This window comes from Thiohalospira halophila DSM 15071, from assembly GCF_900112605.1.
Classification (GTDB): domain Bacteria; phylum Pseudomonadota; class Gammaproteobacteria; order Thiohalospirales; family Thiohalospiraceae; genus Thiohalospira; species Thiohalospira halophila.
In genome coordinates, this window is the sequence record NZ_FOMJ01000002.1 from 52748 (window position 1) to 105806 (window position 53059).

Here is a 53059-nt window from a genome sequence, read left to right on the forward strand (position 1 = left end):
CACCGGCCGGATGGTGTGGCGGACCTTCTTTTCCCTGCCGGTCCGGGGCAGCGTGGCCGCCTCTTCCGCCAACGACTGACGACCTTCCCGGGCGGCTCTCAGGGGGGCCACCCGGGACGGTGGAACGAGCGAGCGGCCCGGAGGCCGGGCGCGACCGGGCCTACTCGGCCGGACCGGCCATCTTCTCCCGGTTCAGGCTGCCGGACCAGGGCAGGCCGGAGTTCTGCCAGCCATTCCGCAGGCGGCGGCCGGCGAGCTGCCCCTCCTCCATGCGGTCGCCCTGGAAGCCGTGGCGAACGTAGTGGACCGACTCGAAGCCCTGTTCCAGCAGGTACTCGGCGCTGGGCTTGCCGCGGGTGCTGCCGGAGCGGCACATGGTGATCACCGTGTCGGAGCGGTCCATGCCGCGGGCCTCCAGGGCGGCGGCCACTTCCTCGGCGAAGTCCCGGTTCATGGGCATGGCGAAGACCCCCTTGCGCTCGTTCCAGCCGGTGAGGTCGATGCGCCTGAAGGGGATGTTCGCGTCCACCACGTCGGTGAAGCCCACGAAGTGGATCTCGGCGGGATCGCGGACGTCGATGAAGAGGATCTCCTCGTCCCCGCTGGTGACGCGTTCGTGAACCTCGGTGGCCGACAGGGCCAGATCGTCGGCGGCGGCCGTGCCGGCCAGGGTCAGACCGAGGGTGAGGGCGAGAATGCGGCGCATGGAACCTCCGAATGGGGTAAATATTAGTAATTTCTAATACAAATCCCCGCCTTCTGCAACAGGGCCTGGGGTTCTCTGAGCCCGGCTGGAGCAGGCCGGGAACCGATTGGCCCGGATTCAATCGACCCGCGCCGTGCCCCAGGAGCGCCCCTCGCCATCCACCACATCGAGTCGGTCGAAGCCGGCGCGGGGGACGCGGGCCACCAGGCAGGGGTAGGTGAGCATGGGGGCGGTGACGGTGCCGGCTTCCGGCCGGCGGGCGCGGATCTCCATGCGTGCCTGGCCGTCGGGCTGGACCAGCACCCGCGGGGTGGCCAGCTCCAGGCTGTAGCCGGAGGTGGCGCGGCGGCCCATCTCCACCAGGACCAGGCCGTGGGAACGGAAGTTGATGGCGGGGAGCCCGCCGAAGCCGTCGATGGCATTGGCACCCAGGCGGCGAACCAGCCGCTCCCGGGCGCCGCTATCCCCGATCCAGGTGATGGCCGGCTGCGGACCCCGCGTGCCGCAGTCCACTCCGACATGCACCGTGCGCGCGGCCACCCGCGTGGGGCCCTCCCGGGTCTCGGCCGTGACTGAGGGGCTGGCGGCGTCGCTACCGCCGCTGGAGCAGGCGGTGATCAGCAGGGTTGCCAGGGCGAGGAGCGAGCGATTCAGTTCTCGGATGTTGAACATGGTCAATGAGCGTACAATCCTCCGAATGATCACGTAGCCGGGACAGGGAGTGTCAATGGGCTGCTGGGTAGCGGGCATGGAGGCCTCGAAGGGGAAGCTCCTGTTCATGAGTACGGATCAGCCGGTCGAGGCGATCATCCACCCCCACATCCTGGAGTGCGCCCCCGAGGAGTCGCTGCGCGAGGTGGCTCGGCGCATGAGCGATCGGCGCTGCAGCTCCATCCTCGTGGTGGAGGACGGCCAGCCGGTCGGGATCTGGACCGAGCGCGATGCCCTCCGACTGGACTATGCCAGCGGCGACACCGGGCGTCGAGCCGTGGGCGAGGTCATGACCGCGCCGGTGAAGACCATCCCCGGCTCCACCCCGGCCAACGAGGTGGCCGTTCACTTTCAGGAGGACCAGGTCCGCCACTACCTGGTGGTGGACGCGGCCGGCCGACCTCAGGGGGTGGTGAGCCAGACCGACGTCGTCCTCAACCAGTCCATCGAGCACTACCTCCATCTGCGCGAGGTGGGCTCGGTGATGCGCCAGCATCCACCGCGGGTCGCCAACGACGCCAGTCTCAGCGAGGCGGTCACGACCCTGCGCGAGTACGGCGCCGATGCCGTGGTGGTGGGCGAGGATGCCGACCCGGGGATCCTCACCGAGCGCGACCTGGTGCGCGCCCTGGCCAGCGAGTCCACTACCGCTACTGCTGGTGAGCTGGCCAGTCGACCGCTGCTGGCGGCGCCGGTGGAGCAGAGCCTCTTCCACGTGCGCAACCTCATGGTGGAGGAGGCGGTGCGCCACGTCGGCGTCACCGACGATTCCGGCCGTATCACCGGCCTGGTGGGCTTTACCGACATCCTCTCCAGCGTGGAGTTCGTCTACGTCCGCGAACTCAAGAGCGCCCTGCGCGAGCGCGACCAGGCGCTGCAGACCTCGCGGAAGAACCTCCGCATGGCCGAGCGCATCATCGAGGCCTCGCCGGACGGCGTCATCATTACCGACAGCGAGACCCGCATCCAGTCGGTGAATCCGGCCTTTACCCGGCTCACCGGCTACCAGCCCGAGGAGGCCATCGGCCAGACGCCGGCCATGCTCTCCTCGGGGCGCCACGGGCCGGAGTTCTACCGCGAGATGTGGCGCGAGCTGCGCGAGCGGGGCCACTGGCAGGGGGAGATCTGGAACCGCCGCAAGAACGGCGAGATCTACCCCGAACTGCTGACCATTACCGGGATCGAGGACGACGAGGGTGTCGTCACCAACTACGCCGCCATGTTCTCCGATATCTCCCGGATCAAGGAGAATGAAGAGCGGATCCGGCGGCTGGCCTACTACGATGCCCTCACCGGCCTGCCCAACCGGCGGCTCTTCGACGACCGCCTCCAGGTCGCCATCGCCCAGGCGCACCGCTACGAGCATCAGCTGGCCCTGCTCTACGTCGACCTGGACCGCTTCAAGCGCGTCAACGACACCCTGGGCCACGCCGTGGGCGATGCTCTGCTGCTCCAGGTGGCCGACGCCATGCGCGCGGAGCTGCGCGAGGGCGATTCCCTGGCCCGCCTTGGCGGCGACGAGTTCGTGGTCCTGCTGCCGGAGATCGACGAGAGTCGGGATGCGGTGAACGTCGCCCGGCGCCTGGTGGAGCGGCTGGGCCACCCCTTCAACGTGGACGGCAACGAACTCTTCGTCACCTCCAGCGTCGGTATCAGTCTCTACCCCCTGGATGGCGACGACGGCGAGGCCCTCTCCCGGGCGGCGGACAACGCCATGTACCGGGCCAAGGAGCTGGGCCGCAATACCTACCAGCTCTACACCCCGGAGATGAACGCCCACACCTTCCAGAGCCTGACCCTGGAAAACCATCTCCGCCGGGCGTTGGAGCGGGAGCAGTTCGAGTGCTACTACCAGCCCCTGGTGGATGCCGCCAGCGGCGAGCTGGTCTCCGCCGAGGCGTTGCTGCGCTGGCACCATCCCGACATGGGGCTGGTCTCGCCGGCGGATTTCATTCCCCTGGCGGAGGAGACCGGGCTTATCGGCCCCATCGGGGACTGGGTCCTCCACCACGTCTGCCAGCAGCTGCGCTGGTGGCAGGAGGCCGGCCTGCCGGTGGTTCCGGTGGGGGTGAATATCTCGGCGCTGCAGTTCGGCCGCGACAACCCGGTGGAGCCCCTCGAGGCGGCACTGGCCGATTCCGGGATCGACCCGGGGCTGCTGGCGCTGGAGCTCACCGAGGGGGTGCTCATGCAGGATACCCAGAGGTCGGTGGAGCGTCTGCGCCGGATCCGCGACATGGGCCTGGGGGTCGCGGTGGACGACTTCGGGACCGGTTATTCCTCCCTGGCCTACCTGCGCCGCTTCCCCATCACGGCGCTCAAGGTGGACCAGTCCTTCGTGAAGGGGATCGCCGAGGACCCGGAGGATGCCGCCATCGTCTCCACGGTAGTCAGCCTCGGCCGTAGCCTGGGGCTCAAGGTCGTTGCCGAGGGGGTGGAGACGCCGGGGCAGCTCGCCTTCCTCCAGGAGGAGGGCTGCCACGTCGCTCAGGGCTTTCACTTCGGGTATCCCCAGCCGGCGGAGGCCTTCGCCGCCGACTGGCTAGTGGACTAGGTCCGACTCGGCACCCTTCAGGTACCGATGGCGTCCAGACGCAGGGAGAGGTCCAGGGCGCGCACATCCTTGGTGAGTGCCCCCACGGAGATGCAGTCCACCCCGGTCTGCGCCACCTCGCCCACCCGCTGCGGGGTCATGTTCCCCGAGGCCTCCAGCACCACGTGGCCACCGGCGGCCTCCACCGCCGCCTGGAGCGTCTCGGTGTCCATGTTGTCCAGCAGGATCCGGTCGGCGCCGGCATCCATGGCCTCCAGCAGCTGATCCACCGTCTCCACCTCCACCTCCAGCGGCAGCCGGGGGGCGTGATGGCGGGCCGTGGTCACCGCCGCCGGGATGGAGCCGGCGGCGGCGATGTGGTTCTCCTTGATGAGGATGGCGTCGAACAGCCCCAGCCGGTGGTTGGTGCCGCCGCCGCAGAGGACGGCGTACTTCTGAGCCAGGCGCAGGCCGGGGAGGGTCTTGCGGGTGTCCAGGATGTCCACGTCGGTCCCGGCGGCCGCCTGGACGAAGGTCCGGGTGGTGGTGGCCGTCCCCGACAGGGTCTGGAGGAAGTTCAGCGCCGTGCGCTCGGCGCTCACGATGGCCCGCGCCGGGCCGCGCAGGTGGCAGATCTGCGCCCCCGCGCTCAGGGAGTCACCATCGCCCTGGTACCAGGTGATGGTGACGTCCGGGTCCAGCTCGGTGAAGGCGGCCTCGAACCAGGGGGCACCGGCAAGCACCCCGCGCTCCCGGCAGATGACCCGGCCATCGGCCACGGCATCCGAGGGGATGCCGGCGGCGGTGGGATCGTCCCCGCGGCCCAGGTCCTCCTCCAGGGCGGCGCGGACCTGGCGGGTGATGGCGGCGGGGCTGAGGTAATCGGGCAAGTTGGTCAAGATGGCTCCTCAAGGGCTCAGGACTGGCGGCCACGGTGACGCTGGAGGGCCTTCTCGGCCTCCACGATGACGAACAGTGCCACGCCGGCAGCGAGGATGGCCAGCCAAACGGTCGGCGCGGGCGGGGCGGTGCCGAAGAGCAGCTGCAGCGGCGGCGCCCAGGTGAAGAGCCCCTGGAGGATCACCAGGGCGCCCACGGCGATCCAGATCGCCCGGTTACCGGTGAGGCCGTGGTGGCCGACGCTGCCGGTGGTGATGAAGCGGGCGTTGAAGAGGTAGAAGATCTCCAGCACCACCAGGGCGTTCACCGCCGCGGTGCGGGCCACCTCGATACCGGCCTCCATGGCCTGCTGCCAGACGAAGACCCCGCCGGCGGCGGCGAGCATGAGCGCCGAGACCATGGTGATGCGCCAGATCAGGAAACCGGAGAGCAGCGGCTCCCGGGCGTTCCGGGGTGGGCGCTCCATGACGCCCGGCTCGGAGGGCTCGAAGGCCAGGGCCAGGGCCAGGGTCACGGCGGTGACCATGTTCACCCAGAGGATCTGCACCGGTGTGATGGGCAGGGTATAACCTAGGGCGATGGCCGCCAGGAGGATGAGTGCCTGGCCCCCGTTGGTGGGCAGGATGAAGAGGATCGCCTTCTTGAGGTTGTCGTAGACGGTGCGGCCCTCGCGCACGGCGGCGGCGATGGAGGCGAAGTTGTCGTCCGCGAGCACCATCTCCGCCGCCTCCTTGGCCACCTCGGTGCCGTTGCGGCCCATGGCCACGCCCACGTCCGCCTGCTTGAGCGCCGGGGCGTCGTTGACGCCGTCGCCGGTCATGGCCACCACCTGGTCCCGGGCCTGGATGGCGCGGACCAGGCGGAGCTTGTGCTCCGGGCTGGTGCGGGCGAAGACATCCACCCGGTCCACCTCGTCGTCGAGGGTGGCGTCGTCCATGCGGTCGACATCGGCGCCGGTGAGGACCCGCTCGCCGTCGCCGATCCCCATCTGGCCGCCGATGGCGGCGGCGGTGATGGCGTGGTCGCCGGTGATCATCTTCACCCGGATCCCGGCGCGCCGGCACTCGGCCACCGCGCGGATGGCCTCTTCCCGGGGCGGGTCGATGATCCCTACCAGTCCCAGCAGGGTCAGGCCGCCCTCGATATCCTCGAAGCGCAGGTCGTGGCGGTGGTCGGCGGCGGGGGCGAAGGCGACGGCGAGGACCCGCTGGCCCTCACGCCCCAGGGTCTCCATGCGCTCCGTCCATTCGGTGTGGTTCAGCGGCTTTTCGTCGCCGTCCACGCGGACGTGGCTGCACCGCTCCAGTACCGCCTCCGGCGCCCCCTTGACGAAGATGAAGGCGTGGCCGGCGTGGTCGTGGTGGAGGGTGGCCATGAGCTTGTGCGCGGAGTCGAAGGGGATGACGTCGTCCCGTGGGCGTGCCTCCTCCTCCCGGGCGCCGTCCAGCCCCAGCTTGCCCGCCAGAGTGACCAGGGCGCCCTCGGTGGGGTCCCCGGCCAGCCGCCATTGGCCATCGATCTCGAAGACGCTGGCGTCGTTGCACAGCAGTCCGGCGCGGCCGAGCTCCATGAGGGTGTCATCCGCGGCCGGATCCACCTCCTCGCCGTCCAGGCGGAAGGCGCCCCGGGGTTCGTAGCCGGCCCCGGTGACGTGGTAGGCCCGCTCGGCGGTGAGGACCTGCTGCACGGTCATCTCGTTGCGGGTCAGGGTCCCGGTCTTGTCGGAACCGATCACCGAGACGGAGCCCAGGGTCTCCACCGCCGGCAGCTTGCGCACGATGGCGTTGCGTCGCGCCATGGCCTGGACGCCGATGGCCAGCGTGATGGTCATGATGGCCGGCAGCCCCTCGGGGATGGCGGCCACCGCCAGGCTCACGGCGGCCAGGAACATCTCGGTGAGGGCGTAGTCGCGCACCAGGATGCCGAAGGCGAAGGCCAGGCCGGCCACGGCCAGGATCACGGCGCTCAGGACCCGGCCGAAGTTGGCCACCTGTCGCAGCAGCGGCGTCTGCAGGGTCTGGACCTCCTCCAGCATGGCGCTGATCCGGCCGATCTCGGTGGTATCGCCGGTGGCAACGACCACGCCGCTGGCCTGGCCGTAGGTCACCAGGGTGCCGGAGTAGGCCATGCCGCGACGATCGCCCAGGGCGGCGTCGCCGGCCACGGTCTCGGTGGTCTTCTCCACCGCCACCGATTCCCCGGTGAGGACCGACTCGTCGATCTGCAGGTCGCGCGCCTTGAACAGGCGCAGGTCGGCCGGGACCTTGTCGCCCGGGGCCAGCAGGACGACGTCGCCGGGGACCAGCGCGGTGGCGTCCACGGTGGTGCTCTGGCCGCCCCGCCGCACGGTGGCCCGGGGCGAGAGCATGTTGCGGATGGCGTCCAGCGCCTGTTCCGCCTTGCCCTCCTGCAGGAAGCCGATGATGGCGTTGATGATGACCACGCCGACGATGACGCCGGTGTCCACCCAGTGGCCGAGCAGGGCCGTGACCGCCGCGGCGGCGAGGAGTACGTAGATGAGGACGTTGTGGAACTGGGCGAGAAGGCGGGAGAGGGCGGAGCGCCGGGCGGCGGTGGTGATGCGGTTGGGCCCGTGGCGGGTCAGCCGCTGCTCGGCCTCGCTGGCGGAGAGCCCTTCCGGCTGGCTCTCCAGGGCGGAGAGCGCGGCATCGGCCTCCAGGGTGTGCCACGCCTGTTCGGTCTCCGTCATCTCTCCTCCTCCCGATTCTCGTCCCGGGTCCCGCTGACGAGGATGTCCCCCGGGGCATGGCGCAGGCAGTCCGTCGCCGTGCTGCCCAGCAACAGGCGTTCCACGCCGTGGCGACCGCTGGCCCCCACGGCGGTGACGTCGGGTTGATACTGGCCCATCAGTCGCCGCAATACCAGGCGGGGATCGCCGGCGCGGACCAGCAGGTGGGGGACGATGGCCGCCGTGAGGTATTCCCGCGCCCAGCGGCCCAGCTCCTCCCGGGCCGCGGCCAAGGTGGCGTTGTGCTGGCGTTCCACCTCCGCCTCCGCCACGCCGGCGGCGCGGGCGCGATCCTCCTGCCAGTCATCCACCACGTGGGCCAGGGAGAATTCCGCCTGGGGAAAGAGGGTCGCCGCGGCGGTCAGGGCGGCGGCGGCGCCCTCGGAGAGGTCGCTGGCGGCCAGGACGGTCCGGATCGGATCCCCGGCGCCGCGCCGCAGGACGAGGACCGGGCAGTGTGCCTCGCGGACCACGCGTTCGGTCACGGTGCCGAGTTCGGCATCCCGCTCACTGACGGCGCCGATGCAGAGGAGGCCGGCATCGGTCTCGTCGGCCGCCATGACGATGCACCGGTCCGGGCGGCCGTGCTGGATCCGGGAGCGGGCGGCCACGCCGGTGGCCTGCTCCAGGTCGGCGGCCAGCCCCTCCAGGGCGCTGGCCGCGGCGTGGTCCCGGGTGTTGGCCGGTTCGCCGCCATTCGGGACGGGGTGGCTGGAACGGCGGTCCTCAACCACGTGGATCAGGGTCAGGTTCGCGCCGTGCTGCAGCGCCAGTTCGGCACCGCGCCAGGCCGCTGTATTGCCCCCGGGCGAGAGGTCGGTGGCGGCGAGGATCCGGCGCGGCGCCCCCATGGCCTACTCCTCCCGGCCGTCGTGGTAGGAGCGCCGGGGCGGGGTGGTCCGGCTCGGCGCGCCCAGGTGGAGTGCCGTGCGCGCCAGGAGGTAGGCGCTGATGGGGGCGGTGATGAAGAGGAAGAGTGTCACCAGCAGCTCGTGGAGGCTCACGCCACCGCCGGTGACGCTGAAGTGGAGCACCGAGGCGAGCAGGGTCGCCCCCACGCCCAGGGTGGTGGCCTTGGTGGGGCCGTGCAGGCGCATGAACAGGTCCGGCAGCCGCGCCAGGCCGATGGAGCCCACCAGAGTGAAGCCGGCGCCGAGGAGCAGGAGCAGGGCGATGAGGATCTCGACGAGCACGTTTCGCCTCCTATTCGATGATGTCGCCGCGCAACAGGTACTTGGTCAGCGCCACGGTGCCGACGAAGCCCATCATGGCAATGAGCAGGGCCGCCTCGAAATAGGTGGCGCTGTCCAGCCGGATCCCCACCAGCACCAGCAGGGCGATGGTGTTGATGTAGAGGGTGTCCAGCCCGAGGATGCGGTCGGAGACACTGGGCCCGATGAGAATGCGCCAGACGTTGAGCAGCATGGCGACCACCACCATGCCGATGGCGATGGGCAGGACCGCGTTCAGCATCCGAAGATCTCCTTGAGCGGCGCCTCGTAGCGCGCCTTGACCTGTTCGGCCACCGCCGCCGGGTCATCGGCGTGGAGGGCGTGGACCAGCAGCCAGCACCGGTCGTCGGAGACGTCCGCCGAGACCGTCCCCGGTGTCAGGGAGACGGTGCTGGCGAAGACGGTGAGGGCGAAATCGTCGGTCAGATCCACCGGCACCTCCACGAAGGTCGGCTGGAGGCTGCTCACCGGCCCCAGGACCTGGCGGGCCACCTCGAAATTGGCCACCACGATATCGGCCAGGACCCGGCCGATGTAGGCCGGGATCCGCCCCGGCCGCGCCAGTCGGGGTCGATCCGGCCAGAAACGCCAGGTGATCCAGGGGATGGTCAGCCCCAGCACCGCGGCCAGGAGCAGGTGGCCGATGGTCACGGTATTCGCCACCAGCAGCCAGGTGGCCGCCAGCACCAGGGAGAGCACGGGATGGGGTAACAGGGGTCGGGTCACGGCCTCTCCTCCTCCGGTCACGGTAGCACCGCCGCGCGCCAGGCGTCGCCCTGGTCGAGCCAGCCGGCGGCGCTGGCGGCGTACTCGGCCGCCGGGGCCGCGGCCAGGGCCCAGCCGATCACCCCGACCACGAGCAGGGCCGCCGGCGCAAAGGCTGCCCGATCCACCCGGATCCCCGGCTCCGCCTCCGGCTCCAGCCGCCAGAAGACGATGGAGCCGGCCCGTGCGGCGGCGACGATCATCACCAGGCCCGTGGCCAGGACCACGGTCCAGATGGTCGCCTGCCAGGGGTGGTCCGCGGCCGCCTGCAGCAGCAGGACCTTGCCCAGGAAGCCGCCCAGCGGGGGCAGCCCCACCATGCCCACGGCGGCCGTCATGAACAGCAGTCCGGCGCCGCTCCCCAGGACTCCGGCCGGGCCGGCGCCGATGCGGTCCGAGCGGCTGCCGCGCGCCTCGGCGATGAGGCCGGCCAGCAGGAAGAGGGCGCCAGCGGCCCAGGTGGAGTGGACCAGGTAGTAGACGGCGGCGGTGAGGGCGTCGGCCCCGCCGATGCCGATGCCGATGAGCAGCGTCCCTACGGAGGCGATGACCAGCCGCGCGACCAGGGAGGCCAGCCGCGTGGCGCCCAGCGCCCCCAGCGCGCCGTGGGTCAGGGTGATCAGGCCCAGGACCAGGAGGCCGTCCTTCAGCAGCGGGTCCAGGCTCGCCGGGGCGCCCACGGCATCGGTGAGCCGCAGCAGGGCGTAGATCCCGACCTTAGTCATCACCGCGAACAGCGCCGCCACCGCCGGCGTGGCGGCGGTGTAGGCGCGGGTGAGCCAGAAGTGCAGCGGGATGAGGGCCGCCTTGAGGCCGAAGACCACCACCAGCAGCAGCACGGCCATGGCCGCCAGGCCGCCCTCGTCGGGCCCCAGTGTGGCCATGGCGCGGCCGGCGTCGGCCATGTTCAGGGTGCCGAGGCTGGCGTAGACCATGCCCAGGCCGATGAGGAAGACCGCCGAGCCGGCCAGGTTGAGGATGACGTAGTGGACCGCCGCCCGGCTCCGGCTCCCGCCGCCCCCGTGGATGAGCAGGCCGTAGGAGGCGATGAGGAGGATCTCGAAGAAGACGAAGAGGTTGAACAGGTCGCCGGTGAGGAAGGCGCCGTTGAGCCCCATGAGCTGGAACTGGAACAGCGCGTGGAAGTTCAGCCCCCGATCGTCATCGCCCCGGCTGGCGTGGAGCAGGGCGGCCAGCCCCAGAACGGCGGTGGTGGCCACCATGATCGCCGCCAGCGGATCGAGGATCAGCAGGATCCCGAAGGGGGCCGGCCAGTCGCCCAGGGCGTAGGTCATGGGCTCCCGCGCCGCCGGCAGCAGCCAGAAGAGGCTGGCCACCAGGGCCAGGGTGGCGCCGATGCCGATGGCGCGCTGGGTGGCGATGTCCCGCGGATGCCAGGCCAGCAGCAGGAGCGCCCCGGCCAGCGGGATGAGGATGGGCGCGATGGGCAGGTGGTTCATCAGTCCTCCTCCCGGCCGTCGACGCGGTCACTGTCGTGGTCGCCGTAGGCGCGAATGGCGAGGATGACCAGGAAGGCGGTCATGCCGAAGCCGATGACGATGGCCGTGAGGACCAGCGCCTGGGGCAGCGGGTCGGTGTAGGGGCCGTCGCCGTGGATGAGGGCCGGCGCATCCTCGGTGAGCCGCCCGGCGGCGAAGAGGAAGAGGTTGACGCCGTAGGAGAGCAGGGTCAGCCCCAGGACCACGGGGAAGGTCCGCCCGCGCAGCATCAGGTAGACGCCGCTGGCGACCAGGCAGCCGATGGCGATGGCGACGAGGATCTCCATCTCAGCCCTCCTTGCCGATGGTGTGGTGGCCCGGGGCATCCTCGTCACCCAGCCGCCCCAGTTCGGCGAGGATGAGCAGGACCGAGGCGATCACCGTGATGAAGACCCCCAGGTCGAAGACCAGGGCCGAGGCCAGCTCGACGTTTTCCCCCCAGGGGAGGTGGACGTGCTTGAAGGTGCTGGTGAGGAAGGGGTAGCCGAAGGCCCAGGAGGCCAGGCCGGTCCCCGCGGCCAGCACCGCTCCCAGGGCGAACAGGCGGTGGTAGTCCATCTCCACCCGCTGGCGGGTCCACTCCAGGCCGTTGGCGAGGTGCTGGAGGATCAGGGCGATGGCCGCCACCAGGCCGGCGATGAAACCGCCACCGGGGGCGTTGTGGCCGCGCAGGAAGAGATAGACCGCTACCAGTAGCGCCAGCGGCAGCAGGGGGCGCGCCAGCATGGCCAGGAAGAGGGGGTGGCGCTCCTGCGACCAGGGGCGGCCGCCGGGGCCGGTGGCCGGGACCCGGAGGTGGAGGCCCTGGAGCATGGCGTGGATCCCCAGGGCGGCGATGGCCAGGACCAGGATCTCACCGAAGGTATCGAAGCCGCGGAAGTCCACCAGGATCACGTTGACCACGTTGTGGCCGCCGCCGCCCGGGACGGCGTTCTCCAGGAAGTAGCCGGAGATGGGCTCACTGGTGCCGGTGAGGACCGTCAGCGCCGCCAGGGTGGCCGCCACGCCGGCGGCCAGGGCCAGCACGGCGTCCCGGCCCCGCTGCCAGGCCGGGCTCTCCGGCTCGGTCTCCTGGGGCAGGAAGTAGAGGGCCAGCAGCAGCAGGATGATGGTGACCACCTCCACCGAGAGCTGAGTCAGCGCCAGGTCGGGGGCGGAGAAGCGCACGAAGAGCAGCGAGACCACCAGCCCGACGATGCCGATGACCACGACGGCCACCAGCCGCCGGCGATGCATTGCCACCGTGGCGGCGGCCCCCAGCGCCAGCGCCAGCACCGCGGCGATGCCGGCGGCGTCCACCGGCAGCAGCTCGCGGCCGCCGAACAGGGCCGGCGGTTCCAGGGCGACGGCGGCGAGCCCTGCCGCCACGGCGGCGGTGAAGAAGACGAAGAGGTAGCGCTGCAGGCCGCCGCCGTCGCCGCCGTCGACGATGGTCCGGGCGACGCGGGCGATGCCGTTGACGGTGGCCTCGAAGGCGGCCTCGCCGTCGCCGTGGGGCATCCGGTCGTAGAGGGCGAAGAGCCGGAAGCGCAGGGCGTAGAGCGTCAGGCCGCCGAGCATGGCGATGATGCTCATCAACAGCGGCAGGTTCAGGCCGTGCCAGATCGCCAGACTGTAGTCGGGCAGCCCCGAGGGGACCACGGCCCCGGCGGAGACGGCCAGCAGCGGGCCAACCACCAGCGCTGGCAGGACACCCACCAGCAGGCAGAGCCCCACCAGGACCTCCACCGGGATCTTCATCCAGCGCGGCGGCTCGTGGGGGGTGCGGTCCAGGTTGATGGGCTCGCCGTTGAAGAAGACGTCGTGGATGAAGCGCAGGGAGTAGGCCATGGAGAAGATCCCGGCGGCGGTGGCCACCACCGGCAGGACCCAGGCCCATCCGCCCAGCCACTGCTGGTGGAGGGTCTCGGCGAAGAACATCTCCTTGGAGAGGAAGCCGTTGAGCAGCGGCACCCCGGCCATGGCCAGCGCCGCCACCATGGCCAGCACCGCGGTGTGCGGCATGTAGCGGAACAGGCCGTTGATCCGGCGCATGTCCCGGCTGCCGGTCTCGTGGTCGATGATCCCGGCGGCCATGAACAGCGAGGCCTTGAAGGTGGCGTGGTTGATGATGTGGAAGACGCCGGCCACGGCGCCCAGGGGTGTGCCGAAGCCGAACAGCAGGGTGATGAGCCCCAGGTGGCTGATGGTGGAGTAGGCCAGCAACCCCTTGATGTCGTGCTGGAAGATGGCCGTGAAGGCGGCGTAGGTGAAGGTGAGCAGGCCCGCCCCGCCCACCAGGAAGAACCAGGTATCGGTCCCGGCCAGTGCCGGGTGCAGCCGCGCCAGCAGGAAGACGCCGGCCTTCACCATGGTCGCCGAGTGGAGGTAGGCGGAGACCGGGGTGGGCGCGGCCATGGCGCGCGGCAGCCAGAAGTGGAAGGGGAACTGCGCCGACTTGGTGAAGACCCCCAGCAGGACCAGTAGCAGCGCCGGGATGTAGAGGTCGTGACCGCGGATGAGGTGGCCGGCGGCGATGACCGTGGAGAGGTCGTAGCTCCCCACCATCTCGCCCAGCAGCAGGATCCCGCCCAGCAGGGCCAGCCCGCCCGCCCCGGTGACGGTCAGCGCCATGCGCGCGGATCGCCGGGCGTGGTAGTCGCCGTGGTAGTAGCTGATGAGGAAGAACGAACTGAGGCTGGTGAGCTCCCAGAAGACCAGCATCACCAGCAGGTTCTCCGAGAGGACCACGCCGAGCATGGCCCCCATGAAGACCAGCAGGAGGGTGTAGAAGCGACCCAGGGGCCGATCCGCCGGCAGGTAGTAGCGGGCGTAGAGGACCACCAGCAGGCCGATGCCCAGGATCAGGGTGGTGAAGAGCAGGCCCAGCCCGTCCATGCGCAGGGCCAGCTCCAGCCCCGCCGCCGGTAGCCACTGCCAGCGCTCGACAATGACCTCGCCGGCAAAGACCCGGCCCCAGAGGCCGGAGAGCAGGACAAGGCCGGCCACGGCCGTGGCGCCCGCCAGCCAGGCCGGCCAGAGCCGGCCGGCGCGGGCGAAGAGGAAGGGTAGCAGCGCGCCCAGGAAGGGGGACGCTACCAGTGCCAGCAACATGAGTCGGTCCCTATCGGGGGGCTCCCCCGAGATCCGGATTCTTCGTGTCAGTATCTCCCGCCTGCGCGGGAGGGTAAACCGACCGCGGGTGCCGCTACCGCGCCGGCTGCCGCAGGGTCAGCCGGCCGTTGCGCTGCTCCAGTTCCAGGGCCTCCAGGGCGCTCATGCCCAGGAGCACCTCGCGATCCCCCATGGCGGGGTTGAGACTCGCCCGGACGTCGCGAAGTTCCAGCGGGCCCAGGCTCAGCTGCTCGATCCGGGTGGCGTGGGCCCGGATGCGACCGTTGGCGGTACGGTAGACCAGCGTCGCCCCCGGTTCCAGGCCCAGCTCCTCGCCCAGGTGGGCGGGGATGGAGACGTCGCTGGCCCCGGTATCGATGATGAAGGTGACCGGCTCGCCGTTGATGTGGCCGGGGGCGACGTAGTGCCCGCCGCGATTGCGGCTGAGCACCACCTCCCGGGCCCCATCCTCGATGACCCGCCCCTGCAGATTCTGGTTCGGGTTGGAACGGCCGGAGAGGTGGTGCTCGAAGGCAAAGGCCAGCAGGCCCAGGGCCAGCACCCAGGCGGCGATGATCATCCCGAGCCCGAGTCGGCTCGAGGGCTCCGAAGGGGTAGGCCGGTTCATGGAGTCATTATTGCAGAGCCCCGGGGCGCGGCATAGCGCCTTGTGGGAGTTGTGACGGGCGCAATTGCGTGTGTGGCGGCGGGTGGTATTCTGCGCGGTCCGGACAGGCTTTGGTGGTGCTGCGGCGCCATCCGCTCCCGGTCGGGATAACGGGCCGCCAGAGGCCCGAAAAGGCGCCCATGAGGCCGGGCTCATGGGTGACAAAAAGACGACAGTGCAACCCGGAAAGGTGAGGGAACGTGGAACAAGACTCTGTATTCGCGAGAGGCCCTGTCCCCGGCCTTGAAGGGGTGGAAAACGAACAGTTGGTGGCGGTGGAGATGGCCACGGAGGGGCGCCATGGAGGGTGAACTGCGTAATCCGGATTTTCACGGCCGGCTGCGCCAGCTGGTGGGCCAGGAGCGGCCCTACTCCTGGGCGGCCCGGGTGGGGATCTCCAAGGGGGCCTTCACTCGGATCTGGCGGGAGGGGACCATCCCCAGTCCCGAACTGCTGCTGCGCATCCGCGAGCATGCCGGCGTCTCCCTGGACTGGTTGCTCACCGGCGACGGGGTCGGCCCCGGCGAGGCGGCGATGGACACGGAGCTGCTGGCACGGACCCTGGAACGGGTCGAAGGGGTGCTGGCGGAGAGTGGCGAGGCGATGCAGCCGGCGCGCAAGGCCCAGCGCGTGGCTGCCCTCTACGCCCTGGGGCTGGAACGTGGTCAGCCGCCGGAGGCCGATGCCGTGCGCCGGCTGGTGCCGTGACGCCGATGGCAGGCGCACCATCCGGAGTGGGCAGCGACGGCTGGCTGGCCGGGGCCCTGCGGCGGCCCTCGCCCAACTGCGACGAGCGACCGCCCGACACGGAGGTGGACCTGCTGGTGATCCACGCCATCAGCCTGCCCCCCGGGGCCTTCGGCGGCGAGGGGGTGGAGCGGCTCTTCACCAATCGGCTGGATCCCGACGCCCACCCCTTCTTCCGGGAGATCCAGGGGCTGCAGGTCTCGGCCCACCTCTTCATCCGCCGCGACGGGACCCTCTACCAGTTCGTGCCGCTGCACCGGCGCGCCTGGCATGCCGGGGCGTCCAACTTCCAGGGCCGCGAGCGCTGTAACGACTTCTCTGTGGGGATCGAGCTGGAGGGGACGGATGAACACCCCTATACCCCGGCGCAGTACCGCCGGCTGGGGTGGACCGCGGCGCGGGTCATGGCCGCCTGCCCGGGGATTACGCGCGACCGTATCGCCGGCCACGCCGATATCGCACCCGGTCGCAAGACCGATCCCGGCCCCGCCTTTGACTGGCCGCGCTTTCGCACCGAGCTGAACGGGACGGTCTAGCCGTCCCCTCCCGGGGGCGACCCTTGGGCGGCGGGCGTGGAAAGTGCTATACCACGCAGAGGCCCCTCGGGAGTTCTCCATGCCCTTTACCGTCTTTGGCCCCGGCGTCCAGGCCTCCATGTCCGCACGCCAGCTCTTCCCGAATCAGGGGGTGCAGGACGTCGAGGAGGTCGCGCCCTTCCCGCGTATCCACGGCTCCGAGGAGGCCGATCAGGGCACCGAGGGCTGGCCGCTCCCCCCGCGGCAGCGCACCCGCGGTCAGCAGGCCCGGGCTGCCTACGGCGAGGCCGAGCACCCCTCCACCGAGCCCGAGCGGGTGGAGACCGCCGCCGAGATCATGTCCTCGCCGGTGGTCACCCTGAACCGCGATGCCACGGTGGCCGATGGCTGGGAGCTCTTCCGCCGGCGGGGTTTCCGCCATCTCCCCATCCTCGACCCCGCCGGCAACCTGGTGGGTATCCTCTCCGACCGCGATCTGCTCCGGCAGGCCTCTGTCCTACAGGGAGATCCCGAGGGCGGGCTCGGCGACCTCATCGTCGACCGGGTCCTGACGGCCACGCCGGACACCAGCATCCGGGACGTGGCCCGGGTGATGTACGAGCACCACATCGGCGCCCTGCCCATCGTCACTATCAACGGCGATCTGCGCGGCATCATCACGCGTGAGGATATCCTGCGTACCCTTATCCGCTCCGCCTCCCTGGAGCTATGGGCTTGATCATGGGCAATGTCCCGCCAGCCTGCTAACGTGACACTCGTTGATCAGACGGGTGGGGGAGTGTGCAAGCCATGGGCAGGTTGGTCTCGTATTTCCACAACGTCCGGATCTGGGTCCGCCTCGGCGTCCTGATCTGGCTCCTGCTGGCCGTGGCCTGGTCCGGGATGATCGTCTGGGCCGCCTTCGAACAGCGCGATACGGCGGTGGAGCAGGCCGAGGGCTTTGCACGGAGTCTCCACCAGAGCACCCTCGCCGGGCTGACCACCCTCATGATCACCGGCCAGATGGGCCAGAGGGACCACTACCTGGAGCAGGTCCAGGAACTGGGCTCCATCCGGGATCTGCGGGTACTGCGAGGGGATGGCGTGGCCCGCCAGTACGGCGAGGGCAAGGCCAACGAGCAGCCCCGGGACGGGATCGAGCGGGAGGTCCTGGAAAGCGGTGAGTCCTGGATCGCCGAGGTCGATGGCGGTGCCAGCCTGCGAGCGGTGATCCCCGCCTACAACCGCGAGGACTACCTCGGCAAGGACTGCACCATGTGCCATACCCAGGCCGAGGAGGGGGAGGTTCTCGGGGCGGTGGCCATGCGCATGGACCTCTCCGGCGTGAACGGGGCCGTCTTCGACTTCACGCGGAACATCTTCGTGGTCGCCATCCTCATCAGCCTTCCGCTCATCGCGGCGGTCTGGTTCTTCATTACCCGCTTCGTTACCAACCCCCTCAAGGACATGACCCGGGGCATGGACGAGATCGCCTCCGGCGAGGGCGATCTGACCCACCGGCTACCGGTGCGGGGCAAGGACGAGATCGGGGAGGCCTCGGCGGCCTTCAACCGGGTCATGGAGACCTTCCGCGACCTGGTCTCCCGGGTGACCACGGCAGTGGAGCGGCTGGGCTCCGCCTCCGACGAGCTGGGCCACGCCGCCCATTCCACCCAGGAGACCGGGAGCAAGCAGCGCACCCAGACCGACCAGGCGGCCACCGCCACCACCGAGATGACCAGCTCCGTTCAGGAGGTGGCGCGGAACGCCCAGCAGGCCGCGGATGCGGCCAATCAGGCCAACACCAACGCCAACCAGGGTGCGGAGACCGTGCGCGAGACGGTCCAGCGCATCGAAGGGCTGGCCGACGAGGTCCGCAAGGGGGCCGAGGCCATCTCCGATCTGGAGGCCAAGAGTACCGACATTGGCCGGGTCATGGAGATGATCCGGGAGATCGCCGAGCAGACCAACCTCCTGGCCCTCAACGCCGCCATCGAGGCGGCGCGGGCCGGGGAGGCCGGTCGCGGGTTTGCGGTGGTCGCCGACGAGGTGCGCAATCTCGCCCAGCGCAGCGAGCAGTCCACCCACGAGATCGATGGCCACGTGGCGGCGCTGCAGAGCGGGATCCGTGAGGCCGTGGGGGTCATGGAGGAATCCCGGCAGCAGGCGACCAGCACGGTGGAGCAGGCCGAGGCCGCCGGGGAGGCCCTGCGCTCCATTACCGAGTCGGTGGCCACCATCTCCGACATGAATACCCAGATCGCCTCCGCCGCCGAGGAGCAGAGCGCGGTGGCCGAGGAGATCAACCAGAACGTCTCCACCATCAACGACACCGCCGACGAGAACGCCTCCCACGCCCAGCGCAGCAGCGAGGCCGGGGAAGAGCTGGCCCGGATCACCCACGAGCTGCAGGAACTGGTGGGCCGCTTCCGCATCTAAACCGGCATGCTCGACGCCATTCGCCGATTCTTCGACGACCGCCTCGCCCCTGCCGGGGGGGAGGCAGGGGATGACGACCACCGCCTGAAGCTGGCCACGGCGGCCCTGTTGCTGGAGGTGGGGCGGGTGGATGGTCTGCGCGACGACGAGGAGCTGGCGGCCACCCGCCAGGCCCTGGGCGACGTCTTCGGCCTCTCGGACGCCGAGACCGAGGAGTTGATGCGCCTGGCCGATACCGAGGCGCGCGAGGCCAGCTCCGACCACGACTTCACCCGGCTCATCCACGCTGCCTACGGCCCCGAGGAGAAGAGCGCGGTGCTGGAGCGGATGTGGCGGGTGGCGTGGGCCGATGGCGTCATCGACCCCTACGAGGAGCAGATGCTGCGCAAGGTGGCCGACCTGCTCTACCTCCCCCATGCCGCCTATATCGAGGCCAAGCTCCGCGCCGCCGAGGCCATGGGCGTGGAGCCCCCCGAGGCTACTCGGTAATCACCACCCGGTCGCCCTCGTCGACATAGCGCCAGACCCGGTCCATGGCCTCGTTGGCGGCGCGGATGCAGCCGTGGCTCACCCGCTGGCCCAGGCTGTCCTCCGGGTTGTTGGTCCCGTGGATGGCGTAGGGGCCGCCAATGTTCAGCGCCAGATTTCCCAGCGCCCCCTCGAAGCAGCGCTTGCCCCTGCGGATATGCTCCCGGTATTCGGGTTCCTCCGCCATGGAGTCCGGGATGCACCACTCGATGCCGTCGGTGCGGTGGATCTTCCAGCGGACCTCGTACTCCCCCGGTTCGGTAAAGTAGCAGCGCCCGCCCTGTTCCTCCGGCAGGCAGCGGTCCATGCCCAGCCCCACCTCGGTGGTGTAGAGGGTATGCTCCTCGCCGCTCGGCGTGCGCTCGCGGACCTCCAGGCGGAAGCGATCCTTGTCCACCCGGATCCAACGTTCGAAGCCCTCCGGGCGGGGATAGGTCGGAGGTGAGCCCACATCCTCGAGGAGCAGGCGGGGAAGCCATTGCTCCGAGTCCACCGCTTGCCAGCTCTCTTCCGGGAAGTGGCCGGTAAGCCGGACGCGGCCGTCGCCCAGATCGCGTCCCGTCACCAGGGAGCCCGCGGCCAGCCCTCCTGTCGCCAGGAGACCGCTGTCAAAGAGTGGCGGGAGGGGGGTCCGCAGCCGCCAGGTGCGGGGCGGGCGGGGTCCGTCGTGGGGCTCCGTCGCCGAGGTGTGCAGCCAGCGGGGCTCCTCCAGGGGCGTCCACCGCCCCTCCGGGAAGTGGCCGGTGGCGCGGGTCCAGTCGCCGGCGGCCCGGTTGGAGGTGATCAGGCGCCCGCGCTGCCATTCCGCAATCGGGTCGCCGGCCGGGGTCGTCCGGACCACGGCAGGGCTGGTAAGGACCAGCGTCCGGGCCTCCGTGACCCGGCCGGCCTCTTCCCCGGTAGCCGGTGCGGCGGCAGCCAGGGCGCAGAGGGTGAGGAGGAACCGTCGTAGGGCCACGTTTTCCCCGGGTTGGCTGAGATCGTCGTCGCGGTGAACGTAGATGATAGGATAATCGCATCGAGAGGAGGATTCATCCGTGGCCCCCGTTTCCGCACCCAGCCAAGTCCATCCCGCCCGCCGCAGGCTGGCCGCCTACGGGGCCACCGTCTTCCTGGCGGCGGCCCTGACCATGGTGCTGGAGATCGCCGCCGGTCGCCTGGTGGCCCCCTATGTGGGGAGCTCCCTCTATACCTGGACGGCCATCATCGGGGTCGTCCTCGCGGGCCTCTCCGTGGGCAACTGGCTGGGGGGCCGCTGGGCCGATCGCGGCGCCGGGCCGGCGGCGGCCGGAGTGGCGCTGGGCGCGGCGGCGGTGGCGAGTCTGGCCATCCTGCTGTCGCTGGAGCTGCTGGGCCCCCTCGTTCGTACCAGTGCCATGGGCCCCCTGGGTGGAACCCTGGTGCTGGTGGGGGGGCTCTTCCTGTTACCCGCCGTCCTTCTGGGTATCCTGACCCCGCTGCTGACCACCCTGGCCCTGGGGCTGGATGAGCGCACCGGCCACGTGGTCGGGCGGATGCACGCCCTGGGCGCCCTGGGGAGTATCGCGGGGACCTTCCTCGCCGGTTACTGGCTCATCCCCGCCATGGGGGTACACGGCGTCATCCTGACAACGGCGCTGGTGCTGGCGGCGCTGGCGGCACCCTTCCTCATCAGTGCCTGGCGGCGGGGAGCGGCACTGGCCGCCCTGTTCGCCCTGGTATCCGGGCTGGCCTGGCAGCAGCAGGTGCTGGTCTCCCCCTGTGACGAGGAGAGCGCCTACTTCTGCATCCGGGTGGAGAATGCCACTCGCGACGTCCCCTTCGGGGAGGCGCGGGCCCTGGTCCTGGACCATCTGCTGCACAGTATCAACCACCGGCAGGAGCCGGCCCTGCTGGCCTCCCCCTATCTCCACCTGATGGACGAGGTGGCCCGCCAGTGGCCGGGCATGGAGCCGGAGTCGGCCGACTGGTTCTTCGCCGGCGGCGGTGCCTATACCCATCCCCGCGCCCTGAACGCCCTGGATCCGGGGGCCTCGGTCACGGTGGCGGAGGTGGACCCGGCGGTGACCCGGATGGCCGAGGAGGCGCTCTTCGTGGAGACCGAGGGCTGGCGGGTTCTCCATCGCGATGCCCGACTGGCGCTAGCTCGCCTGGAGGGCGAACGGTTCGATGTCGTGGTAGGGGACGTATTCCACGACGTTGCGGTGCCGGCCCATCTGGTTACCCGGGAGTTCGCCGAGCTGGTCCGCGAGCGGCTGCGTCCCGGCGGGCTGTATACCCTGAACATCGTCGATCGCCACCCCGAGCCCCGGCTGGTGGCCAGCCTGCTCCGGACCCTGGAGGGAGTCTTCGGGCATGTGGATGTGTGGCACCAGGGGCTGCCGTCGGATGGCGATCCGGCGCGGGTCACCTACGTCCTGACGGCGAGCGACACGCCGCCCCCGGCCTCGCCGCTGCGCGCCCGACACGGGCTGCCACGGCAGTGGGAGCGGGTCACCGGCCGGGTGGAGGGGGCCGTGGCCGACCCTCTGGTCCTGACCGATTCCCACTCACCGGTGGCGTCGCTGCTGGCCCCCCTGCTGCTGAGGGGAGGATGACCGGGCTCATGAAAAACGACCCTGTGGAGGACATCCACGAACTCATCCAGCGAAACCACCGCTGGGCGGAGGGTGTGGCGGCGACGGATCCCGGGTTCTTCCCCCATCTGGCGAGGGAGCAGGCGCCGGACTATCTGTGGATCGGTTGCTCCGATTCCCGGGTGCCCGTCAATCAGGTGGTGAACATGGACCCGGGGGAGATCTTTGTCCACCGGAATATCGCCAACCTGGTCGGGAGTAACGACCTCAATGCCCTCTCGGTGATCCAGTTCGCCGTGGAGGTCCTCCAGGTGCGCCACGTCCTGGTTACCGGTCACTATGGCTGCGGCGGGATACGCGCCGCGCTGGACGGGAGGGAGCACGGGCTCATCGACAACTGGCTGGAAGAGGTCCGGCGAGTGGCGCGCCAGCACGCCGACGAACTCGACGCCCTGGACGATTTCGACGCCCGGGTGGATCGGCTGTGCGAGCTCAATGTCGCCGCCCAGGTGGAGAGCGTCTGTCGTACCGCGGCGGTTCGCGGCGCCTGGGAACGGGGCCAGGAGCTGGCCGTACACGGACTGATCTACGGCCTGTCCGATGGCCGGCTGCAGCCCGTGGGCGAGCCGCGGACCGGCGTCGACGGCGACTGAATCCACCGCAAGATCACGCGATATGGGAGGTAACCATGGGCGGTGAACTGGCAACCTGGGAGCAGATCCTGCTCGGCGTGGCCGCCGTGCTCATTCTTCTCTTCTTCTTCCCCGGCGCCAAGCGGATGCTGGAGGAGAGCCGCGAGAAGGAGAAGGACTGGCGCGGCGTGCTCCTGCCCCTGGGGCTGGTGGTCCTGTTCGTGCTGCTGCTGATCAGCCTGGTCTGACGCTCAGGCGTAGAGGTCCACGTGGCTGGGTTTCCCCTTCTCGAAGAATTCCTGCGTCTCAGGCGACAGGGCGGAGCGGAGCTGCTCGCCCTGGGCGCGGGTATTGGCCTCGACAACCTGCATGGCCTGGCGCTGTAGCCCGACGCCGGTAGTACTCGGGTCGCGCTGCTGGAGCAGGGTGGTGGCGTTCGTGCTGCCGGCATCCATGGGCCTATCCTCCGTGGGGGACTCTCTTCTATCCTAGCACGACCGCCGCACGGCGGAAGGCCGATACCCGGGAGGCGAACATGAGCGATCCCCTGGAACGCACCGAGGCGGAGTGGCAGGTCCTGCTTACCGATGAGCAGTACCGGGTCTGTCGGCAGGGCGGGACGGAGCCGCCCTTCTCGAGCGCCTACCATGATGACCACTCCCCGGGGCTCTACCGCTGCGTCTGCTGCCGGGCGCCGCTCTTCCACAGCGAACACAAGTTCGATTCCGGTAGCGGCTGGCCCAGCTACTGGCAGCCGGTGGATTCCGCGGCCGTTACCGAGCATACCGACCAGAGCCTGGGCATGCACCGGACCGAGGTCCGGTGCGCGAACTGTGCCGCCCACCTCGGGCATGTCTTCCCCGATGGCCCGCCGCCCACTGGCCGGCGCTTCTGCATCAACGGCGTATGTCTGGAGCGGGAGGAGAACGCCCCCGCCCCATCCGCCTGAGCCCGGCGGAGATCCGGTCCCTGGTGGACGGGGGGCGGACGCTGGTGGTGGATACCCGGAGCCCGGCGGAGTTCGCCGAGGGGGCGTTACCGGGGGCGGTGAATGCCCCCTGGCCACGGATCAAGCGACCCCTTGGCGGTGGTCGAGCGGACCACGCCCGTGGCCGTCTACTGCGACACCGGCGCCCGGGCGCGCAAGACCGCCGAGGTGATGGTCGCCATGGGCTTCACCCGGATCGACCTCATCGGCGTCATGCGCCGTTACCACGAGGCGGAGTGAGGCCCGGAGCCGATCCTCAGGCCCTCTGGCCGCCGCAGGTATTCATCCCGAGGAGGGAGTAGAGCGGGCACCAGCCCACCAGCGCGGTGGCCAGCGGGATGATCCCGATCCAGCCCCACGGGGTCTGCGGCCCCATGAAGACCAGCAAGATGAGAACCACGCCGATGACGGCGCGGGCACCGCGGTCGATATTTCCCATGTTCACGGTCATGTTCCTGCCTCCAGTTGCCGGGGGTGGCGGGCGCCACCCGTTCTCAAGCCTTGCAGAGACCGGGCGTAGTGTCACCCCGGCCCCTGGCGAGTGGACTATTCCGAGCCGGGGCCGCTGTTCTCCAGCAGCTTGGCCACCATCTCCCGGGATTCCTCGGCCTTGCCCACCTGGTCCGCCGGGGTCCAGGACATGTCCTGGTTGAGGACGTAGGAGTTGACGTAGGTATCCGGGTGGTTCCCGCCCCATTCCCGGGGGGAGACCATGGAGAAGTAGCGGCTGCCGTCCGCCTTCTCGTAGAGGTGGTAGGTGTGGCCCGGCTTGCGGTGGAAGTGGCACTTCGCCCGGTGGAGGTCGTGGTCTTCCTGGGCCTCCTCCAGGGTCTTGCGCGCCTCTTCCTGCAGGGAGCGGATCTGGTCGGCCAGGACCTGGAGCTTGGCGCTGACGCGGGTGTTCAGATGGCTGTCCGCCTCGGCCAGCTCCTTGCTCACGTCCACCGGCTCGAAGGCCGTGGCCAGCCGGCTCACCGGGTAGGGGGAGCTGTGGTCGGGGCCCATGTGCCTCAGCCCCTTGTCCTGACTCTCGCCGGAATTGTTGTCCTGCTCGTCACTCATGGGTAGTTTGGATACCTGCTTGGGATTCCCGTTAGCCTAGTGCGGGCAGGCCGGACTGACAACAGCCCCGGAGGGCGCCATGGCCATCTACAACCACCTTCTCCTGGCTACCGATTTCATGCCGGAGGCCGACCAGCTCGGCGCCCGCGCCCGGGAACTGGCCCACGGCTTCGGCGCGCGGCTCTCCCTGGTCCACGTCCTGGAGCCGTCGGTCCTGGCGCCGCCCTACGAGATGATGCCGAGCCTCCCGGACGGCACCGAACAGGCGCTGGAGGAGGCGGCCCGACAGGGGCTGGACCGGCAGGGGGAGCAGATGGGGGTCCCCTCGGTGAGCCGCCATCTCCTCTACGGCTCGGTGCGCCGGGCGGTGGCCGACTTCGTCACCGAACACGGGGTGGACCTGGTGCTGGTGGGCAGCCACGGCCGACACGGCGTGGAACGGCTGCTGGGCTCCACCGCCAGCGCCATCCTCCAGGCGGCGCCCTGCGACGTCCTCGCCCTGCGCCTGGATCAGCAGGAGCCCTGATCGAGCGCGCCCCGATTAACGACCCCCGATTGAGCAGCCGGGGGGCCTCGGCTATGCTGCCTCGACACTGAACATCGGAGGTCTCCCCATGGCGGAGCACGCCACCATCGACCTGCGCGAGCGCGGCGACCAGCCCGCCCGCATCGCGGCCTATCACCAGGTTCGCCACCTCTCCCCCGGCGATTACATGGACCTGCTGGTGGACGAGGAGCCGGCGCTGATGATGGAGATGGTCAGCGTCCAGCTGCGTAACCGGGTCCACTGGGAGGTGGTGGAATCCGGGCCGCCGCTGTGGCGGGTGCGCGCCTACCACCGCTCCGACCGCCACGATGCCTCGCTCATGGAACTCCTCTCCTGGGATCACGAGCGCATCGACCGCCTCTTCGCCTCGGCCCTGCACAAGGTGAACCGCAACGAGGTGGCGTCGGCCGGGATGGACCTGGTCGATTTCGGCCTCAGCCTGCGGCGCCACGTCTACGCCGAGAACCTCATCCTGGCGCCGGCCTTCCACGTGGAGCGCGACCCGGCCGGGAACGACCCCACCTCGGTGATGATCCGGGAGCACGACCAGATCCTGGAAGAGACGGCCATGATCGAGTCCTTCTTCGAGGACGATCGGCCGGAGGCGGGGGAGGTCGCCCCCTTCCTGGGCATGCTCTCCGGCGGCCTGGCCAAGCACGAGGGGCGCGAGGAGCAGAACCTCTTTCCCCTCTGGGACATGGCGCTGCGGCGGGCGGAGGACCACGGGATCCAGCGGGAACTCATCGACCGGGTCCAGGGGATCCTGGCCGGGGACGAGGACCGCGAAGCCGGCCTGGAAGGGAACTAGGGGGCAGCCATGGTCGGACCGCTTCAGCGCAAGCAGCGTCAGCAGGGGGCCGAGCAGATCCGGGAGTGGGCCTTCAACCTGTTGCAGGCCGAGGGCATCGAGCCGGTCTCCGTGGTCTGGGACCTGGGGCAGCTCGACCTCGACAAGGAGGAGCACACCCTCAACATCATCACCGAGTCGGGGATCGTGAAGGCCTCCTTCACCGCCCGGGAGCTGGAGGATTCCTTCAGTTACGTCCACACCCCCCAGGTGGACGAACTCCGGGAGGCCCTGGGCCGGCTGCGCGAGCAGACCGGTCAGCCCCCGGTGGGAGAGGCCTGAGCCACCCCGGTCTGGCCCTCCATCCGCTGCAGCGGGAAGGTGGGCGGCAGCTCCGGCTGCAGGGTGGCGTGGGTGATGTGCCAGTGATCGGCCAGCCGGGCCTGCAACCGGTCCAGCACCTCCGGCCAGATGGCCGGCTCGCGCAGGACCACGTGGGCCGAGAGGGCCACCGTCTCCGAGCCCGCCTGCCAGATGTGCAGGTCGTGGAGGGAGGCCACCGCCGGGTCGGCGGCCAGGTCCCGGCCCACCTCCTCCGGGTCGAGATGGGCGGGGACCCCCTCCAGCATCACGTGCAGGGCCTCGCGCAGCAGGGCCAGGCTGGCGCGCAGAACCACGGCGGCGATGAGCAGGGAGAGGAGCGGGTCCACCGGCGTCCAGCCGGTGAAGAGGATGATGGCACCGGAGAGCAGGGCCGCCACCGAACCCAGCAGGTCACCCAGAACGTGGAGCAGGGCGCCGCGGATGTTGATACCGCCCTCGCCCCGGGAGAGGACCCAGAAGACCAGCAGGTTCACCACCAGGCCCAGGGCGGCCACCGCCATCACCGGTCCGCCGGCCACCTCGCCGGGGTCCAGCAGCCGGCGCACCGCCTCCACGGCGATCCCGGTGACGATGACCAGCATGAACAGGCCGTTGAACAGCCCGGCCAGCACCTCCACGCGCCCCAGCCCCCAGGTGTGGCGGCGGCCGGAGGGGATCCGGGCAATGCGGGCGGCGATGGCGGCCAGGCCCAGGGCCAGGGCATCGGAGACCATGTGGCCGGCATCGCCCAGCAGCGCCAGGGAGCCGGCGAGCCAGCCGGTGACCGCCTCCACCGCGGCGAACCCCCCGGTGAGCCCCACGGCGATGAGCAGGACCCGGGTGGAGCTGGGGGGCGCGTGGTGGTGATGGTGGTCGTGCTCGTGGGAATGTTCGTGTCCGGCCATGGTTTTTTCCGGGCGCCTTCGGGGGTAGGCTGCACACCATCACAGACTGCGGGCAGCCGCCCGCCCATGCAAGCGAGGTAGACGTGACGACCCTGCGCATCGGCTATCCCGGCGACGACCGGGTCATGCTCGAGATCCCCGACGATCTCCCGGAGCACGAGGAGATCTGGGTCTGGGACCTGCTCTTCGCCGCCACCCTCCACGAGTGCCACGGAGAGCCCGGCGTGGCCGAGTGGCAGGAAGATCGGGCCACCTGGGCCGTGAACATGGCGGGCAAGGTCTTCCTGCCGCCGGAGGAGATCAGCGCCGACGGCCAGGTCCGCTTCGGCGAGGTGGTGGTGGAGAGCGGGACGGTGGAGGATACCGACCCGGTGGAGATCGAGCTGGTCCACGAGGGCTCGGCCCTGCCGGGGCTGCGCGCCCGCTGGCCGGACGACCTCCCCGTGGGGCGGCGCCTGCAGGCGGTGGATGCCCTGGCCCAGTTCTTCATGGACCGCAACCGGCTCTTCCTGCGTGAACTGCCCCTGCATCTTCTGGCGATGCAGAAGTTCTACCAGGAGGAACGCAGTGCCGCCGATCCCGAGAGCGTGGGCGAGGCGCCGGTCTATGCGCTCAACAAGGCCATGGAGTACTTCGAGAGCCGCCGCCAGGAACTCTCCGAACCGGTGAGCTTCTTCGACACCCCGGGCTCTTCCTCTTCCTGAATCCTGCCCCGAATCCCTTTCGGGACACCGGTCACGCCCGGCAGCGGACCCCCTGGCACTCCCGCAGGCGGGTGCCGGCGGGCGGGTCGCCGCCGTAGCGGACGGCGGCCGGGTGGCCCAGCCCGTCCAGCAGCCGCAGCAGATCGCTTACCGAGCAGCAGCAGGGGCTGTACTGCACCAGGATCAATCGCGCGTTGCGCAGGGTGACGCGGGCGCTGATGACCCCCGTACGGGCGTGGAGCGCCTGCTCCAGCGCCTCGATCTGGCGGGCGGAGAGGGTCTCGTCCAGATGCAGAGTGGCGTCGAGGATGGGATAGACCATGGCGGTTCCCTCCCTGAAGTGGGCCATTCCGGCCCGGACAACTCCTCCGAGTGTAGCTCAGTGGTAGCAGCGGGGAAGGGTCCCGGCGCGAGAATCATGGCCCGGATCACGGTTCGGTCGGGAAGGGGCGTGGCCGGCTTGCATCGGTCAGGGGGGTCGACTAGCTTCAGTAGGTAGGGCATCGCCCTCGTCGGCACGGGCCGGCGTCGCTGTCGCAGGCCGGGGCGGATCCGGCATCCAGCCAGGGCAGGATCGCTATGAAGCAACCGTTGCAGATCACCAGCCGTTCCGTGGAACTCACCCCCGCCATCGAGGCGGCCATCCGGGAACGGGCCGAGCGCCTGGAGCGCTTCTTCCAGCCCATCATCGCCTGCCGGGTGGTGGTGGAGACTCCCCACCGCCACCAGTACAAGGGCCACCAGCACAATGTCCGCCTGGACATCACCGTCCCTGGCGAGGAGATCGTTGTCCGCCGGGAGCCGCGGGAGGACCTCTACGTCGCCATCCGCGATGCCTTCGACGCCGCCCGGCGCCGCCTCAAGGCGCGCGGGCGCAAGCGGCGCAATCACCACATCCACGGTGAGGCCCCCATGGCGGTGCCGGCCTGGGTCTCCGATCTGGAACCGGAGGCCGGCTTCGGCTTCATCACCACCTCCGAGGGCCGCGAGCTCTACTTCGAGAGCGGTGCCGTGCGGGGCGATCGCTTCGCCCATCTGAGCCTGGGAAGCCCCGTCCGGGTCACCGAGGGGGAGGGGGCCGGCGGTCCCGCCGCCCGCCGCGTGGAACCCCTGGCCGGCTGAGTCGGCCTACCCGGCCGGCAGCAGCCGTTCGGGGTTTGCCAGATCCATCCTTTCTCCCAGCCCCGGCGTCAGTATCGGGGCGTCGAACTCCCGTCCCAGCCGTGCCGCCAGCGCATCGCGCTGATCCGCCTCGCCGTGGACCAGGGCCACCGGCGGCCGGCCGTGGAAGCGACCGTACCACTCGGCCAGGCCGTCGCTGTCGGCGTGGGCGGAGAGCCCGCCGATGGTGTGGACCTTGGCCCCCACGCGGATGGGCTCGCCCCAGACCTTGATCTCCCGGGCCCCGTCCACCAGGGCGCGACCCGGCGTCCCCCGGGCCTGGAAGCCGGTGATGAGGACCTCGGTCTCCCGCCGCCAGAGGTTGTGCTTGAAGTGGTGGAGGATCCGACCGCCGGAGCACATGCCGGAGCCGGCGATGACCATGGCGCCACTGTGGATGCGGTTGATGGCCCGGGACTGGTTGGCGGTCCGGGAGAAGTGGAGGTTGGGCAGCTTGAAGGGGTTGGCCTGCTGTCCGCGCCACTGGCGGGCGGTCTCGTCGTAGAGCTGCCAGTGGCGGGCGTAGATCTCGGTGGCCTCGATGGCCATGGGGCTGTCTAGGAAGAGCTGCCAGCGGTCCACGCCCCACTCGGCGTAGTGGCGGTCCAGGACGTAGAGCAGCTCCTGGGTGCGGCCCACGGCGAAGGCGGGGATGAGGATGTTGCCGCGGTCGTGGCGGGCGCGCTCCAGGATCCCGGCCAGTTCCTCCCAGGTCGCGTCCCAGTCCCGGTGGTTGCGGCCGCCGTAGGTGCTCTCCAGCAGGACCAGGTCGGCCTGCTCCAGCGGCTCGGGATCGCGCAGGATGGGGGCCCCGCGATGGCCCAGGTCGCCGGAGAAGACCACGCGCCGACGGGTTTCCCCCTCGGCCAGTTCCACCTCCACGGTGGCGGAGCCGAGGATGTGGCCGGCGTCGTGGAGGGTGAGCGTGACTCCGGGGACCACCTCGTGGGGCTGGCCGTACTGGTGGGCCCGCATCCGGCGCACGGCGGCGGTGGCGTCCGCCCGGGTAAAGGCCGGCTCCACCCCCTCCTGGCCGCGCCGCGCCCGGCGCCGGCTCTCGTGTTCGGCGTCCTTCTCCTCCAGGAAGGCGGCATCCCGCAGCATCACCCGGGCGAGCTCCCGGGTGGCGGCGTGGGTATGGATGCGCCCCTGGAAGCCGTTCCGGACCAGTTGCGGCAGGCGGCCGCTGTGGTCGATGTGGGCATGGCTGAGGATGACAGCATCGAGGGAGGCGGGATCGAAGGGGAAGGGCTCGGCATTGCGGGCCTCGGCCTCGCGACCGCCCTGGATCATGCCGCAGTCCAGCAGGACGCGCCGGCCCCCCACCTCCAGGAGATGGCAGGAGCCGGTAACCTCGCCGGCGGCCCCGAAGAAGGTCAGCTCCATCAGCAGGTGTAGTACTTCTGGATGGAGCCGAGGTTGTAGACCTCGGGGAAGCCCAGCTGCTGGAGCAGCATCTGGGCCTGGGTGCTGCGGGCGCCGGAGGCGCAGTAGAGGACCACCGGCTTGTGCTCCTCCAGCTGGCCGGCCTGCTGGGCCATCACCTGGACCGGGATGTTCTGGGCGCCGGGGAGCGCCCCGCGGGCGAACTCGTCGGGGCCGCGGACATCCACCAGCTGGGCGCCGGCTTCCACCAGACGTTGGGCCTCGGGACAATCGATCTGCTCGAACATGGTCGGTTCACTCCGGTTCGGATGGGGAAAGGGGTTCGGCCTCCTCGATCCCCTGCAGGCGGGCGCAGAGGGAGAGGAGGAGGCCCTGTTCGGCCTCGCTGAGGCGGCCGAACAGGCGGTCCTGCACGGCCGTGCGCGCCGGCTCGGTCCGCGTCAGCAGTGCCTCGCCCTCCTGGGTGAGGGTATAGCGGCGCTCACGTCCGTTGTCGCGGGGCAGTTCCTGGACCCAGCCGCGCTCGGCGAGGATGCGCAGCTTGCGGAACATCACGCTGCGCTCGGATTCCAGCGCCGTGGCCACCTCGCGCACCGTGGCCTCGGCACGGCCCCGGAGCTGCATGAGCACCGGGATCTGGGTCGCCCGGACGCCGTGTTCGCGGTAGGCCTCGTCGAAGCACTTGAGGACGTAGTGGCTCACCCGCAATACCTGCAGGTTCATGCAGGCGGTCTCCGCGAGGGTGGACTCGCTCAAGGCGTCCTCCTGTGTATATGCACAACCAGAATGGTATCGGCGCTCTGCTACTTTGTGCAAGCCGGGCGCTTCGCCTAGTCCTCGGGAAGAAAGCGGGTGAGCAGGTCGTCCAGATAGCGCCAGCCGGTCTCCGTGGGCCGGATCCGCTCGATGTCCCAGTGCAGCAGGCCGTCGGCCTCGGCCTGCTGCAGCGTCTCCTGGACCACCGTCAGCGGCTGGCCGGTGCGGGCGGCGAAGAGTGCCGAGGGGAAGCCGTCGGCCAGGCGCAGGGCGTTCATGAGGAACTCGAAGGCGACCTCGCGTCGCCCGGGGTGGTGTTCGCCGGCCACCGCCGCCTCGCCCCCGCCGCTGTCCAGCCACGCCTGGGGGCGGCGCAGCCGCCAGTAGCGGCGGATGGTGCCGGCGGCCGGGTCGGTGACCTTGCCGTGGGCGCCGGCGCCCAGCCCCAGGTAGTCGCCGTAGAGCCAGTAGTTGAGGTTGTGCTGGCACTGCTTCCCCGGCCGGGCGAAGGCGGAGACCTCGTAGTGCTGGAAGCCGGCGGCGGCCAGTTGCGCCTCGCCGGCCTCCTGGATGGCCGCCAGGTCGTCCTCGGCCGGCAGCCGCGGCGGGCGGCGGCCGAACTCCGTCCCCGGCTCCAGGGTGAGCTGGTACCAGCTCAGGTGGCCGGTCTCCAGGTCGATGGCATCGGCGAGGTCGGCGGCGGCGTCCGCCGGGGTCTGCCCCGGCAGGCCGTGCATGAGGTCGAGATTGATCCGGTCGAAGCCGGCCGCGTGGGCCGCCTCCACCGCTGCCAGCGCCTCCCGGCGGCCGTGGATCCGGCCCAGCCGCTCGAGGGCGTCATCGCGGAAGCTCTGGATGCCCAGGGAGAGCCGATTGACCCCGGCGCTGCGAAGATCCGCGAACCGGGCCGCCTCGGCGGTGCCGGGGTTGGCCTCCAGGGTGATCTCGGTGGTCGGCGGCGGATTGAGCAGGGCCCGGATCCCGGCCAGCAGGCGGTCCACCGCCTCCGGCGAGAGCAGGCTCGGCGTCCCGCCGCCGATGAAGATGCTGGCGATACCCCGCCCCCAGACGGCGGGCAGGTCGGCCTCCAGGTCGCGCAGCAGGGTGTCCACGCACGCGCTCTCCGGTAGAGGGCCCGTGTACTCGTGGGAATTGAAGTCGCAGTAGGGGCACTTGCGGACGCACCACGGGATGTGGATGTAGAGCGCCAGCGGCGGGGCTTCGGTGAAGGTCAGCATGCCCCCATTCTACGCCGCCGCCCGCCGCCGGGACCACGGCGGCGGTTCAGGAAGAGGCGTGGTGCAGCCGGAAGAGGGCGGCGGTGGCGGCCCCCAGGGCGGCGACGGCGGTGGCCATGCCTAGGGTCAGGATGAAGCCGGGCGTGCTGGGGTGGTCGGTGGGTAGCCGGGCGGCCACGGCTACCAGTGCGCTGCCGGTAACCAGGGTGGCGATTCCCCACGCCGTGATACCGCAGCCACTGCCCAGCAACAGGCGCGCCAGGCCGCTGCCGGTCGCCAGGGCGGCGAGGAGGACCAGCAGTGCAATGGGGATATAGGCGGACATGGTGATTTCCCCCGGTTATCGTCCATGGTCCGGGGGAGTCTGGCAGGGCCCTGATGACACTGCTGTGACAATGGTCACAACCTGCATTCCCAGTCGGGTTTTCAGTCTGCCAGGGCGCTTCGCAGGGTGGCCAGGGCACGGCCCCGGTGGCTGATCCGGTTCTTCTCGGTGGCATCCAGTTCGGCCGAGGCGCAGCCGTGATCCGGCACCCAGAAGAGGGGGTCGTAGCCGAAGCCGCCCGCGCCGCGGGGCGCCTCCAGGATGCGGCCCTCCCAGAACCCCTGGGCGATGATCGGGGTGGGGTCGTCGGCGTGATCGAGGTAGGCGAGTACGCAGACGAAGCGGGCCGTGCGCCGCTCGGCCGGTAGGCCCTCCAGCTCTGCCAGCAGGCGGGCGTTGTTGGCGGCATCGTCGCTATCGGGCCCGGCGTAGCGCGCGGATAGGACCCCGGGCGCGCCGTCCAGGGCGTCCACCTCCAGGCCGGAGTCGTCGGCGATGGCGGCCAGTCCGGTGTGGCGGGCGGCATTGCGCGCCTTGGCCAGGGCGTTCTCGACGAAGGTGGGATGGGGCTCCTCCGCCTCCGGGACGCCGTGGTCGCTCTGGGGCTCCACCACGAGGCCCGCCGGCTCCAGCAGGGTGGAGAGTTCGGCCACCTTGCCGCGGTTGCCGGAGGCCAGGACCACGCGTCGGGTCATTGCGACAGGGCCTCCCGCTGGGCCGCCACCAGGCGGGCGATGCCGCCCTGGGCGAGATCCAGCATCGCGTCCATCTCGTCCCGCCGGAAGGGGTGGCCCTCGGCGGTGCCCTGGACCTCGATGAAGTCCCCGGCGTCGTTCATGACCACGTTCATGTCGGTCTCGGCGTTGGAGTCCTCGGCGTAGTCCAGGTCCACCACCGGGGTCCCCTGGTAGATACCCACCGAGACCGAGGCGATGCCGTGGCGGATGGGGCTGGCCGGCAGCCGGCCGGCGGCTACCTCGCAGGCCATGGCATCGGCCAGGGCGACGAAGCCGCCGGTGATGGAGGCGGTGCGGGTGCCGCCGTCGGCCTGGATGACGTCGCAGTCGATGGTCACCGTCCGCTCGCCCAGGGCCTCCATGTCCATGCCGGCGCGCAGGGAGCGGCCGATGAGGCGCTGGATCTCCACGGTGCGGCCGCCCTGCTTGCCCCGGGCTGCCTCGCGCTGGCCGCGGGTGTCGGTGGCCCGGGGGAGCATGCCGTACTCGGCGGTCACCCAGCCCCGGCCCTGGCCGCGCAGGAAGCCGGGCACCCGCTCCTCCACGCTGGCGGTGCAGATGACGCGGGTATCCCCGAACTCCACCAGCACCGAACCCTCGGCGTGCTTGGTGAAGTTCCGGGTCAGGCGGACTTCGCGGATCTCGTCGGGCTGGCGACCGCTGGGGCGCATGGGGACCTCCTCTCGAATGGCCGGCCATTGTAACCGGCAGGGCGGAGCGGGGACGAGTCTGGCGACGCGCCCGGCCCCCCGCGTAGAATGCGCGCCTGGCCAGCAGGAGACGACGCGCATGAGCGAGCAGCAGCAACCCGGCACCCTCTACGTCATCTCGGCCCCCTCCGGTGCCGGCAAGACCAGCCTGGTGCGCGCCCTGGTCGAGAGTACCCCGGATATCGCCGTCTCCGTCTCCCATACCACCCGCCCGCCCCGGGAGGGGGAGACTGACGGTGTCGACTACCACTTCACCGACGTTGCCACCTTCGAGTCCATGGTCGCCGAGGGCGCCTTTCTGGAGCATGCGAAGGTCTTCGACAATTATTACGGGACCTCGCGCAATGCCGCCCTGGACGGCGTCAGCCAGGGTCGCGACGTCATCCTGGAGATCGACTGGCAGGGGGCCCGCCAGGTCCGCGAGTCCATCCCCCAGGCGGTGGGGATCTTCATCCTGCCGCCCTCCCGGACGGTGCTGGCCGAGCGGCTGCAGGGCCGCGGCCAGGACAGCGCCGAGGTCATCCAGCGGCGGATGGAGGCGGCGCAGGCGGAGATGGCCCACTTCGAGGAGTTCGACTACCTGGTGGTCAACGACGACTTCGACACCGCCCTGAGCGAGCTGTGCTCCGTGGTCACCGCCCGGCGCCTGCGCGGGGAGGCCCAGCGCTGGCGGCACGCATCCCTGCTGGAGGAACTTCTGGCGACGGGGCCCTAGGCGCGGCCGTGTTCGTGCAGTAGAATCGATCGGTCCGGGAAACCAATCTAGAGGCTGGCATGGCACGTATTACCGTCGAGGACTGTCTGGACAACGTCGACAACCGCTTTCAGCTCGTGCTGGTGGCCACCCGCCGCGCGCGGCAGCTGGCCAATGGCGCCGAGCCCTACGTGCCGTGGGAGGATGACAAGCCCACCGTCGTCGCCCTGCGCGAGATCGCCGCGGGCCACGTGGGCCGCGAGGTCTTGGACGAGGAAGATGGCGCCCCGGCTCCGGCCGCCGAGCCGTCGCCCTTCCTGGAGGCCGACGAGCGGGCGTGAGCACCGCGGTTCAGCAGGAGCCCGTCCTGCTCATCAGTGACCTGTGCGAGCAGCTGGAGGACTACCTCGAGCCGGAACAGGTCGCCGAGGTCTATCGCGCCTATCTCTTCGGCGCCGAGGCCCATGAGGGCCAGCAGCGTCTCTCCGGCGAGCCCTACATCTACCACCCCCTGGCGGTGGCCCAGATCCTCGCCGAACTCCGCCTGGACCACGAGAGCCTGGTGGCCGGTGTCCTCCACGACACCCTGGAGGACACCCGGGTCGCCAAGGAGGACATCGCCGCCGCCTTCAGCGAGGAGGTGGCGGAGCTGGTGGATGGCGTCTCCAAGCTCACCCAGGTCCATTTCAGCAGCAAGGCGGAGGCGGAGGCGGAGAACTTCCGCAAGATGATGCTGGCCATGGCCCGCGATCTGCGGGTCATCCTCATCAAGCTCGCCGATCGCCTCCACAACATGCGCACCCTCGGGGTCATGCGGCCGGACAAGCGCCGTCGCATCGCCCGGGAGACCCTGGACATCTATGCCCCCATCGCCAACCGCCTGGGCATGAACTCCCTGCGGCTGGAACTGGAGGACCTGGGTTTCCGGGCCCTGCACCCCATGCGTTACCGGATCCTGTCCAAGGCCGTGCAGCGCGCCCGCGGCAACCGCAAGGAGGTGGTGGCCCGCATCGAGGGCGGACTCAAGGCGCGCCTGGCCGAGGAGGGTCTGGAGGGGCGCGTGGAGGGCCGCGAGAAGCACCTCTACAGCATCTACCGCAAGATGCGGGACAAGCACCTGGCCTTCCAGGAGGTCTTCGACGTCTACGCCTTCCGCGTCGTCGTGGACCGGGTGGATACCTGCTACCGGGTGCTGGGCGCCGTCCACAACCTCTACAAGCCGGTGCCGGGGCGGTTCAAGGACTACATCGCCATCCCCAAGGCCAACGGCTACCAGTCCCTGCACACCGTCCTCTTCAGCCCCTGGGGCGTGCCCATCGAGATCCAGATCCGGACCCGGGACATGGACCGGGTGGCCGAGGCCGGCATCGCCGCCCACTGGCTCTACAAGACCGGGAACGAGGCCCACGCCACCGTCGCCCAGACGCGCGCCCGGGAGTGGCTGCGGGAGCTGCTGGAGATGCAGCAGAACGCCGGCAACTCCATGGAGTTCCTGGAGAACGTCAAGGTCGACCTGTTCCCCGACGAGGTCTACGTCTTCACCCCCAAGGGCCAGATCATGGAGCTGCCGCGGGGGGCCACGGCGGTGGACTACGCCTACGCCGTCCACTCCGATGTGGGCAATACCTGCGTCGGCGCCCGCATCGATCGGCGCCTCATGCCGCTGAACACCCGGCTGCTCAACGGCCAGACGGTGGAGATCGTCACCGCCCCGGGTGCCCATCCGAACCCTGCCTGGCTCAATTTCGTCATCACCGGCAAGGCGCGCACCGCCATCCGCGCCTACCTCAAGGACCTCCAGGCGGACGAGGCCGTCGCCCTGGGTCGCCGGTTGCTGGAACGAGCCCTCTCCGCCCGGGGGGAATCCCTGGAGGGCGTGGATCGCCAGCAGCTCGATCGCGTGGTCACCGAACTCGGTGCCGAGGACCCGGAGGGCCTGTTCCGCGACATCGGCCTGGGGCGCCAGCTGCCGGCCCTGGTGGCCCAGGCGCTGGCGCCGGTGGCCGTGGGCGGCGGGGAGACCTCGCAGCCCCTGACGGTGCGCGGTACCGAGGGGATGGTGGTGAGCTTCGCCAAGTGCTGCCACCCCATCCCCGGGGATGCCATCCTCGGCTTCATGAGCGCCGGGCGCGGGCTGGTCATCCACCGCCGCGGCTGTCGCAACGTGGTCGAGGACCGCCACGGCCCGGAGAAGTGGATGCACGTCGCCTGGTCCGACGAGGCCAGCGGCGAATTCCCGGTGGAGCTGCGCGTGGAGGTGGCCAACCGCCGCGGCGTGCTGGCCACCGTGGCCGCCACCATCGCCGAGCTGGAGGCGAACATCGAGAATGTCGACGTGGAGGACCGCGACGGGGTCCACTCCGCGCTGCTGCTCACCGTCTCCGTGCGCGACCGGGTCCACCTGGCGCGGATCATGCGCCGCATCCGCAAGGTGGAGTCGGTGGCCCGGATCACCCGTTACTGAAACCCGTCATCGAGGAGGACCCATGCCCCGCGAGATCATCGCCACCGACGCCGCCCCCGCCGCCATCGGGCCCTACTCCCAGGCGGTAAAGAGCGGCTCCACCGTCTATCTCTCCGGCCAGATCCCGCTGGATCCGGCCACCATGACCCTGGTGGAGGGCGATTTCGGCGCGCAGGTGCGGCGGGTGCTGGACAACCTTGCCGCCGTGGCCGCCGCCGCCGGGGGCAGCCTGGCCGATGTCGCCAAGCTTAACATCTACCTCACCGACATGGAGCGCTTCGGCGAGGCCAACGCCATCATGGAAGAGGTCTTCGACGAGCCCTGGCCGGCCCGGGCCGCCATCGGCGTGGCCGCCCTGCCCAAGGGGGCGGCGGTGGAGATGGACGGCTTCCTGGAGCTGTAGCTGATGGCCGCTTCGGCGCCGCCGGAGCGGCGGCCGATCACCGACCTCCACGGCGTGGGACCCCGGCAGGCCGAGCGGCTCGGCCGGCTCGGGGTCACCACCGTGGCCGATCTCCTGTTCCACCTGCCCCTGCGCTACCAGGACCGGACCCGGGTGCTCCCCCTGGGCAGCCTGCGGCCCGGCGACGAGGCGGTCATCGAGGCGGAGGTGGTCCAGGCCGGCACCCACGACGGTCGCCGCCGCAGCCTCCTGGCCCGGGTGGCCGACGGCACCGGCTGGCTGACCCTGCGCTGGTTCTACTTCGGCCCCGGGCTCCAGCGCAGCCTCGTCCCCGGCGCTCGGGGTCGCTGGTTCGGTGAGGTGCGCACCGGGCCCACGGGGCTGGAGATGGTCCACCCCGAGGCCATGAAGGAGGGGGAGGGCGACGCCCTGACCCCCATCTACCCGGCTACCGAGGGGCTCACCCAGCCCGCCCTGCGGACGCTCATGGAGCGCGCCCTGCCGGCAGCCGCCGAGCTGGCCGATCCCCTGGCCGGCGAGGGGGACGACCTCCCGGAGCTGGCCACCGCTCTGCAGACCATCCACCGCCCACCCCCCGAGGCCGACACCGAGGCGCTGCTGGAGGGCACCCATCCGGCGCGCCGGCGGCTCGCCTTCGAGGAGCTGGTGGCGCGCCAGATCGGCCTGCGCCGCCTGCGCGCGGCGGCCGGGGCCCACGCGGCACCGCCCCTGGCCCCCACCGGCCGGCTCACCAACGCCCTGCTGGCCTCGCTGCCCTTCAACCTCACCGCCGCCCAGGAGCGGGTGGCCGCCGAGATCCGTGCCGATCTCGGCGAGGCCCACCCCATGCAGCGGCTGGTCCAGGGCGACGTGGGCTCCGGCAAGACCGTGGTGGCCGCGCTGGCGGCCCTGCAGGCGGTGGAGGCCGGCTGGCAGGTGGCGGTGATGGCGCCCACCGAGATCCTGGCCGAACAGCACCGCGCCAGCTTCCAGGCCTGGTGCGAACCCCTGGGGCTGGAGGTGGCGTGGCTCTCCGGCCGCGACCGCGGCGACAGCCGGCGCGCCGCCGCCGAGGCGGTGGCCAGCGGCCGCGCCGCCATCGCCGTGGGGACCCATGCCCTGTTTCAGGAGGGGATGGCCTTCCACGACCTGGGGCTGGTGATCATCGACGAACAGCACCGCTTCGGCGTCCACCAGCGCCTGGCCCTGCGCGAGAAGGGCGGTGGCGAGGGCCGCTGGCCCCACCAGCTCATCATGACCGCCACCCCCATCCCGCGGACCCTGGCCCAGAGCGCCTACGCCGACCTGGACGTCTCGGTCATCGACGAGCGCCCGCCCGGCCGCACGCCGGTGGAGACCGTCGCCGTCCCCGACAGCCGCCGCCCCGAGGTGGTGGAGCGGGTGGGCCGGGCCTGCGCCGAGGGCCGGCAGGCCTACTGGGTCTGCACCCTCATCGAGGAGTCGGAGGCCTCCGCCGCCCAGGCGGCGGAGCAGACCGCCGCCGAGCTGGGGGAGGCGCTGCCGACACTGCACGTGGGCCTGGTCCATGGCCGCCTGCGCCCGGAGGAGAAGGAGGCGGTGATGGCCGCCTTCAAGGCCGGCGAGCTGGACCTGCTGGTGGCCACCACCGTCATCGAGGTGGGGGTGGATGTCCCCAACGCCAGCCTCATGATCATCGAGAACCCCGAACGGCTGGGGCTGGCCCAGCTCCACCAGCTCCGCGGCCGGGTGGGGCGGGGGAGCGCGAAGTCCTCCTGCGTCCTCCTCTACCACGGTCCCCTCTCGGAGAACGCCGGCCAGCGGCTGGCGGTGATGCGCGAGAGCGACGATGGCTTTACCATCGCCCGTCACGACCTGGCCCTGCGCGGCTCCGGCGAGGTCCTGGGAACCCGCCAGACCGGCGTGGCCGGGCTGCGCGCCGCCGACCTCCAGCGCGACGCCGACCTGCTGCCGGCGGTGCAGCAGCGCGCCGATGCCCTGCTGGAACGCCCCGAGGCGGCCGAGGTGCTGGAACGCCGCTGGCTCCCCGAGGGCGAGCGCTACGCCGCCGTCTGAGGCCACGAGGAGAGGAATCCGCGTGCCGGAACCCACCTGGTATCCCGCAGCCATTGCCCGGCTCCCCCGCCAGCAGGCCGCCCTGCTGCGCGAGACCGGCTCCTTTACCCGCGCCCTGGGCCGGGCCTGCGGGCAGCCGCCCCGCGTCCGACTGCTGGATCAGGGCTGGGGCCGGCCGCGAGGGGAGGAGGTCCGGGCCCTGGCCCTGGCGGAGGGCCGCTTCGGCCTCATCCGGCGGATAGAGCTGCACTGTGGTGTGGAGCCGGTCTTCGCCCGCACCGTCATCCCCCCGGAGACCATCGCCGCCCGTCCCGGGCTGGGGCGCATGGGCGAGCGCGCCCTGGGCGCCGCGCTCTTCGCCGACCCGGCGGTGGAGCGCGGTCGGCTGGAGGTGGCGCGGCTGGCGCCGGGGATGGCGCTGCACGCCGAGGCGGGCGGCGGGGCCCCGCGCTGGGCACGCCGCTCCCTCTTCCGGGTGGGCGGCAAGGCGCTGCTGGTCTGCGAGGTGCTACCGCCCCTCGATTTGTGACCCACCGCCGGGTCTGCGAAGATCCCCCCATTCCCGCAATTCCGGAGGTTGCCCGTGCGTATCGCCCACACCATGATCCGCGTTGCCGATCTCGACGAGTCCATCGACTTCTACACCAACAAGATCGGCCTGGAGCTGGTCTCCCGGGATGAACTCCCCGGCGCCGATGCCACCCTGGCCTTCATCCGCGACCCGAAATCGGGCCACGAGATCGAGCTGACCTACAACCACGACGGCCGCGACTACGACCTGGGCGACGCCTTCGGCCATATCGCCTTCTACGTCGCCGACGTCGACGCCACCATCGCCCAGTGGCGGGAGCGCGGGGTCCCCGTCGCCCTGGAGCCGCTGGTCATCGGCAACGGCATGAAGATCGCCTTCGTCACCGACCCCACCGGCTACGCCCTGGAACTCATCGAGAAGCCGGAAGCGGCCTGAGGGAGGGCAGCATGGCCACCGGCGCGCTCCTCACACCCCGGCGGCGGGCCCGACTCGCCGACTACGGCCGGCTCATGCGGGTGGACCGGCCCATCGGCACCCTGCTGCTGCTCTGGCCCACCCTCTGGGCGCTGTGGCTGGCCGCCGATGGCTTCCCGGACCTCCACCTCTTCCTCATCTTCTTCGTGGGGGTCTTCCTCATGCGCTCGGCCGGCTGCGTCATCAACGACTTCGCCGACCGCGATTTCGACCCCCATGTCCGCCGTACCCGCGACCGGCCACTGGCCGCCGGGCGAGTGAGTCCGGGAGAGGCGCTGGCGCTCTTCGCCGGTCTCTGTCTGCTCGCCTTCATCCTGGTCCTGTTCACCAACACCCTGACCATCCAGCTCGCCTTCGTGGGAGTGCTGCTGGCGGCGGCCTACCCCTTCGCCAAGCGCTACACCCATCTGCCCCAGGTGGTCCTCGGTGCCGCCTTCGGCTGGTCGGTGCCCATGGCGTGGGCGGCCCAGGCCGGCCACGTGCCGCCGGAGGGGTGGCTGCTCTTCATCGCCAACCTGCTCTGGACCACCGCCTACGACACCATGTACGGCATGGCCGATCGCGAGGAGGACCTGAAGATCGGCGTGAAGTCGACGGCCATCCTCTTCGGCGAGCTGGACCGCTTCTGGGTCGGCGTTCTCCAGACCGCGGCGGTCATTGCCCTGTTCCTGCTGGGGCTGAAGCTCCAGCTCGGTGCCTTCTACTACATGGGTATCACCGTGGCCGCCGGTCTGGCAGCGTGGCACCAGCTACTCATCGAGGACCGCGATCCCCGGCGCTGCTTCGAGGCCTTCCTCCACAACAACTGGTTCGGCTTCGCCATCTTCATCGGCATCGTCCTGGATCGGCTCGTACCTCTGGGGGGCGGCGGTTGAGGCGAGCGCCGGGTTAACAGCCGGACCCCGGCGCGATAGGCTGACCCATTCCGATTCCACCAGTGGGGGATCACCCTTGAACCAATACCTGCGCTCGGTACTGGCCCCCTTCCTGGGCAGCCTCCGGGATCTGGCACCCATCGTCCTGGTTATTGGCTTCTTCCAGGCGGTGGTGGTGCGCCAGCCCCTGCCGGAGGTGAGTGCCATCCTCTCCGGCGCGGTCCTGGTGGTTCTGGGGCTGACCCTCTTCATACGGGGGCTGGAGATGGGGCTCTTCCCCCTGGGCGAATCCATGGCGCGCGCCTTCGCCCGCAAGGGCAGCGCCTTCTGGCTCTTCACCTTCGCCTTCGCCCTGGGCTTCGGGACTACCGTGGCGGAGCCGGCCCTGGTGGCGGTGGCGGACAAGGCCGCGGAGACGGTGGCCACCGCCGGGGTGATCGCCGATACCGATGTCGCCCGGGCGGAGTACGCGCTGGTCCTGCGCTACGTGGTGGCGCTGGCGGTGGGCAGTGCCGTCCTCCTGGGGGTGCTGCGCATCCTCAAGGGCTGGCCGCTCCACTACCTGGTGATCACGGGCTACGCCCTGGTCCTGGCGCTCACCAGCATCGCCCCGGAGAGCATCATCGGCATCGCCTATGACGCCGGCGGCGTGACCACCTCCACCATTACCGTGCCCCTGGTCACCGCCCTGGGCGTGGGGCTGGCCTCCAGCATCGAGGGGCGCAACCCGGTGCTGGACGGCTTCGGCATCATCGCCTTCGCCTCGGTGATGCCCATCCTCTTCGTTCTGGCCTACGGGGTGGTTCTTTGAGCGGCCTGTTCGCCACCCTGGGCGAGGTTCTCCTGGGGACGCTGCGCGATGTCCTGCCCATCGCCGTGATCCTGTTCGTCTTCCAGGCGCTGGTGCTGCGCAAGCGGGTGCCCCACGTGGGCCGGGTGCTCCTGGGCTTTGGCTACGTGGTCGCCGGGCTGACCCTCTTCCTGGCGGGGCTGGACCAGGCGCTCTTCCCCCTGGGCGACCTCATGGCGCGCCAGCTTACCGACCCGGCCTTCATCACCGGTGAGGAGGGCGCCGAGGCCGGGGACCTGATCTGGCACGACTACTACTGGGTCTACCTCTTCGGGGCGACCATCGGCTTCGCCACCGCCATGGCCGAGCCGGCGCTCATCGCCGTGGCCATCAAGGCGAACCAGGTCTCCGGCGGGGTGGTCGGCGTCTGGGGACTGCGGGTGGCCGTGGGGATCGGCGCCGCCCTGGGGATCGCCATCGGCGCCCTGCGCATCGTCACCGGGATCCCGCTGGCGGCGGTGGTCTCGGTGGCCTACGCCCTGGTCATCATCCAGACCTTCCTGGCGCCCCGGGCGATCATCCCGCTCGCCTACGACTCCGGCGGGGTGACCACCTCCACGGTGACCGTGCCCATCGTCACCGCCCTGGGGCTGGGGCTGGCCGGGACCATCCCCGGCCGGGACCCGGTGCTGGACGGCTTCGGCATGATCGCTACCACCTGTCTCTTTCCCATCGTTACCGTCATGGCCTACGCCCAGTTGAGCGACTGGCGCGCGCGTCGGCGGGCGGGCTAGGCTCTCGCGGAGGAAACCATGCACTTCAAGCTCATCATCACCCTGGTTGAAGACGACAAGACCGAGGAGGTCATGCGCGCCGCCAAGGAGGAGGGCGCCACCGGCTCCACCATCATCAACCAGGCGCGCGGCGAGGGGCTGGGCAAGCAGAAGACCTTCTTCGGCCTCTCCCTGCAGACCCAGCGGGACGTGCTGCTCTTCCTGGTGGAAGAGCACCTCTCCCGGCGTATCCTTGAGCGCATCGGCGAGGTGGCGGAGTTCGAGGAGAACCCCGGCACCGGCATCGCCTTCCAGGTGGACGTGGAAGACGCCGTGGGCGTGACCCGGCAGGTGCGCCAGCTCACCAACCTCGTGGAGGACGAGATATGAGCAACCACCAGCATCGCGAGCCCGTCCGCGTACGGGCGGTCATGAAGGAGAAGGTGGATATCGTCGACGGCATGCTCACCGTCGCCGAGGCGCTGGAGGAGATGCGCCACACCGAGACCAAGAGCCTCATCGTCGACCGCCGCCACGACGACGACGAGTACGGCATCGTGCTGCTGGCGGATATCGCCAAGCAGGTGCTGGCTCGGGATCGGGCGCCGGAGCGGGTGAACGTCTACGAGGTCATGTCCAAGCCGGTGCTCGGGGTCGACCCGGAGATGGACATCCGCTACTGCGCCCGCCTGTTCGAGCGCTTCGGCCTGGCCCGGGCGCCGGTGATGGAGGGTCGCCGGATCGTCGGTATTGTCAGCTACACCGACATGGTCCTCAACGGCCTGCGGCCGGGAGGTGTTAACTCATGACGTTCCTCGCTATCGCCCTTGCCCTGGTCGTCGACCGCTTCCTGGGGGTGCTCGCCGAGTGGCGCCGCTGGGACTGGTTCAATGCCTGGACCGACTGGCTCAATCAGCGCCTGGGGGGCTACGCCTTCCAGGCCGGGCCGGCCGGGGTGATCCTGGCCCTGGCACCGATCCTCCTCGGCGTGGGCCTGCTCTACCAGGGGCTGTCGGAGCTGCTGGGCCTGTTCGGCTTCCTCTTCGCCGCCGCCGTCCTGCTCTTCTCCCTGGGGCCGCGCTGCCTGGAGGATGATGTGGAGGAGTTCGAGGGTGCGCGCCTGCGCGGCTCCCGGGAGGCGGCCTGCCACTACGCGGATGAACTCGCCGGTAGTACCTCGGCCGAGGACGGGGATCGGGACGACGATCCCTGGGGCACGGTGCTGGCCACCCGGGGCGTCCTTACCGAGGCCCACGAGCGCCTCTTCGGCACCCTGTTCTGGTTCGCCGTCCTGGGGCCGGTGGGCGCCGTGCTCCACCGCCTGAGCGTGGTCCTGCGGGGGCACGCAGTCCGGGAAAGGAGCGTGGGCGGCTTCGCCCGAGCGGCGGACCTGCTCCACGCCATCCTCGCCTGGCCCTCGGCGCGGCTGCTGGCGGCGGGCTATGCCCTCTCCGGGCGTTTCGCGGAGGCGGCGACCGCCCTGCGTCGGCGCCTCCTGCGGGTGGGTGCCGATGCCCGTGAGCTGCTGGTGGCCGTGGGCCAGGGCGCCCTGGATGTCGACGCCGACCGCCTGCGCGAGGCCGAGGCGAAGAACGAGGGCGGCAAGCCGGTGGCCGAGGCCTTCGCCCTGGTTCGCCGGAGCCTGGTCATCTGGCTGGCGGTGCTGGCCCTGATGACCCTCGCGGGGTGGTTTGGCTGAGGCATGGTCGAGCTCTTTCTGGGCGGGGCCCGTAGCGGCAAGAGCCGTCTGGCCGAGGAGCGGGCCGAGCAGCTTGGCGGCGCGGTCACCTACCTGGCCACGGCCACGGCCGGGGATACCGAGATGGCGGAGCGTATCGCCCACCATCGCTCGCGGCGCCCCGCCCACTGGGGCCTGGTGGAGGAGCCGCTGGCCCTGGGGCGCGCCCTGCGGAACACCGCGATCCCGGACGGGGTGGTCCTGGTGGATTGCCTCACCCTGTGGCTGGCCAATGCCCTGGCCGCCGGCGAGGAGCGCTTTGCCGCCGAGCGCGAGGAACTGCTGCGGGCCCTGGAGTCCGCCGCCGGGCCGGTGGTCCTGGTGAGCAACGAGGTGGGTAGCGGCATCGTGCCCCTGGGGGCGGAGACACGCCGCTACGCCGACGAGGCGGGCCGGCTCAACCAGGCCGTGGCCGCTTGCTGCGACCGCGTCACCCTGGTGGTGGCCGGCCTGCCCTGGGTTCTGAAGGAGGCAGCATGAATGATTTTCCCGCCTGGGTAAGCAAGCCCCCGGCCGGCCCCGAACCGGCCGTCCGGCAGGCGGCGGAGCGGCGTCAGCAGGAGCTGACCAAGCCTCCCGGCTCCCTGGGGCACCTGGAAGCGATCGCGGTCCGGCTGGCGGCGCTTCAGGGGACCCAGGCCCCGCGGGTGGACCCGGTGCGGGTGGTGGTCTTCGCCGCCGACCACGGCGTGACCTCCGAGGGGATCTCCGCCTTCCCCGCCGAGGTCACCCTGGCCATGGTGCAGAATTTCGCCGCCGGTGGTGCGGCCATCAATGCCCTGGCCCGCGCCGCCGGCGCCGAGCTGGAGGTGGTGGATGCCGGGGTGATCCAGGACCCCGGCCGCCTGGGCGGAGTGATCCCCCAGCGGGTGGGGCCGGGGACGGCCAACTTCGTCGAGGGGCCGGCCATGAGCACCGATCAGTGCGTGGCGGCCCTGGATGTCGGGCGCGCGGCGGTGGACCGGGCCCGGAGCGCCGGCACCCGGCTCTTCGTTGCCGGCGAAATGGGCATCGGTAATACCACCCCGGCCACGGCGCTGGCCTCGGCCCTGCTGCGGCTGGATCCGGTGGAGCTGGCCGGCCCGGGCACCGGCCTGGACGAGGCCGGGGTTTCCCACAAGGTGAAGGTGATCCGGCGCGCCCTGGCGCTCCACGGTGATGCCGGTGCGGACCCCCTGGAGACGCTGCGCTGCCTGGGCGGTTTCGAGATCGCCGCCATGGCGGGAGCCTATATCGCCGCCGCCCACGATGGCATCCCGGCGGTGGTGGACGGCTTCATCGCCACGGCGGCCGCCCTGGTGGCGGTGCGCGCCAACCCGGCGGTGGCCGACTGGCTCTTCCTGGGCCACGTCTCCGCCGAGCCGGGCCATCGTCGGCTGGTGGCCGCCCTGGACGACACCCCGCTGCTCGATCTGGGGCTGCGCCTGGGCGAGGGGAGCGGGGCGGCCACGGCGGTGCCGCTCCTGCGCTCCGCGGCCGCCATCCATCGCGAGATGGCCACCTTCGCCGAGGCGGGGCTGACGTGATCGGCGAGCACCACACGACCGTGGACCTTATCCGCCACGGCGAGCCGGTGGGCGGCAAGCGCTTCCGCGGCCAGTCGGACGACCCCCTGAGCGAGACCGGCTGGGCGCAGATGCGCGCCGCCGTCGCCGGGGCCACGCCCTGGACCGCCGTGGTGACCTCGCCGCTGACCCGCTGCCGCGCCTTCGCCGAGGCGCTGGCGGGGGAGCGCGACCTGCCCCTGCGCGTGGAGCCCGATTTCCGCGAGATCGGCTTCGGCGAGTGGGAGGGGCGGACCCACGCCGAGGTGGAGGCGGCCGAGCCCCATGCCCTGCGCGCCTTTCGCGCCGATCCCGCCGGCCATCGCCCGCCCGGGGCGGAGCCGGTGGGCGACTTCCGCGCCCGGCTGGCGGCCGCCTGGGAGCGGCTGCTGGCCGCGGAGGGGGACGGCCACGTCCTGCTGGTGGCCCACGCCGGGGTGATCCGCGGCCTGGTGGCCGGGCTGCTGGAGGCCCCCGATCACGCCCTCTTCCGCATGAGCGTGGGTTACGCCAGCCTGACCCGCCTGGCGGTCCACGAGCTGGACGGCGACGTCTGGCCCCAGATCGTCACCCATGCCGCGCCGCTGCCGGAGGCCCAGACGTGAAAGCCCCGGGGAGTCCGGACGGCCTCTGGCTCGCCCTGCGTTTCCTCACCCGGCTGCCCACGCCGGAGCCCAGGGCGATGGACGAGCAGGCCGTTGCCGCCTCCCTGGCCTGGTATCCCGCTGCCGGCCTCGCCATCGGCCTGCCGGTGGCGGCCCTCTACGCGCTGGTCGCCCCGGCGGGGGGCGAGCTCCTGGCGGCGGCACTGGCGGTGGCGGCCCTGGTCGCCATCACCGGGGCACTCCATCTGGACGGTCTCTCGGATACCGCCGACGCCTGGGTCGGGGGGGGCGGGGACCGCGAGCGGATGCTGGCCATCCTCCAGGACATGGCCATCGGACCGGTGGGGACCGCCGTCCTTGTCGCCGTGCTGCTGGTGAAGGTGGCCGCCGGCGCCCAGGCCGGTGCCACGGGGCTCTTCCTGGCCGTGGTCCTGGCGCGGCTGGTGCCCGCCGGTCTGCTCCTGACGACCCCCTACCTCCGCGCCGGCGGCCTGGGGGAGGCGCTGGCCTCGGCGCCGCGGCAGGCGACCCTGGGCGGCCTGGCCGCCGCGGCCCTGGTGCTGCTGGTCCTGGATCCCCTGGCGGCCGTGGCGGGCCTGGCGGCCGCCTTCCTCGTAGCCGGGCTCCTGCGCTCCTTCCTCCTGCGCCGCCTGGGCGGCACCACCGGCGACACCGTGGGGGCCGGCGTGGAGCTGGTGGAGGCGGCCGCCCTCGTCGCCATGGCGCTGGTGGCGTAAGGCCCGGCTCCGGAGGGGTTGCAAGGTAGGGATGGTGTCCTAATATTAGCGCATACTGATATTCAGACCCCATCCAACCGTGACAAGGAGCAACCCATGCAGCGTACGCTGATCGCCTCCACCGTTGCCGCCGGCCTGACCCTGGCCGCCGGTACCGCCTCCGCCGCCGACTGGTTCCCCGTCGCCGAGGATAGCTATAGCGCCGCGCCCTCCGTGGCCGTGGTGGGCGGTAGTCAGGAGTTCGACTCGGACGGCGCCGACAGCGGCTCCATCGCCGGCGTCGAGTTCGCCCTCAACTGCCCGCTGCTCGCCGTGGACAGCGGCCGGATCCGCCAGCAGGTGAGCCTCACCCAGTACGACGAGGACGGTCTGGAGACCACCCACCTGGAGCTCAATCCCCACTACCTCTTCGTCGACGACGGCAATCTCACCGTGGGCGCCGGCCCGGGCTTCGGTCTGGTCCAGGGCGACCTGGACGGCGCCGGTGATGACAGCGTCTTCGCCCTCCAGGCCGGTGCCAGCGTCAACTACGACTTCGGCCCCGCCTTCGTCGGCGCCGAGGCCCGCTACCAGTGGACCACCGAGGCCGACTTCGGCTCCGTCGAGGAAGACCTGAGCAACACCCGGGTCATGGCCAAGGTCGGCGTGAACTTCTAGCCCACCTCGTCGGACCCGTTCGGCAGGGCCGAGCGCCGAGGGGCCGTCCCGTCAGGGGCGGCCCCTCTTTGCGTGGGGCCCCGGGGCGTGTGGCCGAGATGTGGCGGCCACGCCCAGGGGAACGCATCGGGGCGCATCGCAACGCTCCGTTCGGAGGGGGCTTTCAGGATTCGGCGATGCTGCAGGAGCGGCGGTCGGCGAGGAGGGGCCGGCCGCCCGGGAGATGGTGCGCCCGAGAGGATTCGAACCTCTGACTTCCACCTCCGGAGGGTGGCGCTCTATCCAGCTGAGCTACGGGCGCTGAGAAGTTGCACAGGATAGCGCTCGTGGCGGCGTTCGTCCACAGCCCGGAGGGCGAGCTGGGGCCGGGTGTGTTTTCTCGCGCACTTGATGCGGCTATACTCCCGCGCTTGGAAGACTTAGCGAGGGTGGCGGCGCCGCCCGCACCCGCGAAAACGACAAGCAGCCAAGCGAGGTTTCCGGCATGCATACATTCAAGCGTTGGAGCGTGGCCGCGGCCGCGGCGCTCGTGGCGGGTAGCGCCTGGGCGGTGATGGAGGCCCCCGAGCAGGATCCGATGGAGAAGGAGATCATCGAGGAGCGCATCGCCCCGGTGGGCTCGGTGACCGCCGTGGACAAGGAAGAGGCCGCCGAGGAGTCCGGTCCCATGGCAGCCTCCGAGGTCTACAGCCAGGTCTGCGCCGCCTGTCACGACAACGGCGCCGCCGGTGCGCCCATCATGGGCGAGAAGGGCCAGTGGCAGCCGCGCGCCGACAAGGGCATGGACACCCTCATGGACCACGCCCTCAACGGCTTCAACGCCATGCCGGCCAAGGGCGGCAACCCCTCCCTCTCCGAGGAGGAGGTCCAGGCGGCCATCGAGTACATGCTCGAGGAGACCGGGATCAGCCTCTGATACCCGGCTGATCCGAATGAAAAGGGGCCGGCACGCGTGGCGTGCCGGCCCCTTTTGCGTGTGGGCGCCCGGAATCGGGCGCCACCGGATGTCTCAGCCGTTGCCGAGCTTCGCCATGGCCGCCGGTACGGCGCGACCGCTCTGGATGGCCGCCCCCTCGTCGCTCAGGACGGCGTCCAGCGCACCCAGGCAGTTGAGGATGTTGGTGGCACTGGCGGAGTGGCCCATGAGGCCGATGCGCCAGATCTTCCCGGCCATGGGGCCGAGGCCGGCGCCGATCTCCAGGTTGTACTGCTCCAGCAGCCGGCTGCGCACCCGCGCCTCGTCCACCCCCTCGGGGATGGTGACGGAGTTGAGCTGGGGCAGGCGGTGGGCCTCGTCCACGAAGAAGCTCAGCCCCATGGCCTCGATGCCGGCCTTGAGCGCCTCGTGCATCCGCGCGTGGCGGGCCCAGGCGTTCTCCAGCCCCTCCTCCCGGAGGATCACCAGCGCCTCGTGGAGGGCGTAGAGCGGGTTGATGGGGGCGGTGTGGTGGTAGGCACGCTTGGCGCCGCCCTCGTTGCCCCAGTAGCCCATGACCAGGTTGAGGTCGAGGAACCAGCTCTGGACCTTCGTCTTCCGGTTGCCGATGGCCTCCACGGCGCGCTCGCTGAAGGTCACGGGGGAGAGGCCGGGGGTGCAGGAGAGGCACTTCTGGGTGCCGCTGTAGACGGCGTCGGCGCCCCAGGCATCGACCTCCACCGGGGTGCCGCCCAGGGAGGTAACGGTGTCGACGATGGTCAGGCAGCCGTGCTCCCGGGCCAGGCCGCAGAGGGTGGCCGCATCCGACTGGGCGCCGGTGGAGGTCTCGGCGTGGACGAAGGCCACGACCTTGGCGTCGGGGTTGGCCTTGAGGGCCTCCTCGACCTTGGCCGGGTCCACCGGGCTGCCCCACTCGTCCTCGACCAGGATGGCGGTGCCACCGCAGCGCTCGACGTTCTCCTGCATGCGGTTACCGAAGACGCCGTTCTTGCAGACGATGACCTGGTCGCCCGGCTCCACCAGGTTCACGAAGCACATCTCCATGCCGGCGGAGCCGGGGGCGGAGACCGGCAGGGTCAGCCGGTTCTCGGTGCGGAAGGCGTACTGCAGCAGCCCCTTCACCTCCTCCATCATCTCCACGAAGACGGGGTCCAGGTGGCCGATGGTCGGCCGGGAGAGCGCCTCGAGGATGCGCGGGTGGACGTCGGAGGGGCCGGGGCCCATGAGGGTTCGCTCGGGCGGATGGAAGGATTGCGTGGTCATCGGTTTCCAGCCTCGGTTAGGGATGTTCTTCAGCGAGCGGCGCTAGTGGTGCCACCGGGGTCGGTTTGTTCGGAACGGAGCCGGTTAGCCGATAAGCGGGCACGGCCATCGGGGCGGCAGGGGTGGTCCGGGGCCCCGACGGCCATGGATGGCCGTCGTGGAGCGTACAGGGATGTATTCACAGCGTCCCCGGACCACCCCTGCCGCCCCGATGGCCCCAGTCGAAGCCTCATTGCCCGGGCCCGAACCAGACCCCGCCACAGGCCTATCAGTTGCGGACTCTACTGCCCGGACGAATGTCGTTGTCCAGCAGCCCGTCCTTGTCCCGCCGCGCCGCTCGCGCGTAAACTTGACCGCTCTGCTGCGGGATGCGGAACCCTACCATGGAACCAACCGGCACCGCACCACCCGGGCCCGGCCCGAATGGCGCCACGGCCCCCTCGAACCCCGAGGAAGCAGCCGAACTGGCCCGGGCGCTGCGCCGCCACCTCCCCGAGTCGGCGGTGATCACCACCGAGGAGGAGTTGCGCCCCTGGGAGTGCGACGGCCTCTCCGCCTATCGCCAGCTCCCCATGCTGGTGGTCATCCCGGAGACCGAGGAGCAGGTCCGTGCCGTCCTCGCCGCCTGCCACGCCCGCGCCATGCCGGTGGTCGCCCGCGGCGCGGGGACCAGCCTCTCCGGCGGTGCGCTGCCGCTGGAGCGGGGCGTGGTCCTCTCCCTGGCCCGCTTCAACCGGATCCTGGAGATCGACGCCGACAACCGCTGCGCCCGGGTGCAGCCCGGGGTACGCAACCTTGCCGTCTCCGAGGCGGCGGCCCCCCACGGCCTCTTCTACGCCCCCGACCCCTCCTCGCAGATCGCCTGCACCATCGGCGGCAACGTTGCCGAGAATGCCGGCGGCGTCCACTGCCTCAAGTACGGGCTCACCGTCCACAACGTCACCGGCCTGCGGGTGCTCACCATGGAGGGGGAGGAGCTGGAGCTGGGCGGCAAGGGGCCGGACGGGCCGGGGCTCGATCTGCTGGCCCTGATGCACGGCAGCGAGGGCATGCTGGGGCTGGTCATGGAGGCGACGGTGCGGCTGACGCCGAAGCCGGAGCGGGTCCAGGTGATGCTTGCCGCCTTCGATGACGTGGAGGCGGCCGGCGCGGCGGTGGCCGCCGTCATCGCCGCCGGCATCATCCCGGCGGGGCTGGAGATGATGGACAACCCGGCCATCCGGGCGGCGGAGGACTTCGTCCACGCCGGCTACCCCACCGACGCCGCGGCCATCCTCCTGTGCGAGCTGGACGGGACCAACCGCGAGGTCTCCGAGGAGGTGGCCCGGGTGCGCGCCATTCTGCGCGAGGCCGGGGCCACCGAGGTGCGCACCGCCGATACCCCGGAGCAGGCGGCCACCTTCTGGTCCGGGCGCAAGGCCGCCTTCCCGGCCACCGGCCGGCTGGCGCCGGACTACTACTGCATCGACGGCACCATCCCGCGCAAGCACCTGGGCGAGGTCCTCCTCCGCATCGGCGAGATCTGCCGCGACCAGGGCCTGAGCGCGGCCAACGTCTTCCACGCCGGCGACGGCAACCTCCACCCCCTGGTCCTCTACGATGCCAATCGGGAGGGCGATCTGGAGCGCGCCGAGGCCGCCGGCCGGGCCATCCTGGAGCTGTGCGTGGCCCGCGGCGGGACGGTCACCGGCGAGCACGGCGTTGGCGTGGAGAAGCTGGATGCCATGTGCAGCCAGTTCGGTGCCGCCGAGCTGGAGCGCTTCTACGCCGTGAAGGCCGCCTTCGACCCCGCCGGACTGCTCAATCCCGGCAAGGCGGTGCCCACGCTCACCCGCTGCGCCGAGCACGGCGGGCTCCACGTCCACGAGGGGGAGCTCCCCTTCCCGGATATCCCCCGCTTCTGAGGCCGCCATGAGTCCGAATCCCACCCACCAGGACCGCGAGGCGGAGCTGGCCGCCGCCGTGGCCGAGGCGGCCGCCAGCGGCACCCCCCTGGCCATTCGCGGCGGCGGCACCCGGGCCGGCTGCGGCCGCCCGGAGGCAGGGACGCCGCTGGCCGTGGCCGGCCACAGCGGCATCGTCGCCTACGAGCCCTCGGAGCTGGTGGTCACCGTCCGCGGCGGCACGCCGCTGGCGGAGCTGGAGGCGGCCCTGGCCGCCGAGGGTCAGATGCTCGGTTTCGAGCCGCCGCGCTTCGGGGCCGGTTCCACCATCGGCGGGGCCGTGGCCAGCGGCCTGGCCGGGCCGCGCCGCGCCTGGACCGGTGGCGTACGCGACGCCCTGCTGGGGGTGCGGCTGCTGGACGGGCAGGGGCAGGCCCTGCGCTTCGGCGGCCAGGTGATGAAGAACGTCGCCGGTTACGACATCGCCCGGCTCCAGGCCGGCGCCCTGGGGATCCTCGGGATCCTGCTGGAGGTCTCCCTGAAGGTCCTGCCCCGGCCGCCGGCCGAGGCGACCCGGGTGCTGGCCATGGGGGCCGACGCCGCCCGGGCACGCATGGTGGAGTGGGGGCGGACCCCGCTCCCCCTGGCCGGCGCCGCCTGGGTCGATGGCCGGCTGCATCTGCGCCTGGCCGGTA

At 70.9% G+C, this 53059-nt stretch carries 64 protein-coding genes, 1 tRNA gene and 1 pseudogene (2 of these 66 cut by a window edge); 39 read left to right on the forward strand and 27 right to left on the reverse strand.

The window, feature by feature from the left end; all coding sequences use genetic code 11:
* Positions 1 to 79, forward strand: the 3' end of a protein-coding gene (locus BM272_RS04265; protein ID WP_240308012.1) for a hypothetical protein. It extends 341 nt beyond the left edge of the window; the window shows 79 of its 420 coding nt (coding positions 342-420); its start codon lies beyond the left edge, outside the window; its stop codon occupies positions 77 to 79.
* A gap of 81 nt (positions 80 to 160) precedes the next feature.
* Here the strand turns inward: BM272_RS04265 and BM272_RS04270 are convergent, their stop codons facing one another.
* A complete protein-coding gene (locus BM272_RS04270) occupies positions 161 to 706 on the reverse strand; it encodes a rhodanese-like domain-containing protein (RefSeq protein ID WP_093427529.1) in 546 nt (181 codons plus the stop codon).
* 117 nt (positions 707 to 823) lie between these two features.
* Positions 824 to 1378: a protease complex subunit PrcB family protein gene (locus tag BM272_RS04275; protein WP_159433017.1), complete on the reverse strand. Its 555-nt coding sequence runs from the start codon at positions 1376 to 1378 to the stop codon at positions 824 to 826.
* Between the two features lie 106 nt (positions 1379 to 1484).
* On the opposite strand from BM272_RS04275, the gene BM272_RS04280 reads away from it, so the two are divergent.
* On the forward strand, positions 1485 to 3971 hold the full coding sequence (locus tag BM272_RS04280) for an EAL domain-containing protein (RefSeq protein ID WP_093427756.1): 2487 nt from the start codon (positions 1485 to 1487) through the stop codon (positions 3969 to 3971).
* Between the two features lie 17 nt (positions 3972 to 3988).
* Here BM272_RS04280 and nadC read toward each other — a convergent pair whose 3' ends face one another.
* The 10 genes from nadC to BM272_RS04330 all read right to left on the reverse strand — a co-directional run bounded on the left by nadC (position 3989) and on the right by BM272_RS04330 (position 14768).
* The gene (gene nadC, locus BM272_RS04285; RefSeq protein WP_240308013.1) at positions 3989 to 4849 is read right to left on the reverse strand and encodes a carboxylating nicotinate-nucleotide diphosphorylase; all 861 of its coding nucleotides are present in this window, start codon (positions 4847 to 4849) and stop codon (positions 3989 to 3991) included.
* 17 nt (positions 4850 to 4866) lie between these two features.
* The gene (locus tag BM272_RS04290; protein WP_093427532.1) at positions 4867 to 7560 is read right to left on the reverse strand and encodes a cation-transporting P-type ATPase; all 2694 of its coding nucleotides are present in this window, start codon (positions 7558 to 7560) and stop codon (positions 4867 to 4869) included.
* Positions 7557 to 8450, reverse strand: a complete 894-nt coding sequence (locus BM272_RS04295) for a universal stress protein (RefSeq protein ID WP_093427533.1) — start codon at positions 8448 to 8450, stop codon at positions 7557 to 7559. The genes BM272_RS04290 and BM272_RS04295 overlap by 4 nt, the downstream gene beginning before the upstream one ends.
* 3 nt (positions 8451 to 8453) lie before the next feature.
* A complete protein-coding gene (locus BM272_RS04300) occupies positions 8454 to 8792 on the reverse strand; it encodes a Na+/H+ antiporter subunit G (RefSeq protein ID WP_093427534.1) in 339 nt (112 codons plus the stop codon).
* A 10-nt stretch (positions 8793 to 8802) separates the two neighbouring features.
* Entirely contained in the window at positions 8803 to 9072 is a 270-nt protein-coding gene (locus tag BM272_RS04305; protein WP_093427535.1) for a K+/H+ antiporter subunit F, read from the reverse strand.
* Positions 9066 to 9557, reverse strand: coding sequence for a Na+/H+ antiporter subunit E (locus BM272_RS04310; protein WP_093427536.1), 492 nt, complete (start codon positions 9555 to 9557; stop codon positions 9066 to 9068). The genes BM272_RS04305 and BM272_RS04310 overlap by 7 nt, the downstream gene beginning before the upstream one ends.
* Before the next feature lie 17 nt (positions 9558 to 9574).
* Positions 9575 to 11056 (reverse strand): monovalent cation/H+ antiporter subunit D, encoded by a 1482-nt coding sequence (locus BM272_RS04315; RefSeq protein ID WP_093427537.1) that lies wholly within the window; start codon positions 11054 to 11056, stop codon positions 9575 to 9577.
* A complete protein-coding gene (locus BM272_RS04320; protein ID WP_093427538.1) occupies positions 11056 to 11382 on the reverse strand; it encodes a Na+/H+ antiporter subunit C in 327 nt (108 codons plus the stop codon). The genes BM272_RS04315 and BM272_RS04320 overlap by 1 nt, the downstream gene beginning before the upstream one ends.
* Before the next feature lies 1 nt (position 11383).
* Positions 11384 to 14188: a monovalent cation/H+ antiporter subunit A gene (locus BM272_RS04325; RefSeq protein WP_093427539.1), complete on the reverse strand. Its 2805-nt coding sequence runs from the start codon at positions 14186 to 14188 to the stop codon at positions 11384 to 11386.
* Between the two features lie 94 nt (positions 14189 to 14282).
* Complete coding sequence (locus BM272_RS04330) at positions 14283 to 14768, reverse strand: retropepsin-like aspartic protease family protein (RefSeq protein ID WP_240308014.1); 486 nt, start codon at positions 14766 to 14768, stop codon at positions 14283 to 14285.
* Positions 14769 to 15155: 387 nt separating this feature from the next.
* Here BM272_RS04330 and BM272_RS04335 point away from each other — a divergent pair, with 387 nt between their 5' ends.
* The 5 genes from BM272_RS04335 (at position 15156) to BM272_RS04355 (ending at position 19045) form a co-directional block, all read left to right on the forward strand.
* A complete protein-coding gene (locus BM272_RS04335; RefSeq protein WP_093427541.1) occupies positions 15156 to 15563 on the forward strand; it encodes a helix-turn-helix domain-containing protein in 408 nt (135 codons plus the stop codon).
* Between the two features lie 5 nt (positions 15564 to 15568).
* A complete protein-coding gene (gene ampD / locus BM272_RS04340; protein ID WP_093427542.1) occupies positions 15569 to 16138 on the forward strand; it encodes a 1,6-anhydro-N-acetylmuramyl-L-alanine amidase AmpD in 570 nt (189 codons plus the stop codon).
* Positions 16139 to 16217: 79 nt separating this feature from the next.
* On the forward strand, positions 16218 to 16856 hold the full coding sequence (locus BM272_RS04345; protein ID WP_093427543.1) for a CBS domain-containing protein: 639 nt from the start codon (positions 16218 to 16220) through the stop codon (positions 16854 to 16856).
* Positions 16857 to 16927: 71 nt separating this feature from the next.
* Complete coding sequence (locus BM272_RS04350; protein ID WP_240308015.1) at positions 16928 to 18556, forward strand: methyl-accepting chemotaxis protein; 1629 nt, start codon at positions 16928 to 16930, stop codon at positions 18554 to 18556.
* A 6-nt stretch (positions 18557 to 18562) separates the two neighbouring features.
* Positions 18563 to 19045 carry a tellurite resistance TerB family protein gene (locus BM272_RS04355; protein WP_093427544.1) on the forward strand — a complete coding sequence of 161 codons (483 nt, stop codon included), beginning with the start codon at positions 18563 to 18565 and terminating at the stop codon, positions 19043 to 19045.
* On the opposite strand, the gene BM272_RS04360 is transcribed toward BM272_RS04355, so the two are convergent.
* A complete protein-coding gene (locus BM272_RS04360) occupies positions 19035 to 20042 on the reverse strand; it encodes a L,D-transpeptidase (RefSeq protein ID WP_093427545.1) in 1008 nt (335 codons plus the stop codon). The two genes, BM272_RS04355 and BM272_RS04360, sit on opposite strands and share 11 nt — an antisense overlap.
* 79 nt (positions 20043 to 20121) lie before the next feature.
* Between BM272_RS04360 and BM272_RS04365 the strand changes: the two genes are divergently transcribed.
* The 3 genes from BM272_RS04365 to BM272_RS04375 are packed head-to-tail and all read left to right on the forward strand — an operon-like array spanning position 20122 to position 22519.
* Positions 20122 to 21660, forward strand: a complete 1539-nt coding sequence (locus BM272_RS04365; RefSeq protein ID WP_093427546.1) for a fused MFS/spermidine synthase — start codon at positions 20122 to 20124, stop codon at positions 21658 to 21660.
* An 8-nt stretch (positions 21661 to 21668) separates the two neighbouring features.
* Positions 21669 to 22292, forward strand: a complete 624-nt coding sequence (locus tag BM272_RS04370; RefSeq protein ID WP_093427758.1) for a carbonic anhydrase — start codon at positions 21669 to 21671, stop codon at positions 22290 to 22292.
* A 35-nt stretch (positions 22293 to 22327) separates the two neighbouring features.
* A complete protein-coding gene (locus BM272_RS04375; protein ID WP_093427547.1) occupies positions 22328 to 22519 on the forward strand; it encodes a hypothetical protein in 192 nt (63 codons plus the stop codon).
* Between the two features lie 3 nt (positions 22520 to 22522).
* On the opposite strand, the gene BM272_RS04380 is transcribed toward BM272_RS04375, so the two are convergent.
* Positions 22523 to 22726 carry a hypothetical protein gene (locus BM272_RS04380; protein ID WP_093427548.1) on the reverse strand — a complete coding sequence of 68 codons (204 nt, stop codon included), beginning with the start codon at positions 22724 to 22726 and terminating at the stop codon, positions 22523 to 22525.
* An 80-nt stretch (positions 22727 to 22806) separates the two neighbouring features.
* Between BM272_RS04380 and msrB the strand changes: the two genes are divergently transcribed.
* From msrB to BM272_RS13965, 3 genes and pseudogenes are all read left to right on the forward strand, one after another.
* Positions 22807 to 23220: a peptide-methionine (R)-S-oxide reductase MsrB gene (msrB, locus tag BM272_RS04385; protein ID WP_093427549.1), complete on the forward strand. Its 414-nt coding sequence runs from the start codon at positions 22807 to 22809 to the stop codon at positions 23218 to 23220.
* Positions 23178 to 23324 (forward strand): annotated as a pseudogene (locus BM272_RS14275) (rhodanese-like domain-containing protein); the annotation flags it as partial. The gene msrB and the pseudogene BM272_RS14275, both read left to right, overlap by 43 nt.
* A gap of 28 nt (positions 23325 to 23352) precedes the next feature.
* Positions 23353 to 23499 (forward strand): rhodanese-like domain-containing protein, encoded by a 147-nt coding sequence (locus BM272_RS13965; RefSeq protein ID WP_240308016.1) that lies wholly within the window; start codon positions 23353 to 23355, stop codon positions 23497 to 23499.
* A gap of 16 nt (positions 23500 to 23515) precedes the next feature.
* Here BM272_RS13965 and BM272_RS04390 read toward each other — a convergent pair whose 3' ends face one another.
* Positions 23516 to 23710 carry a YgaP family membrane protein gene (locus BM272_RS04390; protein WP_093427550.1) on the reverse strand — a complete coding sequence of 65 codons (195 nt, stop codon included), beginning with the start codon at positions 23708 to 23710 and terminating at the stop codon, positions 23516 to 23518.
* A 95-nt stretch (positions 23711 to 23805) separates the two neighbouring features.
* On the reverse strand, positions 23806 to 24321 hold the full coding sequence (locus tag BM272_RS04395; protein ID WP_093427551.1) for a DUF2452 domain-containing protein: 516 nt from the start codon (positions 24319 to 24321) through the stop codon (positions 23806 to 23808).
* A 79-nt stretch (positions 24322 to 24400) separates the two neighbouring features.
* Here BM272_RS04395 and BM272_RS04400 point away from each other — a divergent pair, with 79 nt between their 5' ends.
* The 3 genes from BM272_RS04400 (at position 24401) to BM272_RS04410 (ending at position 25997) form a co-directional block, all read left to right on the forward strand.
* Positions 24401 to 24847 carry a universal stress protein gene (locus BM272_RS04400; RefSeq protein ID WP_093427552.1) on the forward strand — a complete coding sequence of 149 codons (447 nt, stop codon included), beginning with the start codon at positions 24401 to 24403 and terminating at the stop codon, positions 24845 to 24847.
* 88 nt (positions 24848 to 24935) lie between these two features.
* Positions 24936 to 25676 carry a hemerythrin domain-containing protein gene (locus tag BM272_RS04405; protein ID WP_093427553.1) on the forward strand — a complete coding sequence of 247 codons (741 nt, stop codon included), beginning with the start codon at positions 24936 to 24938 and terminating at the stop codon, positions 25674 to 25676.
* Between the two features lie 9 nt (positions 25677 to 25685).
* Positions 25686 to 25997: a hypothetical protein gene (locus BM272_RS04410; protein WP_093427554.1), complete on the forward strand. Its 312-nt coding sequence runs from the start codon at positions 25686 to 25688 to the stop codon at positions 25995 to 25997.
* On the opposite strand, the gene BM272_RS04415 is transcribed toward BM272_RS04410, so the two are convergent.
* Complete coding sequence (locus tag BM272_RS04415) at positions 25973 to 26923, reverse strand: cation diffusion facilitator family transporter (RefSeq protein WP_093427555.1); 951 nt, start codon at positions 26921 to 26923, stop codon at positions 25973 to 25975. The genes BM272_RS04410 and BM272_RS04415 overlap by 25 nt on opposite strands.
* Positions 26924 to 27006: 83 nt before the next feature.
* Between BM272_RS04415 and BM272_RS04420 the strand changes: the two genes are divergently transcribed.
* On the forward strand, positions 27007 to 27627 hold the full coding sequence (locus BM272_RS04420; protein WP_093427556.1) for a hypothetical protein: 621 nt from the start codon (positions 27007 to 27009) through the stop codon (positions 27625 to 27627).
* Between the two features lie 31 nt (positions 27628 to 27658).
* Here BM272_RS04420 and BM272_RS04425 read toward each other — a convergent pair whose 3' ends face one another.
* The gene (locus tag BM272_RS04425) at positions 27659 to 27976 is read right to left on the reverse strand and encodes a hypothetical protein (protein WP_093427557.1); all 318 of its coding nucleotides are present in this window, start codon (positions 27974 to 27976) and stop codon (positions 27659 to 27661) included.
* 230 nt (positions 27977 to 28206) lie between these two features.
* Between BM272_RS04425 and hpf the strand changes: the two genes are divergently transcribed.
* Positions 28207 to 28749, forward strand: coding sequence for a ribosome hibernation-promoting factor, HPF/YfiA family (gene hpf / locus BM272_RS04430; protein WP_093427558.1), 543 nt, complete (start codon positions 28207 to 28209; stop codon positions 28747 to 28749).
* A 6-nt stretch (positions 28750 to 28755) separates the two neighbouring features.
* Here the strand turns inward: hpf and BM272_RS04435 are convergent, their stop codons facing one another.
* The 7 genes from BM272_RS04435 to rph all read right to left on the reverse strand — a co-directional run bounded on the left by BM272_RS04435 (position 28756) and on the right by rph (position 33901).
* Positions 28756 to 30174 carry an MBL fold metallo-hydrolase RNA specificity domain-containing protein gene (locus tag BM272_RS04435; RefSeq protein WP_093427559.1) on the reverse strand — a complete coding sequence of 473 codons (1419 nt, stop codon included), beginning with the start codon at positions 30172 to 30174 and terminating at the stop codon, positions 28756 to 28758.
* Positions 30174 to 30461 carry a rhodanese-like domain-containing protein gene (locus BM272_RS04440; protein WP_093427560.1) on the reverse strand — a complete coding sequence of 96 codons (288 nt, stop codon included), beginning with the start codon at positions 30459 to 30461 and terminating at the stop codon, positions 30174 to 30176. The genes BM272_RS04435 and BM272_RS04440 overlap by 1 nt, the downstream gene beginning before the upstream one ends.
* Positions 30462 to 30468: 7 nt before the next feature.
* Positions 30469 to 30930, reverse strand: coding sequence for a MarR family winged helix-turn-helix transcriptional regulator (locus tag BM272_RS04445; protein ID WP_093427561.1), 462 nt, complete (start codon positions 30928 to 30930; stop codon positions 30469 to 30471).
* Between the two features lie 74 nt (positions 30931 to 31004).
* Positions 31005 to 32168 (reverse strand): radical SAM family heme chaperone HemW, encoded by a 1164-nt coding sequence (gene hemW, locus BM272_RS04450; RefSeq protein ID WP_093427562.1) that lies wholly within the window; start codon positions 32166 to 32168, stop codon positions 31005 to 31007.
* 46 nt (positions 32169 to 32214) lie between these two features.
* Entirely contained in the window at positions 32215 to 32493 is a 279-nt protein-coding gene (locus tag BM272_RS04455) for a hypothetical protein (protein ID WP_093427563.1), read from the reverse strand.
* A gap of 101 nt (positions 32494 to 32594) precedes the next feature.
* Positions 32595 to 33188, reverse strand: coding sequence for an RdgB/HAM1 family non-canonical purine NTP pyrophosphatase (rdgB, locus tag BM272_RS04460; RefSeq protein WP_093427564.1), 594 nt, complete (start codon positions 33186 to 33188; stop codon positions 32595 to 32597).
* Entirely contained in the window at positions 33185 to 33901 is a 717-nt protein-coding gene (gene rph, locus BM272_RS04465) for a ribonuclease PH (RefSeq protein ID WP_093427565.1), read from the reverse strand. Before rph ends, rdgB begins: the two co-directional genes overlap by 4 nt.
* Before the next feature lie 118 nt (positions 33902 to 34019).
* Between rph and gmk the strand changes: the two genes are divergently transcribed.
* The 18 genes from gmk to BM272_RS04555 all read left to right on the forward strand — a co-directional run bounded on the left by gmk (position 34020) and on the right by BM272_RS04555 (position 48281).
* Positions 34020 to 34655 (forward strand): guanylate kinase, encoded by a 636-nt coding sequence (gene gmk, locus BM272_RS04470; protein WP_093427566.1) that lies wholly within the window; start codon positions 34020 to 34022, stop codon positions 34653 to 34655.
* 59 nt (positions 34656 to 34714) lie between these two features.
* A complete protein-coding gene (gene rpoZ, locus BM272_RS04475; protein ID WP_093427567.1) occupies positions 34715 to 34975 on the forward strand; it encodes a DNA-directed RNA polymerase subunit omega in 261 nt (86 codons plus the stop codon).
* Positions 34972 to 37098: a bifunctional GTP diphosphokinase/guanosine-3',5'-bis pyrophosphate 3'-pyrophosphohydrolase gene (spoT, locus tag BM272_RS04480; RefSeq protein ID WP_093427568.1), complete on the forward strand. Its 2127-nt coding sequence runs from the start codon at positions 34972 to 34974 to the stop codon at positions 37096 to 37098. The genes rpoZ and spoT overlap by 4 nt, the downstream gene beginning before the upstream one ends.
* A 22-nt stretch (positions 37099 to 37120) precedes the next feature.
* Entirely contained in the window at positions 37121 to 37501 is a 381-nt protein-coding gene (locus BM272_RS04485) for a Rid family detoxifying hydrolase (protein ID WP_093427569.1), read from the forward strand.
* Between the two features lie 3 nt (positions 37502 to 37504).
* The gene (recG, locus tag BM272_RS04490; RefSeq protein WP_093427570.1) at positions 37505 to 39556 is read left to right on the forward strand and encodes an ATP-dependent DNA helicase RecG; all 2052 of its coding nucleotides are present in this window, start codon (positions 37505 to 37507) and stop codon (positions 39554 to 39556) included.
* 22 nt (positions 39557 to 39578) lie between these two features.
* Complete coding sequence (locus tag BM272_RS04495; protein WP_159433018.1) at positions 39579 to 40085, forward strand: chorismate--pyruvate lyase family protein; 507 nt, start codon at positions 39579 to 39581, stop codon at positions 40083 to 40085.
* Between the two features lie 54 nt (positions 40086 to 40139).
* Positions 40140 to 40523, forward strand: a complete 384-nt coding sequence (locus BM272_RS04500; protein ID WP_093427572.1) for a VOC family protein — start codon at positions 40140 to 40142, stop codon at positions 40521 to 40523.
* Between the two features lie 11 nt (positions 40524 to 40534).
* Positions 40535 to 41437: a 4-hydroxybenzoate octaprenyltransferase gene (gene ubiA / locus BM272_RS04505; protein WP_093427573.1), complete on the forward strand. Its 903-nt coding sequence runs from the start codon at positions 40535 to 40537 to the stop codon at positions 41435 to 41437.
* 88 nt (positions 41438 to 41525) lie between these two features.
* Positions 41526 to 42248, forward strand: coding sequence for a DUF1538 family protein (locus BM272_RS13970; RefSeq protein WP_093427759.1), 723 nt, complete (start codon positions 41526 to 41528; stop codon positions 42246 to 42248).
* Positions 42245 to 43021 carry a DUF1538 domain-containing protein gene (locus tag BM272_RS13975; RefSeq protein WP_240308018.1) on the forward strand — a complete coding sequence of 259 codons (777 nt, stop codon included), beginning with the start codon at positions 42245 to 42247 and terminating at the stop codon, positions 43019 to 43021. Before BM272_RS13970 ends, BM272_RS13975 begins: the two co-directional genes overlap by 4 nt.
* An 18-nt stretch (positions 43022 to 43039) precedes the next feature.
* Entirely contained in the window at positions 43040 to 43390 is a 351-nt protein-coding gene (locus BM272_RS04520) for a P-II family nitrogen regulator (RefSeq protein WP_093427574.1), read from the forward strand.
* Positions 43387 to 43809: a CBS domain-containing protein gene (locus BM272_RS04525; RefSeq protein ID WP_093427575.1), complete on the forward strand. Its 423-nt coding sequence runs from the start codon at positions 43387 to 43389 to the stop codon at positions 43807 to 43809. The genes BM272_RS04520 and BM272_RS04525 overlap by 4 nt, the downstream gene beginning before the upstream one ends.
* On the forward strand, positions 43806 to 44699 hold the full coding sequence (locus BM272_RS04530) for a hypothetical protein (protein WP_093427576.1): 894 nt from the start codon (positions 43806 to 43808) through the stop codon (positions 44697 to 44699). Before BM272_RS04525 ends, BM272_RS04530 begins: the two co-directional genes overlap by 4 nt.
* A 3-nt stretch (positions 44700 to 44702) precedes the next feature.
* Complete coding sequence (gene cobU / locus BM272_RS04535; RefSeq protein ID WP_093427577.1) at positions 44703 to 45218, forward strand: bifunctional adenosylcobinamide kinase/adenosylcobinamide-phosphate guanylyltransferase; 516 nt, start codon at positions 44703 to 44705, stop codon at positions 45216 to 45218.
* Positions 45215 to 46264 carry a nicotinate-nucleotide--dimethylbenzimidazole phosphoribosyltransferase gene (gene cobT / locus BM272_RS04540; protein WP_093427578.1) on the forward strand — a complete coding sequence of 350 codons (1050 nt, stop codon included), beginning with the start codon at positions 45215 to 45217 and terminating at the stop codon, positions 46262 to 46264. The genes cobU and cobT overlap by 4 nt, the downstream gene beginning before the upstream one ends.
* Complete coding sequence (locus tag BM272_RS04545) at positions 46261 to 46887, forward strand: histidine phosphatase family protein (RefSeq protein WP_240308019.1); 627 nt, start codon at positions 46261 to 46263, stop codon at positions 46885 to 46887. The genes cobT and BM272_RS04545 overlap by 4 nt, the downstream gene beginning before the upstream one ends.
* Entirely contained in the window at positions 46884 to 47624 is a 741-nt protein-coding gene (gene cobS, locus BM272_RS04550) for an adenosylcobinamide-GDP ribazoletransferase (RefSeq protein ID WP_205407745.1), read from the forward strand. The genes BM272_RS04545 and cobS overlap by 4 nt, the downstream gene beginning before the upstream one ends.
* Positions 47625 to 47720: 96 nt before the next feature.
* Positions 47721 to 48281: a hypothetical protein gene (locus BM272_RS04555; protein ID WP_093427579.1), complete on the forward strand. Its 561-nt coding sequence runs from the start codon at positions 47721 to 47723 to the stop codon at positions 48279 to 48281.
* Positions 48282 to 48505: 224 nt separating this feature from the next.
* On the opposite strand, the gene BM272_RS04560 is transcribed toward BM272_RS04555, so the two are convergent.
* A tRNA-Arg gene (locus BM272_RS04560) sits at positions 48506 to 48582 on the reverse strand.
* A gap of 183 nt (positions 48583 to 48765) precedes the next feature.
* On the opposite strand from BM272_RS04560, the gene BM272_RS04565 reads away from it, so the two are divergent.
* A complete protein-coding gene (locus tag BM272_RS04565; protein WP_162841048.1) occupies positions 48766 to 49197 on the forward strand; it encodes a c-type cytochrome in 432 nt (143 codons plus the stop codon).
* A gap of 93 nt (positions 49198 to 49290) precedes the next feature.
* Here the strand turns inward: BM272_RS04565 and BM272_RS04570 are convergent, their stop codons facing one another.
* Positions 49291 to 50481: a pyridoxal-phosphate-dependent aminotransferase family protein gene (locus BM272_RS04570; protein ID WP_093427580.1), complete on the reverse strand. Its 1191-nt coding sequence runs from the start codon at positions 50479 to 50481 to the stop codon at positions 49291 to 49293.
* Between the two features lie 383 nt (positions 50482 to 50864).
* Here BM272_RS04570 and BM272_RS04575 point away from each other — a divergent pair, with 383 nt between their 5' ends.
* Positions 50865 to 52385 carry an FAD-linked oxidase C-terminal domain-containing protein gene (locus BM272_RS04575; RefSeq protein ID WP_093427581.1) on the forward strand — a complete coding sequence of 507 codons (1521 nt, stop codon included), beginning with the start codon at positions 50865 to 50867 and terminating at the stop codon, positions 52383 to 52385.
* A 7-nt stretch (positions 52386 to 52392) separates the two neighbouring features.
* Positions 52393 to 53059 carry the 5' portion of a glycolate oxidase subunit GlcE gene (gene glcE, locus BM272_RS04580; RefSeq protein ID WP_093427582.1) on the forward strand. It continues 428 nt past the right edge of the window, so the window shows 667 of its 1095 coding nt (coding positions 1-667); its start codon is at positions 52393 to 52395; the stop codon falls past the right edge of the window.

Bases quoted from the DNA above. Each gene is read 5' to 3' on its own strand.
- BM272_RS04390 (WP_093427550.1), bottom strand. From the start codon at position 23,710: ATGACCGTGAACATGGGAAATATCGACCGCGGTGCCCGCGCCGTCATC.
- BM272_RS04375 (WP_093427547.1), top strand. From the start codon at position 22,328: ATGGGCGGTGAACTGGCAACCTGGGAGCAGATCCTGCTCGGCGTGGCC.
- ubiA (WP_093427573.1), top strand. From the start codon at position 40,535: ATGGCCACCGGCGCGCTCCTCACACCCCGGCGGCGGGCCCGACTCGCC.
- rph (WP_093427565.1), bottom strand. From the start codon at position 33,901: ATGCGCCCCAGCGGTCGCCAGCCCGACGAGATCCGCGAAGTCCGCCTG.
- BM272_RS04520 (WP_093427574.1), top strand. From the start codon at position 43,040: ATGCACTTCAAGCTCATCATCACCCTGGTTGAAGACGACAAGACCGAG.
- BM272_RS04425 (WP_093427557.1), bottom strand. From the start codon at position 27,976: ATGGCCCACTTCAGGGAGGGAACCGCCATGGTCTATCCCATCCTCGAC.
- BM272_RS04575 (WP_093427581.1), top strand. From the start codon at position 50,865: ATGGAACCAACCGGCACCGCACCACCCGGGCCCGGCCCGAATGGCGCC.
- BM272_RS04320 (WP_093427538.1), bottom strand. From the start codon at position 11,382: ATGGAGATCCTCGTCGCCATCGCCATCGGCTGCCTGGTCGCCAGCGGC.
- BM272_RS04570 (WP_093427580.1), bottom strand. From the start codon at position 50,481: ATGACCACGCAATCCTTCCATCCGCCCGAGCGAACCCTCATGGGCCCC.
- BM272_RS04295 (WP_093427533.1), bottom strand. From the start codon at position 8,450: ATGGGGGCGCCGCGCCGGATCCTCGCCGCCACCGACCTCTCGCCCGGG.
- BM272_RS04435 (WP_093427559.1), bottom strand. From the start codon at position 30,174: ATGGAGCTGACCTTCTTCGGGGCCGCCGGCGAGGTTACCGGCTCCTGC.
- BM272_RS04485 (WP_093427569.1), top strand. From the start codon at position 37,121: ATGCCCCGCGAGATCATCGCCACCGACGCCGCCCCCGCCGCCATCGGG.
- ampD (WP_093427542.1), top strand. From the start codon at position 15,569: ATGGCAGGCGCACCATCCGGAGTGGGCAGCGACGGCTGGCTGGCCGGG.
- BM272_RS04275 (WP_159433017.1), bottom strand. From the start codon at position 1,378: ATGTTCAACATCCGAGAACTGAATCGCTCGCTCCTCGCCCTGGCAACC.
- rdgB (WP_093427564.1), bottom strand. From the start codon at position 33,188: ATGACCCGACGCGTGGTCCTGGCCTCCGGCAACCGCGGCAAGGTGGCC.
- msrB (WP_093427549.1), top strand. From the start codon at position 22,807: ATGAGCGATCCCCTGGAACGCACCGAGGCGGAGTGGCAGGTCCTGCTT.
- BM272_RS04325 (WP_093427539.1), bottom strand. From the start codon at position 14,188: ATGTTGCTGGCACTGGTAGCGTCCCCCTTCCTGGGCGCGCTGCTACCC.
- BM272_RS04305 (WP_093427535.1), bottom strand. From the start codon at position 9,072: ATGCTGAACGCGGTCCTGCCCATCGCCATCGGCATGGTGGTGGTCGCC.
- BM272_RS04555 (WP_093427579.1), top strand. From the start codon at position 47,721: ATGCAGCGTACGCTGATCGCCTCCACCGTTGCCGCCGGCCTGACCCTG.
- BM272_RS04455 (WP_093427563.1), bottom strand. From the start codon at position 32,493: ATGTCCGCCTATATCCCCATTGCACTGCTGGTCCTCCTCGCCGCCCTG.
- BM272_RS04280 (WP_093427756.1), top strand. From the start codon at position 1,485: ATGAGTACGGATCAGCCGGTCGAGGCGATCATCCACCCCCACATCCTG.
- cobU (WP_093427577.1), top strand. From the start codon at position 44,703: ATGGTCGAGCTCTTTCTGGGCGGGGCCCGTAGCGGCAAGAGCCGTCTG.
- cobT (WP_093427578.1), top strand. From the start codon at position 45,215: ATGAATGATTTTCCCGCCTGGGTAAGCAAGCCCCCGGCCGGCCCCGAA.
- BM272_RS04405 (WP_093427553.1), top strand. From the start codon at position 24,936: ATGGCGGAGCACGCCACCATCGACCTGCGCGAGCGCGGCGACCAGCCC.
- hpf (WP_093427558.1), top strand. From the start codon at position 28,207: ATGAAGCAACCGTTGCAGATCACCAGCCGTTCCGTGGAACTCACCCCC.
- BM272_RS04410 (WP_093427554.1), top strand. From the start codon at position 25,686: ATGGTCGGACCGCTTCAGCGCAAGCAGCGTCAGCAGGGGGCCGAGCAG.
- BM272_RS04350 (WP_240308015.1), top strand. From the start codon at position 16,928: ATGGGCAGGTTGGTCTCGTATTTCCACAACGTCCGGATCTGGGTCCGC.
- BM272_RS04380 (WP_093427548.1), bottom strand. From the start codon at position 22,726: ATGGATGCCGGCAGCACGAACGCCACCACCCTGCTCCAGCAGCGCGAC.
- BM272_RS04565 (WP_162841048.1), top strand. From the start codon at position 48,766: ATGCATACATTCAAGCGTTGGAGCGTGGCCGCGGCCGCGGCGCTCGTG.
- BM272_RS04440 (WP_093427560.1), bottom strand. From the start codon at position 30,461: ATGTTCGAGCAGATCGATTGTCCCGAGGCCCAACGTCTGGTGGAAGCC.
- BM272_RS04315 (WP_093427537.1), bottom strand. From the start codon at position 11,056: ATGAACCACCTGCCCATCGCGCCCATCCTCATCCCGCTGGCCGGGGCG.
- BM272_RS04530 (WP_093427576.1), top strand. From the start codon at position 43,806: ATGACGTTCCTCGCTATCGCCCTTGCCCTGGTCGTCGACCGCTTCCTG.
- BM272_RS04400 (WP_093427552.1), top strand. From the start codon at position 24,401: ATGGCCATCTACAACCACCTTCTCCTGGCTACCGATTTCATGCCGGAG.
- BM272_RS04345 (WP_093427543.1), top strand. From the start codon at position 16,218: ATGCCCTTTACCGTCTTTGGCCCCGGCGTCCAGGCCTCCATGTCCGCA.
- BM272_RS04270 (WP_093427529.1), bottom strand. From the start codon at position 706: ATGCGCCGCATTCTCGCCCTCACCCTCGGTCTGACCCTGGCCGGCACG.
- rpoZ (WP_093427567.1), top strand. From the start codon at position 34,715: ATGGCACGTATTACCGTCGAGGACTGTCTGGACAACGTCGACAACCGC.
- hemW (WP_093427562.1), bottom strand. From the start codon at position 32,168: ATGCTGACCTTCACCGAAGCCCCGCCGCTGGCGCTCTACATCCACATC.
- gmk (WP_093427566.1), top strand. From the start codon at position 34,020: ATGAGCGAGCAGCAGCAACCCGGCACCCTCTACGTCATCTCGGCCCCC.
- BM272_RS04525 (WP_093427575.1), top strand. From the start codon at position 43,387: ATGAGCAACCACCAGCATCGCGAGCCCGTCCGCGTACGGGCGGTCATG.
- recG (WP_093427570.1), top strand. From the start codon at position 37,505: ATGGCCGCTTCGGCGCCGCCGGAGCGGCGGCCGATCACCGACCTCCAC.
- BM272_RS04370 (WP_093427758.1), top strand. From the start codon at position 21,669: ATGAAAAACGACCCTGTGGAGGACATCCACGAACTCATCCAGCGAAAC.
- BM272_RS04290 (WP_093427532.1), bottom strand. From the start codon at position 7,560: ATGACGGAGACCGAACAGGCGTGGCACACCCTGGAGGCCGATGCCGCG.
- BM272_RS04395 (WP_093427551.1), bottom strand. From the start codon at position 24,321: ATGAGTGACGAGCAGGACAACAATTCCGGCGAGAGTCAGGACAAGGGG.
- BM272_RS04330 (WP_240308014.1), bottom strand. From the start codon at position 14,768: ATGATCATCGCCGCCTGGGTGCTGGCCCTGGGCCTGCTGGCCTTTGCC.
- BM272_RS04335 (WP_093427541.1), top strand. From the start codon at position 15,156: ATGGAGGGTGAACTGCGTAATCCGGATTTTCACGGCCGGCTGCGCCAG.
- BM272_RS04415 (WP_093427555.1), bottom strand. From the start codon at position 26,923: ATGGCCGGACACGAACATTCCCACGAGCACGACCACCATCACCACCAC.
- BM272_RS04355 (WP_093427544.1), top strand. From the start codon at position 18,563: ATGCTCGACGCCATTCGCCGATTCTTCGACGACCGCCTCGCCCCTGCC.